The following is a 57,671-nucleotide window of genomic DNA, read 5'->3' as shown; positions in this document are numbered from 1 at the left end:
TCTTCAGCATCAAACCCCAATTGAATGGCCGCCTGGGTAGTAGCGCGAATCAAACGCATCCAAAAAGCAATACCACTAGCACAAACCACAGTGGCTGCCTGCATTTGGGTCTCTGGAATAGTTAAGGTATGTCCCAATCTTTTAAATATAGCTTCGGCTACCTTAATACGCTTGGCACCTTGTTCGTTACTACATAAACAGGTCATAGATTTCCCAACAGCAATGGCCGTATTAGGCATGGCTCTGATGATAAAATGGTTCTCCCCTACAATGGCTTCAATCCTAGAAATGGTGTATCCTGTTATGGTTGAAATTAACACATGTTTTTCAGTCAGGTAGGGTGCAACCTCTTTCAAAATAGCTTCCAAATGGGACGGTTGCACTGCAAAAATAAGAATATCGGAATGCTTCACTGCCAACACATTGTCGTTGGTGGTGGTAACCCCTTTGTATCCTTCAAATTCTGAAAGTGCCTCCACATGCCTTCTTGTTAAAAACAAAGTTGTAACGGCATTGGTAGTGATTAACCCTTTGGCAATAGATTGCCCTAAATTACCTGATCCAATAACGGCTAATTTCATAGACTTATATGTTTAAAAATAATTCGCTTTTAAATTCAATCCTTCGGTCTCAAAAAATCCATGCATCAAGTTCATATTCTGGATTGCCTGACCGGAAGCTCCTTTCAGCAAATTATCAATGATACTTGTTACCAACAGCATTCCATCATGCTTGTGCAAATGCACAAAACAATTATTGGTATTTACTACCTGCTTTAGGTGCAATGGATTTTGGGATACGAAAGTAAAGGCATCGTCCTTATAACAGGCTTCATACAGCTCCTTAGCTTCTTCCAAATCACCATCAAATTTGGTGTAGGCCGTAGCGAAAATTCCTCTTGAAAAATCCCCTCTGTTAGGCATAAACAAAATATTGGAATCAAAACTTGATTGCAGTTGTTTTACCGACTGGTTGATTTCTCCCAAATGTTGATGTGTAAAAGGCTTATAATATGAAAAGTTGTTGTCTCTCCATGTAAAATGTGTGGTATCGGACAGAGATGTTCCTGCTCCAGTAGCCCCTGTTACGGCATTTACATGCACATCATCATGCAATTTCCCTGCACTAGCCAAAGGCAACAAAGCCAATTGAATGGCCGTAGCAAAACATCCTGGATTCGCAATATAATCAGCTTTTCTAATGTCTGCCTTGTTCAATTCTGGAAGTCCGTACACAAAGGTTTTCCCATGAAAGGTCTTGTCGGCTTCCAATCTAAAATCATTACTTAAATCAATAATCTTTGTATGATCAGCAAACTGATTATTTTCCAAAAACGCCTTAGAATTCCCATGCCCCAAACACAAGAACAGCACATCTACTTCAGGATTGATGGTGCTTGAAAACTTCAAATCCGTGGTGCCCAACAAATCTTGGTGAACGGCACTTACAGGGTTGCCTGCATTGGATGTACTATAAATAAAATCGATTTTGGTTTCCGAATGGTTCAACAGCAATCTAATGAGTTCTCCTGCTGTATACCCTGCGCCACCAATAATTCCAGTTCTAATCATGATTCTGAATTTACTTGGCGATAGATTTTGTTCTGGTTACCAAAGATTTTGATAAATCCTTTGGCATCATCGGCAGTCCATCCCTTGTTCATTTCTCCGTAACTTCCAAACTTGGCATTCATTAAATCATGAGCAGATTCAATACCGTCCAAGGTAAAGTGATATGGTTTCAAACTTACAGTAACATCTCCAGAGACTTGCTCTTGACTGCTTTCCAAAAAAGCTTCAATGTTTCTCATCACTGGGTCCAAATACTGTCCTTCATGCAAATGCATCCCATAAAAACTTGTCAAATACTCTTTATGTTGTAACTGCCATTTGGTCAAAGTGTGCTTTTCCAACAAATGATGAGCCTTAATGGTAATTAAGGCCGCTGCAGCTTCAAATCCTACACGCCCCTTGATTCCTACAATGGTATCTCCAACGTGAATGTCTCTTCCTATGGCGAAAGGCGCCGCCAAATCATTCAATATTTGAATATTCTTTTCAGGCGTATTTTCTTTTCCATTTACGGCAGTCAACTCCCCTTTTGTAAACGTCAGAATTACTTTTTCATCTCCTTCTTTTTGCAACTGCGAAGGATAGGCGTGCTCTGGCAAAGGCTTGCCTGATGTTAAGGTTTCCTCGCCACCAACACTCGTCCCCCAAAGCCCTTTATTTACCGAATATTTCGCTTTTTCCCAAGACATTTCAATACCATTACTTTTTAGGTAATCGATTTCTTCCTGTCTTGATAGTTTTTGGTCCCTGATAGGTGTAATGATTTCAATTTCTGGAGCCAAAGTTTGGAAAATCATGTCAAAACGCACTTGGTCGTTTCCTGCCCCTGTACTTCCATGAGCAATATATTTAGCCCCTATGGATTTGGCATATTCAATGATTTCAATAGCCTGAATAATTCTTTCGGCACTCACAGAAAGAGGGTAGCTATTGTTTTTTAACACATTTCCGAACACAAGATATTTTACAACCTTATTATAAAAGGTGGCAATGGCATCAATATTTTTATAGGTAGACACTCCCATTTTATAGGCATTGGCTTCAATGTGCGCTATTTCTTCCTTTGTAAAACCTCCCGTATTCACACTTACGGCATGCACATCATAGCCCGCCTTTGACAAACTTACTGCACAGTAGGACGTATCCAATCCGCCACTGTACGCAATTACTAACTTCTTACTCATTATTTCTCCTTTTTTAAAAACAGGTTCTCCTTAATGCTCTTTAACCTTTTATATACCTTTGTTTTAATCTGCTTTTTTTCCTCTACTTGCTTTTTGGGATCATACAACATCCCTGTACACAAGCACATTTTTTGCTCTGTTCGCTGTAACACATCGTAGTTTTTACAAGTTTGGCAACCATTCCAAAAGGTTTGGTCGTCCGTCAATTCAGAAAAGGTCACAGGTTTATAGCCCAGTTCACTGTTCATTTTCATAACAGCCAAACCTGTGGTGATACTAAATACTTTTGCGTCTGGGAATTTGGTCCTGGAATGCTCAAAAATCTTTGCTTTAATTTTTTTTGCCATGCCATGCCCTCTATAATCAGGATGGACAATTAAACCGGAATTGGCTACAAACTTACCGTGGCCCCAGGCCTCGATATAACAAAACCCTACAAATTTATCCTCGTCCAAAGCAATTACGGCATTACCATTTTCCATTTTGGTAATGATATATTCTGGGGTTCGCTTTGCAATACCTGTACCGCGAACCTTCGCTGATTCTGAAATAGTTTCGGCTATTAACGTTGCGTAAACCGCATGAGATTTATCTGCTATAACAATCTTCATTGCCTTTCTTTTTATTAAAAATATTAAATAAATGTTTTGAAAACGGAATCGGACTCACCTAAAATTCCAAGATAGGACCACACCCTTACGGGCGGCGGTTAAAAACAACACGTAGCCTAAGACTGCTGCGGAAAGCAGTAATAGAAGTTTTAAAGAATGTTATTTGTGCTGTTTTTTTCAATTTTAAAAAATAATAAATGAATGTATGCTTAATGACTTAAATGTAGAATACCACTAAACACGGCGGGGTTTGCTATACAGCAAACAGCGACCAATTACATCATTATTATTTTTTAATTTTTGCATGCCACAAATTTATAACATTATTTAATACAGAATTCATTTGCCCATTAGTTTTTAATAATTATTATGATTTTTTTAAGCGAAAGGGGCAAATATTATGAAGATTCCATCCCTAAAAAGGGACAGAATCTTTTTCACAAAGCATTAAAGAATATAGTCTGTACTCACAAAATTGGAAGCTTTGGAGTCCAGCAAATTGTTCAAAATCGCATTGTTATAGTCGTTATCCTTAGAGGCCACAAAAGTCCTTATGGAAAACGAACGAAGCGCATCGTGCACACTCAATGTTCCTACTGCAGAATCCTTTCTACCTGTAAATGGATATACATCTGGCCCTCTTTGGCAAGAACTGTTCAAATTCACACGGCACACCAAATTCACCAAGGTATCGATAAGCGGCGCCAGAGTTTTCACATCACTACCAAACAAGCTTACCTGCTGTCCATAGTTGGAATCGGCAATATCATCCATTGGCTCTTCAATATCTTTAAAGGAAAGCACTGGAATTACCGGACCAAATTGTTCCTCCTGAAAAACTCTCATTTCTTTGTTTATAGGGTAGAGCACGGCAGGAAAAATATAGTTATCGGTGGTTTCACCTCCCTTGGCATTGACAATTTCAGCACCTTTATTTACGGCATCATCAATAAGCTCTTGAATATACTCCGGTTTACCTGGTTCCGGAAGCGGAGTTAACTGTGCTCCCTTATCCCATGGATTTCCATAATTAAGAGCATCCACTTTTTCAGAAAAACGTCTATTGAATTCCCCCACAATGTCTTCATGCACGTACACTACTTTTAATGCAGTACAACGTTGTCCGTTAAAAGACAGAGTCCCTGAAATACATTCTGAAATGGCCAAATCCAAATCCGCATCCTTCAAAATAATTGCCGGGTTTTTAGCCTCCAAACCCAATACCAATCGTAATCTGTTTTGTCTTGGGTGATGGCTTTGCAGTGCATTTGCCGATTTGCTGTTGCCTATCAAGGCCAATACATCAATTCGGCCCGTTTCCATAATAGGCGTTGCCACCGTACGGCCACGCCCATAAAGGATGTTCACCACCCCTTTCGGAAAACTATTTTGAAACGCCTCCAAGAGTGGCGACAATAACAAAACCCCATGCTTGGCTGGCTTAAATATAGTGGTATTTCCCATCATGATTGCGGGAATCAACAAAGCAAAAGTTTCATTCAACGGATAATTATACGGACCCAAACACAACACGATTCCCAAAGGCCCACGACGAATATGGGCATGAACGCCATCGTGCTTTTCAAACTTGGCACTATCCCGATCCATTTGCTTGTAATCTTCAATAGTATCATAGATATACTCTACGGTTCTATCAAATTCCTTTTGGGAATCCGGTAAATTCTTTCCAATCTCCCACATCAATAATTTAACTACCTCATCTCGCTTGGTTTTCATTTGCTCAACAAATTTTTCCATACAGGCAACGCGATTGGCAACTTTCATGGTTGGCCACAAGCCCTGTCCTTTTCCATAAGCATCGCAAGCCGCATCAAGAGCTTCCAAAGCCTCCGTTTTTCCTAAGGTTGGGATACTCCCCAATAAGGTAGGTTGATAATCTTCGGTGGAAGAAATGGTAGAATACACATTTGACGTTTCACCATTCCATTTTTTTAACTCGCCCCCTACCAAATATGTGTTTTGATGTACGAGATTTTTAATTTGATACTGTTTTGGAATTTCTGTAAACGTAGACGTCATAATATAATAGTTTTTTAGTGAAGAATGCTTTGCATAAAGATACAATAAAGTACTCTTCCAAGCATTACTTAAAAGCTATTTAAGCTATACTAAAAACTGAAATAAATCCGGTTTGTTATTGAGGTAATCGCCATAGAATTTATGCAGTTTCATCTTGGTAATCAAGGGCTCCAAATCCTGAGGAGATTTCAACTCAATCCCCACAACTGCCGAACCATTATCACGATTGGATTTTTTAGTGTACTCAAAGTGCGTAATGTCATCGCCAGGCCCTAAAATATCTACCACAAATTCCTTAAGCGCTCCTGCCCTTTGAGGGAATTTCACAATGAAATAATGCTTCAAATTTGAATATAACAAGGCGCGCTCCTTAATTTCGGCCATACGGGTGATATCGTTATTACTTCCACTCACCACGCATACTACATTTTTACCTTTTATTTTATCGGCATAAAAACTGAGAGCAGCAATACTCAAGGCGCCTGCAGGCTCCACTACAATGGCTTCTTTATTGTAGAGTTCCAAAATGGTTTGACAAATTTTCCCCTCTGGAACTGTGATAACGTCATCCAAATTCTGCCGACAGATTTCAAAGGTTTTATCCCCGACTTTTTTAACAGCAGCTCCATCCACAAAATTCTCAATATGTTTAAGCTTGGTATTTTTATTGTTCCGTAAGGAAACCGACATTGAAGGCGCGCCTTCTGGCTCTACACCAATGATTTTGGCATTTGGTGACAATTCCTTAAAAACGCTTGACAAACCTGAAGCCAATCCACCACCACCAATAGGCACAAACACATAATCTATCGGTTCTTTTGCCTGTTGAATGATTTCCAAACCAACGGTAGCCTGTCCTTCAATGACTTTTTCATCATCAAAAGGATGTATAAATGTTTTGTTCGACTGCTCCTGTTCTTGGATTGCCGCAGCGTAGGCATCATCAAAAGTATCGCCTTCCAACACCACTTCAATATAATCTTCACCAAACATTTTAACCTGATCGATTTTCTGCTTTGGTGTAGGAGCCGGCATAAAAATGCTCCCTTTAATTTTCAACAATCTGCAGGACAAGGCGACTCCCTGAGCATGGTTACCAGCACTTGCACAAACCACCCCGTTTTCAATTTCAGAATCCTTGAGTTGCGCCATTTTATTGTAAGCCCCCCTAATTTTATAGGAACGTACCAACTGTAAATCCTCTCTTTTGAATAATATATCGCTCCTGAATTCCCTTGAATAAAACATATTGGAAGTAAGCGGCGTGTGATGGACAACAGATTGCAATTTATCTGCCGCCGCTTTTACCGCTTCCAATGTTGGGAAATAGGTTGTGGTTGTATTTTCCATACTTTTAATTTCTGCTTACATTCTACTTAAGACAACACTGCTTCATTGACTTCCGCTGTCTTTATCACTTTCATGGCCGTCATGGCACTTCTCAACCTTTTACCAACCGTTTCTATCGGATGATTTCTAATTACGTCATTAACGACAATTAGTTCTAAATTATCAACCGCATTGGATTTTGAAAATGCTTTCCCTACCACATTCACTGAAACGGTTTCCATAAACCCTTTTAGCAGAGGTTTTGCTGCATGGTCAAACAAGTAACAACCATACTCAGCAGTATCTGAAATCACACGGTTCATTTCATACAATTTCTTTCTCGCAATGGTATTGGCTATCAATGGCAATTCATGCAAAGACTCGTAATACGCAGAATCTGCAATAATACCGGCACTCACCATAGTTTCATATGCCAACTCAACCCCAGACTTTACAAAAGCCACCATTAAAGTACCATGATCAAAGTATTCTTGTTCTGAAATATGATTAGGTGTTAATGATGTTTTCTCAAAATTTGTTTCAGCTGTGGCTGCTCTCCATTTCAAAAGATTTACGTCATCATTAGCCCAATCTTCCATCATGGTTTTCGAGAATTCTCCAGAAATAATATCATCCATATGCCTTTCAAACAAAGGCTTCATGATGGTTTTCAATTCTTCAGACAACCTGTAAGCTTCAATTTTGGCTGGATTGGAAAGTCGGTCCATCATATTGGTAATTCCACCGTGTTTCAATGCTTCCGTTATGGTTTCCCAACCATACTGAATCAATTTTGCTGCATATTCCTCATCAACACCTTCCTCAACCATTTTATCAAAACATAAAATAGAACCTGTTTGCAGTACGCCGCACAAGATGGTTTGCTCTCCCATTAAATCACTCTTTACCTCAGCAACAAAGGAAGATTCCAAAACCCCAGCACGATGCCCCCCAGTAGCCACGGCATAAGCCTTTGCCTGAGCCAAGCCTTTTCCTTCAGGATCATTTTCAGGATGCACTGCAATAAGTGTTGGCACACCAAATCCTCTTTTGTATTCCTCACGAACTTCAGTTCCCGGACATTTTGGCGCCACCATAATTACGGTAAGATCTTTACGCACCTGAGTGCCTTCTTCAACAATATTAAATCCATGTGAATACGACAAGGTTGCTCCTTCCTTCATCAATGGCATCACCCCATTCACTACATTGGTATGCTGTTTATCAGGTGTTAGGTTCAAGACCAAATCGGCATCTGGAATGAGCTCTTCATAAGTTCCTACGGTAAATCCATTTTCCACAGCCTGTTTATACGAAGCACGCTTTTCAGCAATTGCTTGCGGTCTTAAGGCATAAGAAATATCCAACCCGGAATCTCTCATGTTCAATCCTTGATTCAATCCCTGAGCTCCACAGCCCACAATCACTACTTTTTTATCTTTTAAAACGTTTATGCCATCCTCAAATTCCGAGGCATCCATAAAACGACATTTTCCTAATTGCTCTAATTGTTTTCTTAATGAAAGTGTGTTAAAATAATTTGACATTGCTTTATATGTTTTAATTGCTGAATGCTGCTAGCATTTCTGATATTTTCATTTCGTCTTTGGTTACGGCAATCCTTCCTGAACGGACAAATTGCATGATTCCAAAAGGAATTAATTGGTTGTATATTTCCTCAATTTCATTGCGCCTTCCAGATTTTTCTAGTACAAAAAATTTCTTGTTCACGGTCACAATATTGGCGCCGCTGTCCTTGATAATATTTTGGATTTCGCGCTCCTCAAATAGTAAATCTGATTTGATTTTGAACAAACAGGATTCCTGATAAATGGTATCTTCATCCTTATGGTAATAAGCCTTAATAACCTCTACCTGCTTTTCAATTTGCCCAACAATTTTCTTGATTTGCTCTTCTGAAACTTTGACCACTATAGTCCATCGAGACACCCCCTTAATTTCAGATACCGAAGAGACAATACTTTCAATATTGACATGTCTTCGTTGAAAAATGGCCGAAATCCTGTTGAGCAAGCCAATGTTGTTTTCGGTATAAATTGAAACTGTATATGTATGAATTGTTTTTTCCATAATTAACTTAATCTTACGTCCGACACTGAAGCTCCCGTAGGAATCATCGGGAATACATTATCCTCTTTTTCCACACAAACCTCCAAGAAATAAGGCCCTTCGCTGCCCATCATTTCAGCAACTGCATCCTTTAACCCTTCTCGCTTAGTGACTTTTTTAGCTTCTATATAATAGCCTTTTGCAATGGAGACAAAATCAGGGTTGATCATCTCCGTGGAAGCATAGCGCTTATCAAAAAACAATTGCTGCCACTGTCTTACCATGCCTAAAAACTCGTTGTTCAATACCACAATTTTTACAGGTAAACGCTGCTGAAATATGGTTCCCAGCTCCTGAATGGTCATTTGAAAGCCTCCATCTCCAATAATGGCCACCACTTCCCTTTCGGGTGCAGCCATTTTAGCACCAATAGCCGCAGGTAGTGCAAACCCCATGGTTCCCAAACCGCCTGAAGTAATATTGCTTTTGGATTTATTGAATTTCGCATAACGACAGGCAATCATTTGATGTTGCCCTACATCACTTACTATTGCAGCATCTCCTTTACTCTGCTCATTAATTTCTTTCAACACCTCTCCCATCGTCAACCCTTCCTTAGTAGGATACAAATCTTTTTTTATCACCTTTTCAAACTCCACAACGTGTAGCTTTTTAAACTCGTCATGCCACTGCTCATGATTCTTTTGATCCAATAAAGGAAGTAAAGCCGCCAAAGTTTCTTTGGCATTTCCCAAAACAGCAATATCTGTTTTAACGTTCTTGTCCACTTCCGCAGGATCAATTTCAAAATGAATGACCTTAGCCTGTTTTGCATAAGTAGCCAAGTTACCGGTAACACGATCATCGAAACGCATCCCTATTGCAATCAATACATCACATTCATTGGTTAATTTGTTGGGTGCATAATTGCCATGCATTCCCACCATTCCAACATTTAATGGATGATCCGTAGGAATGGCAGAAGCTCCCAAAATAGTCCACGCCGAAGGAACACCTGACTTTTCAACAACAGCCTTAAACTCCTCTTCTGCTTGACCAAGGATTACCCCTTGTCCCCAAACAATCATTGGTTTTTTTGCTGAATTGATCAATTCAGCGGCAGCTTTCACCTTTTCCAAATCCATTTTTGGAATCGGTGTATAACTTCTTATTCCAGTACATTTTTTATACTTAAAATCAAATTTCTCGAATTGTGCATCCTTGGTAATATCAATCAATACCGGCCCTGGACGCCCGCTTCTGGCGATGTAAAACGCTTTAGCCAAGACCTCAGGAATGTCTTCCGCTCTCGTGACTTGATGATTCCATTTGGTCACAGGCGTTGAAATTCCTATAATATCAGTTTCCTGAAAGGCATCACTTCCCAACAAATGCGAAGCCACCTGCCCCGTAATGCACACCATAGGCGTAGAATCAATTTGTGCATCTGCAATGCCGGTAATCAAGTTGGTAGCGCCTGGACCCGAGGTCGCCATGGCAACACCAACCTTTCCCGAAATGCGCGCATAACCTTGAGCCGCATGGGCAGCGCCCTGCTCATGCCTCGTCAAGACATGATGCAGTTGGCCTCTGTATTTATATAATTCATCATACACAGGCATAATCGCCCCTCCAGGATAGCCATAAATGGTATCTACACCTTCCTCCAACAAACAGCGCACAATGGCTTCACAGCCCGAAATGCGCTCCGTAGTTGCTACAGTTACTTTTTGTTCTTTCAATGTTTCTGTATTCATAGTCTCAACTCATGTTAAAAAAGACCCGCATGGAAACTAAAATTCATCGGTCACACATCCTTTGGAAGCAGACGATACGGTTCTTGCATATTTATACAGCACCCCTCTATCAAACTTTAATTTAGGCGCCTTCCATTGTTTTCTTCTTTCTTGCAATTCTTCTTCCGAAACTTCCAACATAATGGCATTAGTTTCAGCATCTATAGTGATTAAATCACCGTCTTTCACTAAAGCGATATTCCCACCCTCTTGAGCTTCTGGTGTGATATGCCCCACTACAAAACCATGGGTTCCACCCGAAAATCTTCCATCGGTAATCAAGGCAACATCTTTACCCAATCCAGCACCGATAATAGCAGCCGTTGGTTTCAACATTTCGGGCATTCCAGGACCTCCTTTAGGACCTTCATACCGAATCACCACCACATCGCCTTTTTCAACCTTACCGTCTCGAATCCCATCATTGGCAGCATATTCCCCATCAAACACCTTGGCTTTCCCAACAAAACTCAGTCCTTCTTTCCCGGTAATCTTGGCTACACTACCTTCCGAAGCCAAATTGCCATAAAGCATACGTAAGTGTCCTGAAATTTTTATAGGACTTTCCAAAGATTTGATGACATCTTGATCGGGAGATAAATCTGGTACGTCCAAAAGATTTTCTGCAAGCGTTTTTCCTGTTACCGTCAAACAATCCCCATGCAGCAATCCTTTTTTCAATAAATATTTTAACACGGCCGGGATACCGCCCACCGCATGCACATCTTCCATCAAATATTTTCCGCTAGGCTTCAAATCGGCCAAAAACGGCGTGTTATCACTAATTTTCTGAAAGTCCTCTAGTGTGAATTCTATCCGGGCTGCTCTAGCAATTGCCAAGAAATGCAGCACCGCATTAGTAGAACCTCCAAGAATGGTCACCAACCTTATGGCATTCTCAAGAGACTTTTTGGTAATGATATCCGAAGGTTTAATATCCTTTTCCAACAGCAAACGCATGGCCTCACCTGCTCTAATCGATTCATCTTTTTTCTCCTTACTCAAGGCAGGGTTGGAAGAATTATATGGAAGCGACATCCCCAAGGCTTCAATAGCCGAAGCCATGGTGTTGGCTGTATACATACCTCCGCAGGCACCAGCCCCCGGACAGGCCTTTTCCACAATACTTTGATATTCTGTTTCGGTCATGGTTCCCGCCACTTTACTTCCCCAAGCCTCAAAAGCAGAGACCACATCCAACTTCTTACCATTATGGCATCCAGAATCGATAGTTCCTCCATAAACCAAAATGGAAGGACGATTCAATCGAATCATGGCCATTAAAGCTCCAGGCATATTTTTATCACAACCTACGACTGTCACCAATCCATCATAACTCATCGCTTGAACTACCGTTTCCATGGAATCGGCAATGATATCTCTTGAAGGCAAAGAATATCTCATCCCTGGAGTTCCCATGGAAATTCCATCGCTCACCCCAATGGTATTGAATATCAAACCAACCACATCTTCGTTCTGGGTTCCTTGCTTCACCAATTTTGCCAAATCATTTAAATGCATATTACAAGGGTTACCTTCATAGCCGGTACTTGCAATGCCAATAATTGGCTTAAAAAAGTCTTCATTCGTCAATCCTATGGCGTGCAACATTGCTTGAGCCGCCGGTTGGGTAGGATCCTGAGTTACTGTTTTACTGTATTTATTAAGTTTATTCATTCCTATTATTATACTTCTCTCAATAATTAGTTCTAAATTAAAAGTTTGTGTTGTATGTTATTTTTTCGATTGCAACCCAAGGCTAAACTCAAGTGTATCAAATATAATTTAACTCATTGATTTACAGTCATTTAAACTCTTTACAATATGATGTTCAAAGCCTTAATTTTCCCCATAAAAAAAGCCTTCCCATTTGGGAAGGCTTTGACTTTAAATATTGACAACACAGCATTCCCTACCTCCGCGAAATAATCGCGATGATAATAATGGAAATGATATGTAATACGTTTCTATTCATGATGTTCATCAAATATCAATAATATTCAACAGGAATCCAAGCTTTTAGGCTTATTTCTTAAACCCTAGGCAAATCGTTATCATCCTTTAACGGCAGATCGGTAGCCCCCATTAAATACTTGTCAATATGATGGGCCGCTTGTCTTCCTTCTGAAATCGCCCAAACAATTAAAGATTGCCCTCTACGGGAATCACCTGCCGCAAATATTCCAGGTACATTGGTTTTATAATCGGAAACCGTAGCCTGAATATTACTTCTAAAATCGGTGTCCAAACCAAATTGTTCCACCAAAGTTTTTTCAGGTCCTGTGAATCCAAGGGCCAACAGCACCAAATCGCAGTCCCATTTTTTTTCTGTATCCGGAATTTCTTTTAACTGAGGACGTTCACCATCTTTAAAAATCCATTCTACCTCAACCGTTTTAAGACCTTTTAAGTTTCCGTTTTTATCCCCTAAAAACTCTTTGGTTGAAATACTAAAAAAACGCTCCACTCCTTCTTGGTGGGAAGAGCTTGTTTTCAACTTCATTGGCCAATAAGGCCAAGGCCGATTAGCCGGTCTACCAACTGAAGGCTTACTCAATATTTCAAAATTAACAACGGATTTTGCACCATGCCTATTGGATGTCCCAATACAATCGGACCCCGTATCTCCACCACCAATAACAATCACATTTTTATCTTTAGCACTCAAAATGTCATCAAACTCCAACTCCCCATCAACGTACTGATTGTTCATTTTTAAAAATTCCATAGCCTGATGCACCCCTTTTAAATGCGCCCCTTTTATAGGAATACCACGTCTCTCAGTAGCACCGTTACACAATAGAATGGCATCAAACTCATCTTTTAGGGTTTCCACACTTACATTTTCTCCTACATGGGCATTCACCTTAAAACTGATGCCTTCCTCTTCCAAAATGGCAATCCTTCTGTCAATGATTGATTTCTCCAATTTAAAATCCGGAATCCCATAACGAAGTAAACCACCCACTTTAGCATCCCGCTCAAAAACCGTTACGTTATGCCCAGCTCTGTTCAACTGTTGGGCCGCCGCTAATCCTGATGGCCCAGAACCAATTACCGCCACACTTTGCCCTGTTCGTACTTCAGGTGGATTGGCCACAATCCAACCTTCACGAAAAGCAGTTTCCACAATATTCTTTTCAATATTTTCAATCGTTACAGGATCCTCATTGATTCCCAACACGCAAGCTTCCTCACATGGCGCAGGACATAAGCGCCCTGTAAATTCAGGAAAATTGTTAGTAGCATGCAATATCCTTGCCGCTTCTTTCCATTTCCCTTTATAAACATTATCATTGAAATCGGGGATTAAATTCCCCAATGGGCAACCACTGTGGCAAAACGGGATACCGCAATCCATACAACGTGCCCCTTGATTTCTCAACATATCCTCCGCTAGAGGAATTGTAAATTCTTTATAGTTTTTAACCCGATCCTCAACATCGGTATATTTTTCAACCTCCCTTTCAAATTCCATAAATCCGGTAATCTTTCCCATAATCCTATTTCGTTACAAGGTTATTTTCATTTTCCAATCGTATCAATGCCTGTCTGTATTCCTCAGGCAGCACCTTAATAAATTTAGGCAATTCGCGCTCCCAATGTTCCAAAATACGCTGTGCCAAAGAACTCTGGGTAGCATTGTAATGATTTTCAATCAAACGCTTCAATTCTTGAACGTCTTCAGGGATTACCACGGGATCCAAATTCAAGCCTTCAGTATTACAATGCTTGACAAACGTTGCATTCTTATCGTATACATAAGCAATTCCTCCACTCATACCGGCTCCAAAATTTCGACCTACCTCGCCTAGTATTACGGCAATTCCCCCAGTCATATATTCACAACCATGATCACCAATACCTTCTACAACCGTTTTAACTCCTGAATTTCTCACACAAAAACGCTCTCCCGCTTTTCCGTTGATATACGCCTCACCGGAAGTAGCCCCATAAAAGGCCACATTTCCAACAATCACGTTTTCCTCAGGGACGATGGTTGCTTCATCCGGCACTTTCACCACCAATTTGGCTCCAGAAAGCCCCTTCCCTATATAATCATTGGTATTTCCGGTCACAATCAAACTCAAGCCATTGGTTGCAAACGCACCAAAACTCTGACCCGCAGAGCCTTTAAAGTTAATTTTTAAGGTATTTTCCGGTAAGCCTTGAGCTCCGTAAATCCTTGAAATTTCATTACTCAATATAGCTCCAACTGCTCGATCTTCATTGGTTATTTTAAAATCCAAGATGGTTTTCTCCTTTCGGAACAAGGCAGGGTGCGCCTGACTGATAATTTCGAAATCCAATGATTTTTCCAAATGATGATCTTGCTTACAGGTATTATACAGCTTGGTCCCCTCTTCAACTTCTACTTTATGCAGAATAGGAGATAAATCGATGCCATGAGCTTTATAGTAATCAATAGCTTTATTTCTATCCAATTTTTCCACTCTTCCCACCATTTCATCTACCGTTCTAAAGCCTAGCTTCGCCATAATCTCCCGAAGCTCTTGAGCCACGAAATACATAAAGTTGACCACATGCTCTGGCTTTCCTTTGAATTTTTTGCGTAATTCTGGATTTTGGGTGGCAATGCCCACCGGACATGTATTTAAATGGCACACACGCATCATGATACAACCAGAAGCCACCAAAGGAGCGGTTGCAAATCCAAACTCTTCGGCTCCAAGTAAACAAGCTATCGCGACATCTCTTCCGGTTTTCAACTGCCCATCACACTCCACAACAATTCTGTTGCGCAGGTCATTCATCACCAAAGTCTGTTGAGTTTCAGCAAGCCCTAATTCCCACGGGAGTCCCGCATGTTTCAGGGAAGTTAACGGGGACGCCCCAGTTCCTCCATCGTAGCCAGAAATCAATACCACGTCTGCTTTTGCCTTGGCAACACCCGCAGCTACGGTACCCACACCAACTTCCGACACCAATTTTACATTGATACGCGCTTCACGATTCGCGGATTTCAAATCATAAATCAATTGCGACAAATCTTCAATGGAATAAATATCGTGATGTGGTGGCGGGGAAATCAACCCAACATACGGCGTTGAGTTTCTGGTTTTGGCAATTTCAGGATTCACTTTTGGCCCAGGCAATTGCCCGCCTTCTCCGGGTTTGGCCCCTTGCGCCATTTTTATCTGAATCTCTTGGGCATTAGTCAAATAATTGGAGGTTACTCCAAAGCGACCTGAGGCCACTTGCTTGATAGCACTGTTCTTCCAGTCGCCATTGACATCTTTATAGAAACGCTCTTCATTTTCTCCACCTTCACCGGAATTACTTTTACCCCCAATACGGTTCATGGCAATGGCCAAGTTTTCATGCGCCTCCTTACTAATAGAACCATAGGACATGGCCCCTGTCTTGAAACGCTTCACAATATTAGTCCAAGGCTCTACTTCTTCCAATGGAATTGGATCGTAATTAGCAAATTCAAACAAGCCCCTAATGGTCATTAAATGCTTGGACTGATCGTTAATTATCCTAGAATACTCTTCGTATGTCTTGGGTTTATTACTTCTAACAGCCTCTTGGAGCTTCGCTACCGACAACGGGTTGAATAAATGCAGTTCACCATTTCTTCTCCAACGATATTGACCTCCAATTTCCAAATCAAGGTTAGCCGCAATATGTTTACTTAGATAAGCTTTTTGATAACGTTTGTTGATTTCTTTTTCCAATTGGTGCAAATCCACACCTTGAATTCTGGTAGCAGTTTTCGGGAAGTACTTCTCAACCACATCTGTATTAATGCCAATACATTCAAACAGTTGTGATCCTCTGTAAGAATTCAGTGTAGAAATTCCAATTTTGTTCATCACCTTCAAAATCCCTTTTCCAACGGCTTTGTTATAGTTATTGATGGCCTGTAAAGGATCAATTGAAGAATCATTCAAATCTTCTATTTGATCTTCAATAATTTCATTTACCATATAGGGATTGATGGCACTGGCCCCATAACTAAATAACATTGCAAAATGATGTACCTCTCGAGGTTCGGCAGATTCTACTATGATGCTCGTTTGGGAACGTTTTCCTAATTTATATAGTCCGCTATTCACATAGGAGCAGGCTAAAAGCGCTGGGATAGGCGCTTTCACTTCACTGGTATTTCTATCGGAAAGAATGATGATATTCGTTCCTTCCTCAATACATTTTGCAGCTTCCTTCAAAATATCCTCCAAGGCATCTTCCAAACCATTATGACCTTTACTAACATCATACAACATTGGAATTTGTTCCACCTTAAAATGAGGATTTTTATAACTTTTTATTTTATCCAAATCCTGTTTGGAAATCACCGGATTTTGGATTTTCAGTTTTTGACAGTGCTTTTCGTCAATTTCAAAAATATTGGAATCACTCCCCAAAGTGAGACTAATATCTGTAATCAATTCTTCGCGAATTCCATCCAAAGGCGGATTGGTAACCTGCGCGAACAACTGCTTGAAATAATTATAAATTAATTGCGGACGCTCAGAAAGCACCGCCAAGGGTGTATCACTCCCCATAGAGCCAATGGGCTCCTTACTGTTTTTTGCCATTGGTAAAATAATGGTATTGATATCCTCCTGAGTATACCCAAACACCACTTTACGCTTATCCAATGGCTCTTCATTGAAAAACACTGGACAATCATTGTATGGGATGTCCCGTAATTGAACCAAATTATTATCTATCCATTTGCGGTAAGGGTGCATGGCCGCAATACGTTCTTTAATCTCTTCGTCATTCACAATCCTCCCCTCCTTCATATTCACCAAGAACATTTTACCCGGCTCCAAACGCCCGTGATGCTCTACATTTTTAGGTTCAATTTCAATAACCCCGATTTCCGAGGACATGATAACATAACCGTCTTTGGTCACCGAATACCGTGACGGACGCAAGCCATTTCTATCCAGAACAGCTCCTATATAATCACCATCTGTAAAAGGTATGGATGCAGGTCCGTCCCAAGGCTCCATCAAACAAGAATTATATTCGTAAAACGCTTTTTTACTATCGGACATTTCAGGGTTTTTCTCCCATGCCTCCGGCACCAACATCATCATAACCTCTGGCAAGGAACGCCCTGTCATCAACAACAACTCCACTACCATATCCATAGAAGCCGAATCCGATTTTCCAGGAAGTACAATAGGCAGGATTTTTTTGATTTCTTCCCCAAACAATTCACTTTCCATCAATTCTTCCCTAGAATACATCCGGGAAATATTCCCTCTTAAAGTATTGATCTCACCATTATGGCACATATACCTAAAAGGTTGTGCCAAATCCCAAGTTGGGAATGTATTGGTTGAAAAACGCTGGTGCACCAATGCCAAACGAGTCACCAATAAAGGGTCGTTCAAATCTTTATAGAACAATTTGATGTCCTCAGGAATTAAAAGTCCTTTATATATAATGACCTTAGTGGACAAACTAGGCAGATAGAAAAATGCGCTTTCAGAAATCTTGGAGCCGATTATTTCGTGCTCCGTCTTTTTTCGGGCAATAAACAGTTTTACATTAAAGTGAAAATCACCTTGATTCTTATCACCTTTACCTATAAATATCTGTTTCACATATGGCTGGGTTACGGCGGCAATTTCACCAAGCACAGACTCATCCACCGGCACATCCCGCCATCCCAACACTTTGAGCCCCTGTTCTTCGACATGCTTTTCCAAAACTGAAATACAAAATTTGCGCTGATTTTCCTTTTTGGGCAAAAACACATTACTAACAGCATACTCCCGTTCCTTTGGCAACTTAAATTTACAGTTTGCCACAAAAAACTCATGTGGAATATCTACCAAAATTCCAGCGCCATCACCAGTCTTTCCATCGGCACTTACAGCACCGCGATGCTCTAGTTTCTCGAGTATCTGAAGTGCCTTATGAATAATGTCATTGGACTTGATTCCTTTTAAACTACATATAAATCCTGCGCCACAATTATCATGTTCAAATTCTGGCAAATACAGCCCCTGTTTCTTCAGCATAACCTTTAAATTTTAATGTAAATCGTTAGAGTTGGATTTACTAATATAGAAGAGAAAAACACATTAATAATAAAACACTTAGCATTATTATGATTTCATCAAATTAGAGCCCGTATAATTAGAATTACACAATTAGTACCTGAAATTATTAAAATTTACTCAATACAGTTTTACTACAAAAAAGCAATTTTAATTAAAAAGAACTCAAAATTTTATAAACTAACATGCGTTAACCTCATTTTTACCTCTGTTTTTTTAAGATTTCAGCATTTAGCCAATTAGAAAATTCTTAAAAAAAATAAAAATACACCTACAACCCCTAATTATAATAGGGCAAAAACTAAATAAATGATAAAAATACTGATTTAACCCCTATTTTTTATAGGGTATAAATAGTTTTTACATAGTTTTAGATATCAATTAACCAAAACAATTTTGTATGAAAAAACTTTTTACCCTTTCCCTGCTCTTAATGGCAATTTGCCAATTGAGCGCCCAAGAAGAAGCCCCAAAAAGTGATTCAGAAGACAAAAAGAAATTTTCCTTGAGCGGAAGTATTGACGCTTATTACAGGGTTAATTTTAACGGTCCTAACAAAGAACTTGAAGATGGCACTATTGTCGCTCCAGGCTCTTCATTCGCTAACCTGCCTGGATTTGCCCTTGGCATGGCCAATGTTGTTGCCGCCTATGAAGGCGAAAAAGTAGGTTTTGTAGCCGACTTGGTTTTTGGCCCGAGAGGCACGGATGCCATATTCAACTCCCCGATGTATTCTGCATCAGGAGACATTATTAATCAACTATATGCCTACTGGAATGTTTCCGATAATATTACTCTTACTTTTGGAAACTTCAACACCTTCCTAGGTTATGAAGTTATTTCACCCGTAGCCAATTTTAACTATAGTACATCCTACCTATTTTCTTGGGGACCATTTAGCCACACAGGACTAAAAGCAGACTTCTCACTTACAGATGACTTTAGTTTGATGCTAGCCGTAATGAACCCAACAGACTTTACTGAATTTAATCCAACAGGCAAATACGCCTTTGGCGCCCAACTTGGCTTTAAAGGACAATACCTAAACTTCCTTACAGACGATGGTGCTTTTGAAATTGACTATACTGGAGGTTTCGATATTTCCAGCAGTTTCTTTTTAGGCATCAACGCCGCCTATTATAATAATGATGATATTGGTTTTGCCGGAGTTGCCCTATACCCTCAATTTGCCACAAGTGACAACTTCACTATTGGATTTAGAGGGGAATATTTCCTTGAAGACGGCTATTTTGGAGCTATTGGAACAGGCATGGAAGACTCCAGTGTATTTGCAGCCACTGTTACAGGCAGCTACACCATTAACAGCTTAATAATCAAACCTGAATTTCGTATCGACAGCGCTTCAGACGATGCCTTTATGAATAATGACTTGGACCCTAAGAAAAGTCTAAGCTCATTTCTTTTGGCCGCCATCTACGCATTCTAAAAATCTGCGAAACATTTTATAAATAATAAACTATCTAATAATGAAGAAAATTGAAGCAATCATTAGAAAATCCAAATTTTCAGAAGTAAAAGAAGCTCTGCACAGTGTTGGAGTTAATTTTTTCTCGTATTGGGATGTTACTGGCCTTGGTAACGAAAAAGAAGGCCATGTATATCGCAGCATCAGTTACAGTACCAGCGACATTAAACGAAGCTACCTTTCTATCGTGGTGAATGACGATTTTGAGGACATCACTGTAAAAACAATCATTGAATCTGCAAAAACTGGAGATGTTGGAGATGGAAAGGTTTTCGTTTCGGACATAAAAGAATGTTACAGAATTCGCACCGGTGAAAAAGGAGGAGAAACTTTAAAATAAACTAATTAAGAAAACAAATAATTAACATGGAAGAATTAACAAACCAAATAACAGAAATAAATGGTGTTCTAGATATTTTTTGGATTCTCGTTGCCGGTATCTTTGTATTTTTTATGCAAGCTGGCTTCTCCTTGGTTGAGGCAGGTTTTACAAGATCCAAAAACACCATTAATATTGTCATGAAAAACCTCATGGACCTTTGTATTGGATCCCTAGGTTTTTGGGCTATAGGATATACAATCATGTATGGTGATTCTATCGCAAAATTCATTGGAACCCCTTCGTTATTTTACAACACCCCAGGAGATATGCACAACTTGTTTTTCCAAACTGTATTCTGTGCAACTGCAGCAACAATTGTTTCTGGAGCCGTTGCCGAACGTACAAGATTCTCAACCTACATTATCTTCTCCCTGATCATGACCACAATTATCTATCCTATTTCAGGACATTGGGTATGGCAAGGAGACGGATGGCTTACCGAATTAGGATTTATTGATTTTGCAGGATCCACTGTGGTTCACTCTGTTGGTGGCTGGGCAGGATTGGTTGCCGCTGCTCTGATAGGACCAAGAATAGGGAAATACACCGGAGGTAAATCCAATGCTATCCTTGGTCACAACATGATGTATGGCGCACTGGGTGTATTTATTCTTTGGTTAGGATGGTTTGGGTTTAACCCTGGATCTGAGCTTGCCATTTCTGGAGGAAGTGCCAACAATGTTGCCAATATTGTAATCACAACTAATTTGGCCGCTGCAGGAGGTGCCGTTACAGCCTTATTTTTGACCTGGGCCAAGTATGGAAAACCAGATTTATCCATGACTTTAAATGGCGCTTTAGCTGGTTTAGTAGGAATTACTGCAGGATGTGCCGCAGTGTCCCCAGGAGGAGCAGCTATCATAGGGATTCTTTCAGGTTTTCTAGTTGTACTTTCCATTGAGTTTATTGATAAAAAATTAAAAATAGACGATCCTGTTGGAGCCATTTCTGTACATGGAGTAGTGGGAGCTTTCGGAACTTTATTGGTAGGTGTATTTGCAACCGATGGAGGTTTGTTCTATGGTGGTGGTTTTAAACAATTAGGAGTTCAGGCCATAGGTGTTTTCAGTATTGGAGCTTGGGCCATTGTAGCTACTTTCATTGTACTATTCATCCTTAAGAAAACAATAGGATTGAGAGTTCCTGAGCAAGATGAAATAAAAGGTCTTGACATAACAGAACATGGAATGAATGCTTATAATGATTAACTAATTTAACTTTGCATATATAAAAAACCCTCGAAGACAATTACATTTCGAGGGTTTTCTTTTTCAAAATATATTCAAATCTAAGCCGAATTTCTACTGGCATTGATATTTCCAAAAAGCGAACGCGTTACAATTTTCTCAAAAATCTCTATCTGCTCTTCATCCCGCACTTCAGCTTTTTCAAGCTCTTGGATTTTCTTCAATGCATATTGCTGAATGGTCAACAATGGCAATACAATGGATTCCCTAACCTCTATTGAAGCTTTTCCTGCAGGCTCATCTTCCATCAACACTTTAGAATCTGTCAACTTCAACAATAAACGCTTAGTTGTTTCATATTCGGTATAGATGATTTTCCAAAACTCACCAAACTCAGGGTCATCGGCCATATACTTCGTCAAATCGAAAAAGGACTTAGACAGAGACATCATACTATTGGCTATTAAGGTTCTGAAGAAATTAGAGCTTTTATACAAATGCTTCACTTTATCAAATTCCCCCGAATCCTCATATTTTTTCAGCGCTGTACCAACTCCAAAAAATCCTGGCACGTTTTGTTTCAATTGACTCCAAGACCCCACAAATGGAATCGCTCTCAAGTCTGAAAAAATGAGTTTATCAGATTTTCCACGTTTGGACGGACGACTTCCAATATTGGTCTTCGCATAGTACTTCAAGGTACTCATGCGCTCCAAATAGGGGATAAACATAGGGTGTCCCTTAAAGTCCATATAGGTTTCAAGACTGGTATTCGCCAAATCGTCCATAACCTTAACATTATCTGGAGACATACGGTTAACATCAGCATGCAACTGATTGTAAATTCCAGAACTTATCAATTGCTCCATGTTGTATTGTGACGAATCTAAAGTTCCAAAATTAGAACTAATAGTTTGCCCCTGAATGGTCAACTGCACTTCCTTATCTTCAATGGTTGGCCCCAAAGACGCATAAAACTGATGCGTTTTACCACCTCCTCTAGCTGGCGGTCCACCACGTCCATCAAAAAAGATTACCGTTACATCATATTTGCGAGACACTTCGGTAAGCCTTTCCTTTGCCTTGAAAATAGCCCAGTTCGCCATTAGGTATCCTCCATCCTTGGTTCCATCTGAAAACCCTAACATAATGGTTTGCCTATTTCCTCTAGACTTTAAATGCGCCTTATACGCAGGGTTGGTATAAAGCTCCTCCATTACCAAGTGTGCATTTTCTAAATCGGTAATCGTTTCAAACAACGGCCCTATATCCACAGTCAAATCATCTTGGAACGCCACCAACTTAAGCATAGCAAACAACTGCATTACATTCAAGGTTGTTTGATTGTTACTAATGATGTATCTATTGGCAGCCCGCTCACCATTATGATCCTGAATTTCCTTAATCGCTTTAATTGTATTCAAAGCCTTAAGCACTTCTTCATCCTTTATCAAAGACAAATCAACCTTTCCTTTTACTTCGGAAAGAATTTTCACTTGTTCGGATTCTGAGAGCTCATTATAGTTTTTAGGAAAGATGTCGCTTCCGCTTTCAATTAGCGTATCTACCATAGCCGTAAACACCTTGTCGTGGGCTCGGCTGTCCTGTCTGATGTCCAAAGTCGCAAAATGAAACCCAAACAAATGCACTTTATTCAACAAGCTATTCACTTCCTTATAATAAAGCGACTGGTGCTTCTCTTTGATGGTTTTAAGAATAAACTGCAGTTCAGATTTAAAATGCTCTAGTGTAACATTATCTTTTGCATGCACATCAATAAAGGCATTATACAGCTGAGTTTCCAAAGCTGCTACCCGTTCTTCAACATCACGGAACGTCAAGCGTCTTCTTAGTTCCCTAACACTTTTGTAGTAATTTTTAAGGATGGTCATTTTCAACCTACTGGCCACCTTCAGAGTAATTTCAGGAGTTACAAAAGGATTTCCGTCCCTATCGCCTCCGGGCCAAAAACCTAAATTGACAATATCATTGTCTATATGCTTTCCTTCGAAAATATTCTGTTGGATATAATCATAAATGGTCCCAAAGGAATAATAAAACACATTTTCCAAATACCAAATCAAACTAATGGCCTCATCGTAAGGAGTTGGTTTGGTATGCTTAAAAAATGGTGTTTTCCCCAACTGAGCCAAAAGGTCATTGATCAATAACAGATCATTGTTTTGAATAGCCTCCGTAAGATCTGTAATGATACCTAATACAGCTCCTGGATAAAACTGGGTAGGGTGTGCCGTAAGCACAATGCGCACTTTAAATTCTTCCAAATACTGTCGCAACATTTCCAAATTCCCATCGGAAGTTACAGCCTCCTTCAAACTTCTCAAGGTTCCTATCCCATCCATGTTATTTACAGTTGGGAAAGCTGCGTCTTCAATAGCATCGAACAGCACTACTTGACGCTCGATATATTGAATAAAGCGGAACAGTAAATTTATTTGACTTTCCTTGCTACGCCTTGCTTGATATTTGGAAAAAAAGGTATCGACAATCGTGGTTGGATCGTCCCCCTTTTCAAACCCCTTCTTACAGGTTTCATGAAACAGTGGCAGTAAAACTCCAGTTTTGGAAATGGTATCAAAAGGTAAGGTCATGAATATACTGTTGTATATTTGATATTTAGACAATACTTCCTGATTAAATCGTGTTAATTTTGGTTGTGTTCCCATATAATTTTTCTCGTAAGAGTGAAGATATAAAATTACTCAAGCTTCCTGAAAAGTCATAAGTTTTAAGAAGAAATACAGAATTATCAGTTTTTCACTCTTTAATTAATGATTCTTTGCTAAAAAGTATAGTATAGCATTTTTTTTTAAATATTAAACATTTCCCTTCAAAAATGACCCAATTTATATATTAACAATTCGTTAAGTTGCTTTTTAAGGCAAAGGGTTTTGTTCTTCTAATTTAATCTGTACATTTGTAGCCGAATTTTAGAGGAAAGATTTGACTGATTGCAACCTCATTAAAAAATGCTAAAGGACAGTGACAACTTCCTTTGACGCTACCGTCAAATCTCTCCATATTAAGTATATTATATTTTTATTTTATGGCATATTTATTTACTTCGGAGAGTGTATCTGAAGGACACCCAGACAAAGTAGCGGACCAAATAAGTGATGCTCTTATTGATAATTTTCTAGCCTTTGACCCAGACTCTAAAGTAGCCTGCGAAACTTTGGTAACCACAGGACAGGTAGTACTTGCCGGGGAGGTAAAGTCCAACACCTACTTAGATGTTCAAAAAATAGCAAGGGATACCATCAACAAAATTGGATACACCAAAGGTTCCTATATGTTTGACGGAAATTCTTGCGGGGTATTTTCTGCAATCCACGAACAGTCTGAAGACATCAACAGGGGTGTAGACAGAGCCTCCAAAGAAGAACAAGGAGCTGGTGACCAAGGAATGATGTTTGGCTATGCCACCAACGAAACCGAAAACTACATGCCTTTGGCATTGGATTTATCTCACAACATTCTTAAGGAGCTTGCGGAATTGAGAAGAGAAAATCAGAACATTACTTATTTACGCCCTGATTCCAAAAGTCAGGTGACTATTGAATACAGCGATGACAATGTCCCTCAACGGATTGATTCCATTGTAATTTCTACCCAACACGACGATTTTGGAAATGACGACGACATGTTGACTAAAATCCGTAAGGATTTAGTGGAAATTTTAATTCCACGTGTTATTGCAAAACAACCAGAGCATATTCAACAATTGTTCAACGACGATATTACCTACCACATCAATCCTACGGGAAAATTTGTAATTGGTGGCCCTCACGGAGACACAGGATTGACTGGACGAAAAATTATTGTTGACACTTACGGAGGCAAAGGCGCTCACGGAGGTGGTGCTTTTTCAGGAAAAGACCCTAGTAAGGTGGACAGAAGTGCTGCTTACGCCACAAGGCACATTGCCAAAAACTTGGTTGCAGCTGGTGTTTGTGACGAGGTCTTGATTCAGGTGAGTTACGCTATTGGCGTTGTAGAGCCTATGGGAATCTTTGTGGATACTTATGGGACTTCGCATGTTGACTTAACAAATGGGGAGATCGCTAAAAAAGTAAGCCAGATTTTCGATATGCGTCCGGCAGCCATTGAAGAACGCCTGAAGTTACGTCAACCAATGTATAGCGAAACTGCTGCTTACGGACATATGGGCCGCACCAATGAAGTGGTTTCTAAAGTATTTTCTCAACCAAATGGAGAGGACATCACTATGGATGTTGAACTATTTACTTGGGAAAAATTGGATTATGTAGATAAAGTAAAGACCACTTTTGGACTTTAATAGATTATAAAATAACCTTTATTACAAAATGCCTCGAGAAAATCTCGAGGCATTTTTATTTCTATCTGTTATGCTTTTCTGAAAAAAATGAACGAATTTAGAGTGAACCAAACTTAGATTAAACCAACATTTTTTCTGAATGACAATCTCTGAAAAGCCAGCCAATCACATTCTGCCCATCATTGTAATCTCACAATTTTGCTGCACTTCACTTTGGTTTGCAGGCAATGGCATTATGGATAATTTGATTAAAAATTTCAATTTGAATGAAACCGCTCTGGGTCACCTCTCCTCAGCTGTTCAGTTTGGCTTTATCATGGGCACTTTAATTTTTGCCATACTCACCATTGCAGACAGGTTTTCACCTTCCAAAGTTTTTTTGACTTGCGCTATCCTAGGCGCCATTTCCAATAGCTGCATGATTTTTGAAAACAACAGCTACGCCACCTTAATCATCTTTCGTTTTTTAACGGGATTCTTCCTTGCTGGCATTTATCCCGTGGGCATGAAAATCGCTGCGGATTACTATCAAAAAGGACTTGGAAAATCATTGGGATTTCTGGTAGGTGCCTTGGTTATTGGCACAGCACTCCCCCACCTTTTGAAGGGTATTATGCAAACCATTTCTTGGACCAATGTATTAATGGCCACTTCTTGCCTAGCCGTCTTTGGAGGTTTGGCCATTGCCATTTTTGTGCCAAACGGCCCTTATAGAGCAGCAAGCAAAGGTTTGGATTTTAAGGCTGTTTCAAGAGTCTTTAAAAACAAAAAATTCCGTTCGGCAGCCTTTGGGTACTTTGGACATATGTGGGAACTCTATGCCTTTTGGACCTTCGTCCCTTTTATGCTAAAACAATACAACCTCCAAAACGGCAGTCACATCAATATCCCAATCGCCGCATTTTCTATAATCGCTATTGGAAGTCTCTCTTGTGTATTCGCTGGATATATTTCACAACAAAAAGGAGTGAAACGTACTGCAGCCACAGCTCTTTTACTTTCAGGCATATGCTGCCTTCTTTACCCTATTGCATTTCAATTGGGAACTATCTTCTTTGTTTCGTTTTTAATTTTATGGGGAATGGTAGTCATCATGGATTCCCCCATGTTTTCAACTATGGTCGCCCAAAACGCACCCACCGAAATAAAAGGAACTGCCCTTACCATTGTAAATTGCATTGGCTTTGCCATTACCATCTTCAGCATTCAACTTCTAGGACAACTAGGCAACACTTTCAATTCGCCATTAATATTTACCATTTTAGCTATCGGCCCTATATTAGGGCTTATGGCTATATTTAAACCTAAAGCCCAAAATAACTAATCCACACCTCCCAATCTTTTCGGTGATTTCTGCTCGGGCCAGAATTGCTGCTCGCCTGTTTTTGGATCTATGGGCATGACTATTTTTTCGCGAGAGGCTGTTTCGGGATCTTCGGAAGCCATATAAGCCAAAACAGCAGTTAAAACAACGTTGTTTCTTAAATCATCAAACACAATTTTATCGTAGGTATCCCTGTTGGTATGCCAAGTATAATCTCTGTAATTCCAGTTAAGGGCTCCCAAATAAAAAGCAGGTACTCCCGCCGCCACAAAGGAAGCATTATCTGAACCACTGCTACTGGGCAATCCAGGAAAAATAGTTTTAACATGTTTAGAAACATCCTCAGGAACTGCAGACAGCCACCTCGAGAGATACTCATAAGAATTTAAAAATCCAGCACCAGATATTTCAGTAATTCTCCCCGTGCCATTATCCTGATTGAGCACTACCTGTACATACTCCACAATTTCGGGGTGGTCTTCCACAAATGCCCTAGAACCATTCAAGCCCTGCTCCTCACTCCCCCAGTGCCCTACCAATATGGTGCGTTTTGGATTGGGATACACTTTTTTCAAAATCCTCATTACTTCCATCATTAATACCGTTCCCGTACCATTATCGGTAGCTCCTGTCGCACCATCCCAAGAATCCAAATGCGCCGATAAAATAACATACTCTTCAGGCTTCTCCGAACCTTTGATCATTCCTATGGTATTAAACGCGGGTACCAAGCCCAAATCCTTGGAGCGAGCCACCACCCTAACCTGTGGTTTTTCTCCTCTTTCTGCCAACCGGTAAAGCATGGTATAATCTTCCAATTCAACATCAAGGGTTGGAATACCCTTTGTTTTAGAATAAAAAATACGATTCACCCCAAATCCTTTGGACCAATAACAGGAAATAATCCCAACCGCACCGGCATTCTCCAACAACCTTACAATGTCTGCACTTTTATAACCCGTTCTTCTAATATTGGCATACCACTCACGCTTTATGGAATCACGAGATGCTTTCAACCTTTCAAACGATTCCGGCCTTGCAAACTTCTCCCAACTATCATCAGGGCGTCCCGTTAACTGATACATGGAGGTCAAAACAAACTTTCCCTTTACACCCTTTAGCCATTTTTGAAAATGTATGGAATCTTTTACATATGGTAATGCCACCACTTCTCCAACCACGCCTTCAGGCGGTGTTGTAGGACTCCAAGCCAACTGAATCCCCTCTAAAGATTGCACGCGAGGCGCAACCATATCGATATGAGTAATGCCACGCTCCCATCCTTTCCATTCACCCCACTGTTCCCTTTTGGCATCAATGCCCCATTTTTTATAAGTTTCCATTACCCAATCACTGGCCTGTTCCATTTGGGGCGTTCCGGTTAACCGAGGACCAATAACATCCAAAAGATTATGCGCCAAGTTTTCCAATTCCGAATTTTTAATGGCCTCCTCCTCTATTTGGGATATGATGTTTTGCAACTCCTGAGCCTGCGCCATAGGGACTACCAAAATTCCCAAAACAACCAAATATCGTTTAAGCAGATTATATATCATATTTCTGATTTACGTTTATTCTTAATAAGCTCTAAAATAAAATTATTTTAAGACATAGCACCAAAGACTTTTGGGAAGCCTCAAAACAAAGTCAAAATCGAAATACCCTGATTCCCCGCAACCTTATTCCTTTAAAAAATTTAACACAAAACACTCATTTACAACTGATAAATATCATTTCAATTTTGCTTTTTTACACTTATATTTAATGCTCAATAGCTCCCCATTTTATCTCTCCAAGATTAAGCTTCTCATAAAAATCCTGTCAAAATTATTAACGTTCTACAATGTCGCTTTCCGTTAACAGGAATCTTGGCAAAATCAAAAACCTGTGAGTTAAACAGGAACAACACTTAAAATTTAGACTCATGGAAACGCTAATAATCCAAAATTCAGATTTCCATTTTGAGCACAAACAATGGGAAAGAGAGCTCTTATTTTGGGAAGATGAATTAAAATCATTCAACAACCGCTTGGAAGAGGTTGTGAAACGTTGGACCAACCACAGCGTATTGGCACAATTGGAACATTTTCAAAACCAATTTATTCGCCAAAAAGAAGTTATGGACACACTACAGCACGACATTAATGTACACGAAACAGACATGGCCCAACACGACAAAAAATCTGAAACCGTGTTGAATTATGACTTGGCGAAAAAACACTTTATGTTAAGAGAGCGTATGGAAACCCAAAGAATGATCTACCATGATTTAAAAAAGGAGTTATTTAAATTCCTTACAAAACAAATGTAAAAGTATTCTCAAAACAGGGCCGTAATCCAAAAGCTTACGGCCCAAAACCAAAGAACAAAATTAAAACATAAAAGCCATGAAAACTACAGCAAGCATTTACAAACAGAGAAATATACGGACATCGATTACAAAGGTCTTCCCGGAACTCATCAGCCTAAAAAAAGCAGATGACAAGGAAGCTTTCAATAATCTAATCCTAAATATATTACCGAGCATCAAGAAATATATCAAAGGAAGATTGGATAAACTGTCCAACCTCCCCCATTTTTCCAGAAACAAATACAATGTCGACGATTTTGTAGACCAACTTTTTATAGAAGTATACGATAACATTGAGGACGTAAAAAAGGCTGATGATTTTTATCTATGGCTATTTAAAAAAACGGACAACTTACTGGACGACATAACTGTTGAAGAAGAATTCGACGACTTTTTTTATGAAAACATTGATGATTTCACAAAGGACGAATGGGAGGAAATGGAAGAACAATTCAGTACAGATGGAGATGGCGATTTACTGATGCTTGAAGAATTGGACGACAGCTCCTACAACAAAAACGATTACACCTTAAACCATGTTTTTGTTAAGGATGACGAGGAAAAGTACATTGAGCAGTTGGACAAACAACTCGATGAAGCCAAAATACAAAAACACATAGCCATGGTGGTAAAAAAACTTCCCATGCGAATGCAATCCGTATTCGAATTGTTTGCAAACTACAATTTCACTCCAACTGAAATAGCGCAGCTTAAACATATGAAAACTATAAAAGTTATACACTTGATACAAACTGCCAGAAATAATATTCGTGACAGTTTTATAAAAAGGTATTTATAATTCTTAACCCCTTGAAAATATACATTATGGAAACTACACACACAAATCCAAAAACCGAACTCCTATTGGAAGCAGGATTGAACGTACTGCACTTTGAAAGCAAAGAATGGCTAGAAAACTTAGCTTTTTGGAAAGATGAAACCCGATTTTTTGAAGATCTTTTATCAAAAAAAGCGCCTACTACAGAGCAACAGAAACAACACACAGAAATGCTTCGGGAGCTGGACCAAATCCATAAAGATCTTTTTGAGGACTTTCAACAAGTCATAATGAAACACGAGCGCTCACTTTCAAAAATTGAAATTGGCAACCAACAACTCTCCGACAGCAGTTTTAGGGAAGAACATAGAAAAATCAAAGAACGTATTACCGCCTTTGAGAATAATTTCCGTTCATTTAAAAAAATCGTGTTCAGCTTCGTAAAAAGCCTATAATTTCAATATTGACAACCGGATATACAGCTCCAATTAACAATTGGGGAGACCTTACTTTGCTTATTTGTCATTAAAGTCAAATTAACAATAAGGCCCAACAAGGAACACCTAAATAAACTTACAGCTCAATTTCCAATTGTATCGGACAATGGTCTGAACCATAAATATCACTCAAAATCTCCACCGATTTAACCTTGTCCTGCAGCACACGACTAATAAGAAAATAATCGATCCGCCAACCTACATTACGCTCCCTAGCCTTAAAACGATAGCTCCAATAGGTATAAGCAACTTCGTCCGGGTGCAACATTCTATATACATCTACAAAACCGGAAACAAGAAAAGCATCCATTCCATCAATCTCTATTTGAGTATACCCTGCAGTTTTATTATAGTTTGCCTTATCGTTCTTCAAATCTATGGGCTGATGCGCCACATTAAAATCCCCACAAACCACAACAGGTTTCTTAGTTTCTAAATCTTTTAAATACTTTAAAAGATCCTTATCCCATTGCTGTCTATACTCCAATCTATCCAATTTTTGCCCAGAATTGGGAACGTATACATTCACCAGATAAAAGCCTTCATATTCCACACACTGTACCCTCCCTTCATCATCATGCACCCCGATTCCAATATCATTGGTTACCGTTATAGGCATAGATTTTAACAACAAAGCACTTCCAGAATATCCCTTCCTTTTAGCCGAATTGGATTTAAGAGTATAAGTCTTTAAATCTCCCAATGCCTTGACCACTTCATCATCCTGCGCCTTAGTTTCCTGCAAACACAATATATCAGGAGCCATATTCTCAACGGCTTCCTTAAACCCCTTTTGCAATATTGCCCTTATGCCATTGACATTCCAAGAAACAATTTTCATACGCCTTTTCAAATTAAACCATCAAACAAATCCTAAAGGAAAAACCTTGCTTTCAAAAAACCGATTTAGACTAAATTTATGTATCTAATAATTTTGAAGGAATCAATAAAAATGGAACTTTAAGATTGAACCCTATTTGGTTAACATTGGATTTGAAAAACAAATTTTCAAAAAACGAATGCTTATTATTGATCATAACCAGCAAATTGATTTTTGCCTTGACCTGAAATTTTGCTATAGCCTCCACAACAGTCAAGTCTCTCAAACTATGAAAAATATGAGCCATGTTTTTGAAGTAACCATCCAAGATTGCCTTGTTGCTTTCTTGCCAGTCGGACAAACCTATATCTGGGACTACATTTAAAATATTTATCCGAGAGCTATGAGCTGACAAAATATCACGAATAGGCTTTAATTGACTTTCCTTATATTGAATGGAATAATCGGTTGGAAATAGGACTTCATGAGGTGTTTCAAAAGAAAAATCTTCAGGAATAGCTAGCACTGGGCATTTTACATTTTTAAAGACATGCACTGTGTTGGAACCAAATAAAATACCTTTGGTTCCCGAAGCACCTTTGGTCCCCATTACGATATAGTCTATGGCCTTTTGCCTAGCAAATATGATAATTTCCTGAATCAAGGTATTAAAGATAGCCTGAGACTCAAAGGTGTGTTTGGAATTGGGAAACTCTTTATTTATACGTTCCATAAAATCATTCAACCCTTCTACGGCTTTTGCCCTAGCGGTATCTACCATACTTAAATTATCAGGAATCATCAAGGCATAATCCACTTGATAAATTGGAGGTGTATAGGTATGGAGTAAATAGAATTTACAAGTTTCATTCTCAAATAGCTGCAGGGCATATTTGATGGCATTCCAAGAATTCTCAGAAAAATCGGTGGGAAGGAGTATATTTTTCATGACATTTAAGTTTAATTCACACTTAATTTATGGCCCTTCACCTGCTATACTTTGGAACAAACCTTAACTAATTCTCAATAAAATCCAGGGATATCGATAATAAAACCGCTGTAACATTTTACAAATTTGATCACAAGATTTCACTACTAAAGTTACGCAACTTAAACACCTAAAACAATGACATTTATCAGCAGGGATTTGAACTCAAAGAGTTCCTAATTTTAAAAGAGAAGCTGACTAAACCAGGAAGTATTTAAAAAGCAAAAAGCCTGCAATTTCTTGCAGGCTTCTGATGTTTTAGTGGGGAGAGCAGGATTCGAACCTGCGAAGACATAGTCAGCAGATTTACAGTCTGCCCTCGTTGGCCGCTTGAGTATCTCCCCCAAAACCGAGCGCAAATATACTACAGTTTTTCATTTGCGCAAATAAAAAAGATAAAAGATTACAACATTTATGTTTCGAATTTATACCACAATATTTTTACTCTCAAACAATAAGAATTATTTAGTATATTGTAAGAAAAAACAATCAAAAAATACTATGAAGAAACCAGCCACACTACTACTTTCATTTTTTCTGTTAACATTTTTATGCTGTGAGAAAGATGATAGTCCAAACCCAACCGGTAATACAGAAAATCCAGTTTCAACTACCCCCACCACCCCACAACCTCATGACCCAGATGCATTTGCTTTGAATTTTGGAACTGAGATTTCAAGAACCTTTTTTGGAAACGTTATTGACTCCAACCATAATCCTATTGCAGATGCAACGATAACAATTGATGAAACCTCTGTACAAACAGATGAAAACGGAATTTTCATCATACAAAATGCCACTGTCCATGAACGCTTTGCCTATATCAAAGCGGAGAAATCCGGCTATATCAATGGCTCAAGATCTGTCGTACCGACCTCAGGAATTAACAATATTACCATAATGTTAATGAAAGCAACCACTGTTGGCACCACTTCCAGTGGAACTTCAGAAACTATTAGTTTATCTAATGGCGCTTCAGTTAGCCTGAATGGAGAGTATCTAAAGGAAGACGGCACCAACTATACAGGTGATGTCAATGTAGTAATGCATTCTTTAGATCCTAACCTAGAGGACTCTCAAAATCAAATGCCAGGGATGTTATATGCTGCCAATAACCAAAACCAAGCCAAAGCACTTCAAACTTATGGTATGCTTGCTGTAGAATTGAAAGGCTCAAATGGAGAAACTTTAAACTTGGCAGATGGGTCCACGGCAGAAATCAAGATTCCCATAGACGCCTCTCTCATAGATAATCTACCTAGCACCATACCTCTATCGTATTTTGATGAAGTTAATGGCTATTGGATTGAAGACGGTGTAGCCACCTTAATAGACAATTCCTATATAGGTACGGTATCTCATTTTACATTTTGGAACTATGGTTCCTTTGTAGATTTTGTAAGTCTATACATTACCTTAAGCAATGAAGAAGGCAGCCCAATATCTAACATGAGGGTAAAACTCAATACTACTAATTACTTTGGATACACAAGTGGCTATACTATTGGCTATACTAATAGCGATGGAGAAGTTTCGTGTATGGCGCCAGAGAATGAAACCTTGCAAATATCTGCCTATACAGCTGATCCTTTCAATGTATTGGGAATGCCCTGCGGAATACCATTAAGCAGTAATTCAATAGGGCCTTTTACCGAAGACACCTCTCTAAACATAACCGCAAACGTAGTTCCAACTTCAATCAATACCGAACATATTACCGGTACTTTTCATACTTGCGAAGGAACACCTATAACTAACGGCATTATTTCCTTTAATTATAATGACCAATTTTCCACCTATTATGTAACCGATGGTAATTTTGATTTTGATATTTTAAGATGTAATACTTCGAGCAATAACTTTATATTACAGGCCTATGACTTAGAAGGTTCTCAACAAACAGCGCCTTTCAACTATAGCTTTACAGCTCCCGAAACCAATATGGGCAGTTTAACTGCATGCTCTGATATTGAGGAACACCTCACCTATCAACAAGCTGGTTATCCAGAAATTAATCACATAGCTCCTTTTTTTGCAAAATTAATCGGTGAGGAATTAATAATTAAAACTCAGGTTCCCTACAACAATATAGCCTTAGCCAATTCCTTTCAAATAGAGATAAGTGATTTCACAGGCCCAGGCACATACACAAACCCCATGATATTTCTTGATGACGAAAATTTGAACTGGCTAGAATGGCCGCAAGAAGGAGTGACCGTGGAAGTTATTGAATTTGGTGACGTTGGACAATATATAGAAATAGAGTTTGAAGGTGAAACAGATGGAAACATCACAACTACAATTACAGGCTCAATTCACGTCATAAGAGATATGTAATAAAAAAAAACAAAGAGCCTGTTCAGATGAGCAGGCTCTTTGTTTTTACAACGTATAAATCAACCTAAAGGTAACATACCGTGGCTGAATATAATACTCACTAGCCCTGATACTGGTATCACTGGCACTACTCTCATTTTGAGATCTGGTATCCAGCAAGTTGGTTGCTTTTAATTCGTATTCCAACTTGGCATCTTGATTTTTTCTATAGGACAAGGATGCATTCCAAAACTTATAGTCGTTAATGGTGCCATCTTCATTACTGAAATTGGTATAGGAGAAATCGGTTCTAAACGTCACCGATTTCCATATATAAGCATCAAACTCTATGGACGGCACACTAGTATAAAACTTGGCTCTGGTATCGCCTTGATCGCTGTCCTGAATGGTATAGGCATAGCTAACTTCCACATTTGGTGCATTCCTAAAATTGGTACGCAACTCAGCTCTATAATTCTGGGTATAATTTTCATTCACCGAGGTTTGCGACTGAATGAATTGGGCAAATTTGGAATAGGTTAAACCTCCATTTACAGAAGCCTGCAATTTTCCAAAACGTCTTTGAAAACGCCCACTGGCCGAAGCCGTCTCATCTGCAAAGGATGAATTGAAAGGAGAACTGGTACGAATCACACTTTCAAAATTGGACAGGTTTCTTATTTGATCAATTCGCTTGCTGTAACTTACATTGGCAAACACATTGGTGTAATTAAACATATTGAAACTAAAGTAGGTCAGGTTTACGTTATGCGACACCGCATTGTCCAAGGCCTCATTCCCCGCAAAAATGGAATTATAGCTATTCAACACCAAGCCCTTGGCCAAATTGGTCACATCGGTAAACTGAGTTTGCATTCTATAATTCAAATTAATGCTCTCACTTTTTTTCAACTGAATACGCATGTTAAAATCTGGGAGCACACGGAAGAAGTTATCCTTATACGTATCCCCGTACTGTTCATTTTTTGTGCTATAGGCGTGGGCAGAAAACCCAGGCGACACCGTAAACATCCCACGTTTAAAGCGGTAATGCACGCCCAAATAAACATCACTGAAATTATAATCGGTATTGTTGGTATCCAAACCATCGTTAAAGGTTGGTGTAGGATTGAAAACTGAACCATCATCCAAAAACTGGAAAATCTCCGAATCAAATTTTTGATTGCTCAAAATGGTTCCTAAGGTAAAATTGATATCACTTCTCTGGCTCAACACATTCCAATAATCCAGCTTGGCATCCATTTGATTGGACTTTATACGCTTGTCCTGCGCAATATCATACACCAATTGATTGGCGTTCATCCCTAAGGCATTGGCTGTATTCTCATAATTTTCCTTATCCTCCAAAATTGCATTGTAAAACGGATCTTCATCTTGAAGTAAATGTTGAACTTCCAAAGCGAAAATATGTTTCTCTGTCAGGGTATAGTAATAGTTCAGATTTTGATTGATACTATAAGGACTGGTTTCCTCAAACTGATTGGTATTACCTATTACAGAAGAATTAAACAATTGGTCTTGCGACTCTTTAGACATGCGTCCAAGAACATCATAATCCAATTGGTTATTGACATTAGGTTGATATTTAGCGCTCAATTTCAACATTCCCAAATCGCTTCGCTGCAAGGTGTTACTTTGGGTAACCTCATCGGGGATTCCCAATTCTGGGTTTGTGTATTGCACAAAATTATTTTCTTGAAGTTCGGTCTTGGTATTTGAAAAAATAGCAAACCCACTTACATCCAATGATTTTTTGGGCGAATAGCTGAAGTTAGCCGCTCCAAACTTAGTGTTAATGGCTTTGGCACGATTGTTCTGCATGGCCAAAAACCCAAGATTGTTGTTGCCCAAATCTATATTGGTTCCACTTTGGCGACTGGGCATCCTAAATCCCCCACTGAAATTAAAATAATCGCGTCTTGTAAAAGCCACTTCCCCAATATTGTTCAAATCCCCAATAACATTGATACTATATTTGGGACTGTAATAAAACAATTTTGGCTGCAGCAAATACAAACCGTCATCATTGGCAACCCCGGAACCTCCAGTAATATCCCCAAACCAAAAGTTTTCTTTACCTTCCTTTAATTTAATATTTATGGCAATGTTATCCTGATTATCGGTTACGCCTTTTAACTGCCCTACTTCAGCATAATTTTTAAGTACCTGCACTTTATCCACGGCATTGGAAGGAATATTTTTAGTGGCCAATTTTGAGTCTCCATCAAAAAAATCCTTACCGTCCACCATTACCTTGGACACGGTTTTCCCTTCCACCTCAATTTCTCCATCATCCGTAACCTCTACTCCCGGCAACTTTTTAAGCACATCCCCTAGTTTCCTTTCCGTACCGTTTTTAAAGGAATCGGCATTGTAGATCAAGGTATCTCCTTTAACGGTCACAGGCATTTCATACACCAATTCCACCTCGTCAAGGGTATTGTCCATTTGCAACGAAAAGTCTTTGGACATATCGGCTTCCTGGGTAGTTAGCATTTCTTCATGCGTTTTCATCCCAATATAACTCACCTGAATTTTATACTTGGTATTGGCCTTCAAATTGAGTTTAAAACGTCCTTTATCATTGGTCGTTCCGAAGGATTCCAAAATATTGCTTTCTTGATTGATGGCAATAACATTGGCTAATTCTAAAGGAGTTCCAATACTATCCTTTACAACGCCTTCTACTTTAATTTGGGCAAAAGAATAGCTTGTCGCCAAAAGCAACATAACATATAAAAGTCTTTTCATTTTAGTGGTTTGGATTGTTTGATGTTATAGAAATTGCAATTAAAAACGTCGGCCTCCACCTCGTCGACCACCATACATTTCACGCATTTCCTCAATTTTCTTTTTCATGATGTCGTTGTACTCTTCCCTGGTAACCTCTTTCCCTTTTGTTGGTACTTTAATGGTTTCCTTTTCATCTGGGTTCAATACAATTTTAGAACATAAAATGGTTGTTCTATCGGCATTGACCTCCAAGATCAATCCCGGTAATCCCCAATATTCTCCGGGCCCTTGGTTGACTGGAATTTGTGGTGTATACCAAGCCGTAATGACAATTTCCTTTGGAACCTCAACCTCGTCCATCACATTTTTGGAAGTAGAATCCTTGGCCTTTTCCTTTTCTTGCGACTCATTGCGGTCTCTAGGTGGACGGGGTCTCATACTGCTAAAGTCCATTTCGTCTACTTTTTTAATGGCCGTAGCCTTAAAACAAGTATATTGACCAATTTGCTTAGTTTCATTTTCCATTTTCCACTCCAACTTTGGCAGGTCATCCTTAATTAAAAATTGCTTGCCAAAAAATTCCTGCTCCTGCAACAATTGTGCGTCTTTCACATTTTTATATTGTGCCCCTGCAGTAAAATTGCCCATCATTCCTCTCCAAGGACCGCCTCCCGCACCAGGTGTTTCCAGTTTTTCCTCTTCCTTATAAACGGACTCGGTTTTGTTAAACACCAGTATGAATGTTTTTTCAAACATTTGTTTCATACGTTCGGAAATCATCTTTTTTTGCTCCTCGGTAAGTTGCCTCCCTCTACCAAAATTGGCCACATCTATGGTGGTCTTGGATTCGTAAATGGCTTTGCCTTGAAATTCTTGTGCATTTGTCACACTCGCCATTACGAGCATGAACAAGAGGCATAATTTGGTTGAAATTGATTTCATAAGATAAGTTAGTTGATGTTAAATGATAAAATTATCCTTAAAACATCATATTAGACTTATGAAATCTTTAATAGTTAACCCTACAAATGTTAAAATTTTCTTAAATACTATCCGCCAATCTTAATTTCAATATTGTGGCCGTCACCACGTTCAGAACTGTAACGCTCCTCCATTTCCTTAAGTTTTTTCTCAACGATCTTGTCAAACTCCTCTTGGGTTACCTCCTTCCCCTTCTTAGGCTCGGAGATTTCAACCTTATCGGTCGGGTTTAAGACAATCTTACTACAAATAATGGTTTCGGAACCATCATTGACTTCAAGGATCAACCCCGGTAAACCAAAATAGTTGGCAGGCCCATTATTAACTGGAATTTGAGGCGTATACCAAGCGGTTACTGTTACCGTTTCCATTTCTGGTTCTCTATCCTTACTTAAATCCTTATCGCCATTTACACTAATTCTCCCAACCATCTTAGGTTGTTCCCTTGCAATAGTTGCTTTGTAACATGTATACTCCCCGATATTTTTGGTGTCTGACTGAAATTGCCATTCTTCTTTTTGGAGCTGGTCTTTTATCAAGAAAATCTTTCCGAACACATCATTTTGATTGGTATAGCGTTCTTCTTTTGTATTCTTATACAAAATATCAGACCCTCCAGTGTTAATTGCAATTACCTCAACAACAGCACCCGTTTGGGGTCCGCCCAACTTTTCCTCTTCTTTATACACAGACTCCTCTTTATTGAATGACAGAATGAACGTCCTTTCAAATTGCTTTTTAAGCATTTCCATCATTTTTTGGTGCATCTCAGAATTTACCTGAGTACTATCCAGCTGGATATCGATTTTACGTTTGGTTTTGTAAGTGGCAATACCCGTAAAATCCTGAGCATTGACAACCGTTGTGAATACCAGCAAAACGGCAAAAACTTTAATAACTGTTCTCATAAGTGGTTCTTTTATATTTTTAATTGTAATAGCCAAGAGCCATTTTTTTAATTGCTTTAATTTGATTGTAAAAAGCTTCCAAGTCATTGGAATTGCCATCGGCTTTCATGGCTAATGAAGATTTCTTTCCATTTTTCATCTGTTCGCCATAGCACACAATTTCGAATGACAACTCTCTGTCTGGCTCTGAATTTTTAAAAATTGTCAGGATTTCATCTAGGTTCAACTCTTCCAAATCTTGCAAAGATTCAGCATTAACACTAATAGAAATACTTTCAAATTTCACCTCTTCACTTTCTCCAATATCAGTTAGGCTTGGTGATTGTGCCAAGCACAAAACAGACATTAAACTTGTGACCAATACAATTAGTAATGTTTTCATAACTGTTCGTTTTTTGATTAATTGACATTACAAATATGGTTTATAATTTCCGCACCAACAGTTAACTAGTGTTAACTAGTGTTAACCGATTAGTTTTCCAGTGGCATAACATTTACATTTGAGATATGAACGATAAACGCTACAATTGGATTTTATATATTATTGTATTGGTAATCCTTTGCACCATTGGGATACAGGTCTATTGGAACTACAAGAACTACCTTTCCAACAAGCAGCAATTGATCAACGAGGTACAAATAAGTTTGGATAATGCCGTAGACGCCTATTATACCGAATTGGCAGAAAACACAACCATTGGTTTTGCGTTTAGCGGAGAAGGAAAAGACGCCTTTATGAAAGATGGCGGTGCTTTTGATAGCATCATCAAGCAAATCGATTTTTCGACCAAGCAACACAAAGGATTAGACTCTTTAGAATTGAAATCCATGGACGGCATTTCGATTTTTAAGGGCAAAGCTGCCGATTCGATGTTAAGTTCCTTAAATCTGCACAAGCCAAAAATGATCGATCATGTGGCGGAATCAGCCTTTAACAACGACGTAGATTCTTCAAAGCGAAAAACCTTCGAAATACTAACCTCCAAAGTGGTCATTTCATTATCCAGCGACAGCATCTCTCTGCCTAGAATAGATACTCTTTTCCAAAAAGAACTCCTTAGAAAGCGCATTGATATTGATTACAAACTCACAGAAAACATCAAGGACAATGATACCATAACGGTAAACCAACTCTCCTTTACGCCAAAAAACCAAAAGCTGAAAAAACTACCCGTTTTAAGTACAACATCGGAATCCTCATACTTACCAAGAGGAAACAACCTAACCGTATATTTTGCCAATGAAACGGCCGAAATATTGCAGCGAAGCCTTTCGGGAATCCTTATATCGACAGTCTTGGTATTGGCAGTCATCAGCTGTTTGTTTTATCTACTGAAAATCATCAAGCACCAAAAACAACTGTCTGAAGTAAAAAATGACCTGATCAGCAATATCACACATGAGTTCAAAACTCCCATAGCCACCATTAGTGCCGCCATTGAAGGCATTAAGAATTTCAATACCCAAAACGACCCTAAAAAAACGGAAACCTATCTAAACATTTCCAACCAGCAACTTTCCAAACTGAATACCATGGTTGAAAAGTTATTGGAAACCGCCACACTAGATAGCGAGAACCTACCATTAAACAAAGAAACCGGCAACATTACAGAGCTTTTACAAACCGTCATCAACAAACATAAACTACAGCTTGAAAACAAAACCCTAGTATTCCACCCTCCCCAGGAGCAAATACTGGCCAAGGTGGATGTGTTTCATTTTGAAAATGCGCTCAACAACATTTTAGACAACGCCATAAAATATGGAGGGCCTCAAATAGAGGTACTGTTAAACCAAGATCACAACACTTTCAACATAGAAATTTCCGATAGCGGAAAGACAATTACCGCTGCACATAAAGAGCAGATTTTCGAAAAGTTCTATCGCATCCCTAAAGGGAATACACATGACGTAAAAGGCTTCGGAATTGGCCTGTACTACACCAAAAAGATTATTGAAAAACATAGCGGATCTATTCAATTGGACCTGACAAAAGATTGGACGACTTTTAAAATTAACATGCCTAATGACTCCTAAAACCACCATACTCCTTGCAGAAGACGAAGCCGCCTTAGGGCAAATTATCAAGGAAAGCCTTGAAACCAGAGATTTTAACGTACTCCTCTGCGCTGACGGTGAAGCTGCCTTTAGCACCTATAAATCAGGACATCCTGATATTTTGGTTTTGGATGTGATGATGCCCAAAAAAGATGGCTTTACACTAGCCAAGGACATCAGAGCTATCGATGACAGTATTCCTATTATTTTTTTAACGGCCAAATCGCAAACCCAAGATGTCGTAGAAGGTTTTTCCATAGGCGGCAACGATTACTTGAAGAAACCTTTCAGTATGGAGGAACTGATTGTACGGATTCACAACTTACTTAACCGCTCTCAACTTCAAAAAGCTTCCAAAACCTTCCAACTAGGCAAATTCACGTTTGATTTCCCAAAACAGACTTTACAATTCCTTGATGGAGATTCCATTCAATTAACCCATAGGGAAGCCCATTTGCTATTCCACTTGATCCAAAACAAAAACAAGGTTTTGGACCGTTCTGTGATTTTGAACAAACTTTGGGGAAACGACGATTTTTTTAGTGCTAGAAGTATGGATGTCTTTATCACTAAACTCCGAAAAAAATTAAAGGAGGATCCTGACATTCAGATTTTAAACGTGAGAGGGTTTGGGTATAAATTGATTTACTGACAACATTTTCAATTTACTCGGCCTAACATTTTTTTTCATGATTCTAGTCATTTGATTAACTTTAATAAGTTGCCTATTTTTGCAGGAAATTTAGGAGCATTCCTAATTACCAAAAACTAAGGCTCTCATGGAAAGGCATATTTTATTGGCGGAAGACGATATCGACCTTGGCACTTCTCTAAAACAATATTTAGAATTCAACAAGTTTAAGGTAAGCTGGGCACAGAATGGAGAAGAAGCATTTGAGCTGTTTAAAAAACAAACCTTTGACATTTGTATTCTTGATGTCATGATGCCAAAAATGGATGGCTTCTCCTTAGCAAAAAAAATGGTGGGCAGCAATCCACATATACCTTTTCTATTTTTAACTGCTAGAAAAACCAAAAAGGACCGCTTTAAAGGTCTACGCTTAGGAGCAGACGATTATATTGTAAAGCCTTTTGAATTAGAAGAGCTTATTTTAAGGGTCAATAATATCATACGAAGAACGCTTCAACAACAAAAACTAACCGTAGAAACCCAAACTTCAGATCTTATACAAATTGGCAAATACACGCTCGATTTTAACAACCTCGAATTACATTTGGGAAATTCCACGCAAACCCTAACAGAAAAAGAAGCCCAACTTATTTATTTTTTCTCCAATTACCGTAACCAACTAATTCCAAGAGAAGACATCCTGACCAAAGTATGGAATAAAAAAGATTTTTTCTCTGGCCGAAGTATGGACGTGTTTATTAGCCGCGTCCGTAAGTTCTTTAAGGATGATGAGAATATTAGCGTAAGGAGAGTAAGAGGTGTAGGACTTGAGTTTCAAGTAAACGAAGATTGAGAATAAAAAAAGCAGCTATTGATTTAGCTGCTTTTTTTTCTTACCCACTCCTCCAAACTTTCAAATGCATTTTGTATTTTCATCTTCCATGAAGCACTCCTTATTTTTATTGCTTTTTTGCGGCATTTTTGCTATTGCCCAAAACTCCATTAAAGCCACTCTTGTAGACTCTAGACCCTTTAAGGCAGATTCCATCATTGCTATTGACAATTTTGAATCTCTCTACTACATATCAAACAATACTTTCCATAAGAAATACCAAGGAAAGGATATCAACTATGCCAATGTTCTATTGGGAAACCTTTCTTCTGCAAATACTTTCAATCCGTTAAAAATCAATTTATTTTACAAAGACTTCAATACAGTTATTATTTTGGACAACCGTTTGGCTGAAATTTTCAAAATCGATTTCAACACCAAACAGCCCTATAAAAATGTGTCGCATGTAAGCACTGGTTTTGATAACAATATCTGGATTTTCAACCAAGATTTATTTCAATTGGAACTTTACGATTATAAAACCAATACCACCAAAGCTGCTACCATGCCTATCCAATCTACAGTTTTGGATCTTAAAAGCAATTACAACTACTGTTGGCTACTTACCGAAGATTATTTTTACACCTACACTTACACGGGAAGTTTACTTTCCAAAGTCAAAAACGAAGGCTTCACCACCATGGGTATTGTAAATGAAACTCTTATATTGAAAAAAGGCAATCAACTTTACTTTTTGAAAAATGGGCAACTCCAATTCCACCCCATTGCCCTTCCCCAATTGTTAATAAAACAGTTTTTACTAACCAACCAAACCTTGTATATTTACGATAAGGAAACCCTCACTCAGTTCCATCTAAAAATCGATTAACATATGCACTTTGCAGTAGCAGGAAACATTGGCGCTGGAAAAACGACGCTTACAAAATTACTGGCCAAACACTTTCATTGGGAACCTCAACTTGAAGATGTTGTAGACAATCCTTATTTAGACGATTTTTACAACCAAATGGAACGTTGGAGCTTCAACCTGCAAGTTTACTTTTTGAATAGTCGATTTAGACAAGTATTGCAAATTAGGCAAAGTGGCAAGGACATCATTCAGGATAGAACCATCTATGAAGACGCCCATATTTTTGCGCCCAACCTACACGCTATGGGACTTATGACCAATAGGGATTACGAAAACTACCGTTCGCTTTTTGACCTTATGGAGTCTTTGGTTCAAGGACCTGATCTGCTTATTTATTTACGCAGTTCCATTCCTAATTTGGTGTCCCAAATACACAATAGAGGAAGGGATTACGAAAGCTCTATAAGCATTGATTATTTAAGCCGACTAAACGAACGCTACGAAGCTTGGATTCATGGTTATGACAAAGGCAACCTTTTAATTATAGATGTGGACCAATTGGATTTTGTGTCGAAACCTGAAGATTTAGGTGAGGTTATCAATAGAATTGACGCCCAAATAAACGGTCTTTTCTAAACAACTTACTTGATAAACCCATTGGCTCTGGCGTGAGCTATGGCTTGATCGCTGCTTTCTACCAAAAGTACTGGCGTGGTTTTGTAATTTTCAAATAAACCGCGAACCCTTAGCATTTTTTTGGTGTGCCTGACACTGCGAAGATAGATGGCCAAAATTCTATCCGGATACATTTGGGCTATTTCAATGTAGATATCTGCATCGAATTCTCCGCTGTCCCCAATCAGGATGAAACGCATCTTGGGATAGGTCTTCAAAATATTTAAAATCTCCTTTTGTTTTTGTGGTTTATCCCCTCTTTTTTTCTGCAGAATATTTTTAAAGCTCCTCAGCAGAATAGGCCCTTTCGGAAATTGATGTTGCCTTAAAAACAACTCTAAATATCTGTACATATTCCAAGGGCTATGGCTTACGTAAAAAATTGGATTGGCATTTCCTCCCGACTTTCCTCTATGCAATACATGATAAAATTCAGGTGCCCCCTTTAGAGGCAAACGGTGCTTGGCATTCTTAAAAATGGTATTGTAAATCACCCGCCATTTCAACACCGACACAACTCCAGTATGTAAAAGCGTGTCATCAATATCGGTAACAACCCCATAATCCACCTCCGTTGAAGGCACCAACAGCTCTCCCTTAAACCTATTATTGTTTTGGATTTTCCGCTTTGGATGCTCATCACTGTAGGATACTTCAAAGTTCACCCAACCTTCTTCATTGGCCAATGCCTGCAAATTCTCAAGAATGGTATCTACCAAAAAATAACCGTGGTCATCAGTTTGGGTTTCCACAATTCTTGAATCTGGCAAGGTTATTTTAAGGTTGGCATATTTAATTTCATCGCTTTCAAAACGCTTCCAAGAGTTCACCAATAGATGAAAAATATGTTGCTGATTAAGATCAATGGATTCGTCCTCCAAAGCCCTTCCCCTTACATACAAATGTGAATTGGTACCATAACTTTGAAAAACAACAATTTGAAGCGGGCCTTTTTTAAACATCGAATAAAATTACTTTAGAAATGCAACCAGTCGGGCCACAACCAGATAATAAGCAAGCCAATTACCAAGGCTATTCCAAATACAACAGCCACCCATTTGGCCAGTTGTCTAGTTCCCAACATCATTGCCATAATGCCTTTAAACACCAAATTGGAAAGTGCTGCCAACAAAATAAGTTTCCACCCCAAATGCACCGAAATATTATCAATTTTCATTAAATGGGAAATAGACAAAGTGATAGCATCTACATCGGTTAAGCCACTCACGATTGAGACCAAATATAAAGCTTCATTCCCAAATTTCTCTTCTGCAAATGCCACTGCCAATAAAATAAGTGCATACAACAAACCAAACAAAAGGGCACTTTTAAATTGGGCTGGATTTTCTGGTTCTGGCATTTCATCTCCAGTCTCATCCTTATTCACCCAATAAAACATGCCTGCACAAAGCAAAGCCAACACTAAAATTTCCGCCAATATCGGCAACAGAACATAATTGAGCTTTTTAGGAACTACCACCGTTATTTCTATAAGTACCCTAACCAAGGACACCATAGATGCAGTAGCAATGACAAATGCCGCCATTTTATCGACATCCTTGCTACTTTTGGTTTTCCGCGCATAACTTACCGTGGTGGCCGTACTACTTATTAAACCTCCCAAAATCCCATTGGCAATCAGCCCAACTCTTTTACCTGCAAACTTATAAATGAAATACCCAACCACACTTATCCCAACAATCAAGGTAATCATTAACCAAATATTTCTAGGGTTGAGCACTCCAAAAGGCCCAAATGTTTTATCTGGCAGCATTGGAAGAATCACCAAACTAATTCCTGCCAAAGTCATAATAGCAGAAAGATCCCTTTCACTTAAACGATCGATAAAATGATGCAATCTTTCTTTGACATATAGCAAAATGGCCATCAAAGTTCCCACAATAACACCTACCAATTGATCTCCCAATACCAAATAGGCTCCAATAGAAAACATCAACAAGGCAGCTACCTCTGTGGTCTGTCCAAAATCCTGAGATTTGACAGATTTGTATTTAACCATATTGGCCGTTACAAACATAGCAGCAATAGACAAGCCCAAGGCAGGTAAAATATATGGGCTATCATACAATTGGGTTAAAAAACCAGCCATCACTCCCAACACGGACAACAGCGTAAAGGTCCTTACCCCCGCCATTTTATTGTCACTTTTTTGCCGCTGCACACCTACAAGCAAGCCAAGTCCAAAAGCAACCCCCAAAGTGGTTAGTTGATCGTAATTCATAAACTAAAGATAGTAAATCGAATGTGGTTGGTAGGGAGTTTCCTCCTTCAAAAATAGTTAATACAAAAAACCATGCCTCTCAGCATGGTTTTCAAATTAACACTTAAAAGACTCAATAAAGTCTTACTCTTCTTTTTTAAGGTTTTCGATAGCCTGTTTTACTTCTTCCAAACTGCCTTCCAAAATCACCTCTTCTGTCACAGTTTTACCATCTTCGGTATAACTCTTGGTCACCACTGCTTTAGCATTTTCAATATCTGCAGATTGCATTTCAACCTTAATTTCTTTCTTTACTTCGTGTCTCATCACAGGATTGGCCAGAGCAGTCTCTGAAGAATGCCCTCCCAAAATCGGTGCAATTACCAGACCAACCAAACAAGTTAATTTAATTAAAATGTTCATGGACGGTCCAGATGTATCCTTAAAAGGATCTCCTACTGTATCCCCGGTTACGGCTGCCTTATGAGCATCACTTCCTTTATAAGTCATTTCGCCATCTATTTCCACTCCAGCTTCAAAGGACTTCTTGGCATTATCCCATGCTCCACCGGCATTATTCTGAAAAATCGCCCACATTACACCACTTACACAAACACCCGCCATATAGCCTCCCAAAGGCTCAGCTCCAAATAGAAAACCAACAATAATCGGGGTGATGATTGTAATCAAGCCAGGCAATATCATCTGGCGCAAGGCAGCTTGAGTAGAGATGTCCACGCACTTTGCATATTCAGGTTTTCCAGTTCCCTCCATAATTCCAGGTATCTCCTGAAATTGCCTTCTAACTTCCTTTACCATTTCCATGGCAGCCTTCCCAACAGATTCCATTGCCAATGCCGAAAAAATTACAGGAATCATACCTCCCACAAACAACATGGCCAACACATCTGCCTTAAAAATATTGATTCCTTGAATCCCTGTAAAGGTTACATAAGCCGCAAACAAAGCCAATGCCGTCAATGCTGCCGAAGCAATGGCAAAACCCTTTCCTATCGCCGCTGTTGTATTTCCTACTGAGTCCAAAATATCTGTGCGTCCTCTTACTTCTGGATCCAATTCACTCATCTCGGCCACACCTCCAGCATTGTCGGCAATAGGTCCGAAAGCATCAATGGCCAACTGCATGGCCGTGGTTGCCATCATGGCAGAAGCTGCAATAGCCACACCATAAAATCCAGCCAATTCATAAGACCCAAAAATAGCTACAGCAAACAACAACACAGAAAAAAAAGTAGATTTCATTCCCACAGCGAGCCCGGCAATAATATTGGTAGCCGACCCTGTGGAACTGTTTTGCACAATCCCTCTTACGGGGTTTTTCCCTAGAGCCGTATAATGTTCGGTAACCGTTGCAATCAAAGCGCCTACACATAAGCCAATCAAGGTCGCCCAGAACACATGCATGGAAGACACCGTTTTATAACCTTCTCCAAAAAAACTCATGGTCAAGGTATCCGGCAACATATATTTTATTAAAACAAAACTAGAAACCAAGGTTAAAAGAATTGCCGCCCAGTTACCGTAATCCAATGCTTTTTGAACCTCTCGTTCCTTGACATCATTACTTGAAATTTTCACCAAAAAGGTTCCGAGAATTGAAGCCAAAATACCAACACCTGCAATTACAATTGGCAACAGAATTGGCCCCATATTATTGAAGGCATCTGTATATGGTCCATCGATGGACATATCCTTAATCACATAATTCCCTAACACCATTGCTGCCAAAACCGTAGCCACATAACTCCCAAACAAATCGGCTCCCATACCAGCTACGTCCCCCACATTATCACCAACATTATCCGCTATGGTTGCAGGGTTTCGTGGATCGTCCTCTGGAATTCCGGCTTCAACTTTTCCCACCAAATCTGCACCAACATCGGCAGCTTTAGTATAGATTCCTCCACCAACACGAGCAAACAGAGCTATGGACTCAGCCCCTAAGGAAAATCCAGCCAAGGCCTCTAAAGCCATGGTCATTTCTTCATAAAAGGATCCCTCTCCGGTAATAAACATTTTAACAAAGAAGAAGAACAATAAACTTAAGCCCAATACAGCCAAACCTGCCACACCAAGTCCCATTACAGTTCCCCCGCCAAAAGAGACCTTTAAAGCCTGTGGCAAACTGGTCTTTGCTGCTTCAGCAGTTCTAGCATTTGCTTCGGTAGCTATACGCATACCTATATTTCCAGCCAGAGCAGAAAAAATGGCTCCCAAAACGAAAGCCACAATAATAATCCAATGGGTTGTTGGAACGAAATATGAAATGGCAAAAAGTGCCACTGAAGCAATCACAACGAAAATGGCCAATAACCTATATTCGGCATTTAGAAAAGCAAGGGCTCCTTCCTTGATTGAAGTCGATATCTCCTGCATTCTTTCACTACCGGGAGCTTGCCTTTTTACCCACGCCATTTTAACGAACATAAAAAGCAATCCTAGTATTGCCATTGCGATTGGCACAAAAATCATATTTGATTCCATATCCTAATGTTTTTAGTTACAAAATTTTACGTTAAATGTAGGAAAAACAAAGAATATAAAAAACCCCTTAATTTTTTTAAGGGGTTTTTGAGAATTTTTTATTTTTTAAGGAAACTTAAATGGTAAAACTTCCTTTTTTGAAGTGTTCACTTTCTTGATAACGCTCCACACATTTACTGAAAATTCCATAGGCTTCTTGGGCATCTCCCCAACCTCCTACGTCAACTTTCTTTTCTTCCAAATCTTTATACACTTGGAAAAAGTGCTCGATTTCTTCCAATCTGTGAGGGTTCAAATCACTAATGTCACTTAATTTGTTCCAAATAGGATCTGATACTGGTACACAGATCAATTTTTCATCCGGTCCCTTTTCATCTGTCATATGGAATACTCCAATAGGCTTAACTTCCATCACACACATTGGGAAAGTTGGCTGATGCCCCATTACCAAAACATCTAGTGGATCCCCATCCAAAGCCAAAGTTTCAGGAATAAACCCGTAATCACCAGGATACATCATTGATGAAAACAACATTCGATCGAAACGGATTTTCTTAAGATCGAAATCATATTCATATTTGTTACGACTCCCGTTAGGGATCTCAATTAACACATCAAAGGTTAAATCATCTTTCGTACTCATTCAATATTTATTTTTCTATCTCCAATAAAAGAGATACAATGATTAGTTTTTTCGAAATTTAAAGGCGCAAAGATACGGAAGTCTTTATGCTTAGACAACTAAAACCATATGACTTTTCTTTAAGGAACTGTAAATAAACAAGGCATATTGAGAAAAAAGGGACGCGATAACTTCTAAAATTGAAAGTTAAAGCCTCCTGTAACACCAAAATCCCTAGCCGACGGAATTGCAAGATAATTTCCTCTGAAATTAAAGTCCAAGCGGAAGACTTTAAAAATATTCCCTACACCAAAACTATATTCATAATACGGTTCATCCGTAGGCGAAATATATTCAAGTCCCGAAGCATTCAAATCCCTATTTTCTTGGGATATCTTACCCCAAGCAGCCCTAAAGCCAATGATAGACCTAAGATTCAATTTTTTAACAAGCGGTATTCTTGAAAACAAGCGTCCATTGAAATTATGCTCCAAATGCAACGATGTATAAGTATCGGTCACGAACTCGTAGTAATCCAATAGGGTGAAGGTGTTATAAATTGAAAAATAGGACTGGTTACCCGGAATCACACTGAGCAATCCCAAAGGTACGGGTCCAAAGGTTTTCCCTGCTTCCAATACTGACGTCAAGCGTCCAAAACCTCCTAACTGCCATGGCTGAATATAGGAAAACTGTAATTTGGTATATTCAAAATCACTACTAAAAACCACCTTATCCCCTCTACTTATTTGCGCAAAAAAACTGGCATAGTCATCATTGGCACTGGAACGTTCCACCCCAAAACCTGTCATTTTCCGGCCAGGAAAATAGGATAATGAAAGTGTTGTTTGATATTGGTGTACTTCAGATGCAATTCCCGTAGGGGATTCGTCATCATAATAATCTAGACTAAAGGTTTCAGAGGCTGACCGCAAAGTCCTATAATCGCCAATAATGCGCAGCACCAAGTTTTTAACGGGCTCAATTTCTACCGCCAAAGTGGTCAGGTTGATATTGGTAAGCTTGTCATTCACACTTGTATTAAATACTGCCGAAGAAGCAAAACTACGACCTAAAACATCGGTAGAATTGGTAAGGCTAGCCCCTATTTGTTCTACATCCCTTCGGTTTCCACCTGAAATAATGACCCGCTTCCTTTTATCCAACAACCATTTTCCGGAAATTCCATATTTAAATTTGTTGTCCTTAAATCCGTACGCCGTAAACCCTTCAACACGCCACAAATCGTTGTAACCAAAATAAGTGCGCCCTCCAGCACGAAGCCTAAAGCCTTCTACATCGTTGTATCCAAAAGTTGAAAAAATAGGTCCGTAATCAAAGTGTAACGCAGGAAATTCTTTGTAACCCGAAGCAAACATGCTCACTGTATTGTAGACTCGTTGGAACTTTTTAACCGTTTTTAGGGTATCCAACATTTTATAGACCCCCTGCTCATCCTTATTTAGACTTTCCAATCGGTTTTGTGCCCAAAACTCTTCGTCCCGGTTATAGATTTCCTGATTGAAATCGAACACTTCTTCCAAATAGAATTTTGGATCTTTGGGCTCATCAAACTTATAGTTGTTGTAAAGGGTTGTTCGTTTTCCATATACCCCTTTTGCCTTTTCCTTTTTTTGAAAGGCAAAATCAGACATGAAATAATCCCTCTTGATTAAAAATACCGAATCATTGAGCACCTCAAACTCCTGTTCAATATAAATTTCCTTTACCCAGTTGATGTTGGCACTTTTAGAAGCTTGCATGTTGATTTCCTTAATGGCAAACGTGGTATCGGCCACCCAAAAATCTCCTTTAAAGGTCAACTCATTTTTACGTCTTGGGTAATAAATTATATTGTAGCACCATTTATTATCGATAAAGGCACTATCTGAAAGGACATAATTATAAGTATTGATTCCTGTCTTTGATAAGGGACTCACAAAGCTCTTGTCAAAAAACTTTAAATAGTTATCATAAACATCATAATCAGCATAAAGGTCGTCCACAAAATCTATCAGCGCTTGGTTATCGCTAAACCCAGAATTTTTATTCCCCTTTAACTCTTCTTTTTCTTTCTTGATAACATTATCTCCATAGACTCTACTAGCAGCTTCATTAATGAATATTGGCAGATAGGTTTTCCCCGTGACCTTGGAAGTATCCACTTGCTCAAAAACAAACTCCATGCCCTTGAACAGGTTTTTATCCATAAAAGCACTGTCTATAGTATTAATGTCAAACTCAACCTTTTCATATTTATCGTACTCGTACTGTTTAAACATACGAAGTCCGTTGGATCGCTTATTAGCCCATATTTTCTTTAAGATACCAATGGCAGGATTCTCAGATTCCTTTTTGGATTGCTTACCAGTGATAATTACCACCTCATCCAAAGAGGCAGCTTCTTCCTTAAGTACCAGGTTTAAATTATAGTTGACACGCTTGGGCAAGTTGAGTTCCAGGGTTTCATACCCTAGAAAAGAGACTGTTATTGTATCCCAATTACTATCGGATTCCAGATAGAAACGGCCCTCTTCGTTGGAGATGGTTCCTTCTGTAGATCCTTTAAAAATTACATTGGCATAAGCCACGGGTTGGTTGTTTTCATCTATTACATATCCACTTACTTTGGTTTGTGAAAATCCAAATAAAAGTCCGAAGAAAAAGAATAGAGAAAATAGTTTTATGTTCATAAGCAAAAAAACTTCATCAGCACAAATATGCCAATGAAGTTTATATAACGCAAAAAACTGCGTTTTATTTATACATTACCTTTTTTACAGCTTTCACAACATCGGTACTGTTAGGCAACCACTGTTCCAATAATACCGGAGAATATGGTGCAGGTGTATCGGCTGTGTTAATTTTTACAACTGGCGCATCCAAATAATCGAAAGCCTCAGATTGTACAATATAAGTAATTTCAGTAGAAACGTTTCCAAACGGCCAAGCCTCTTCCAATACTACCAGTCTGTTGGTCTTCTTAACGGAAGCCAATATAGCAGCCTTATCTAGTGGGCGTATGGTACGCAAATCGATGATTTCACATGAAATCCCTTCTTTTGCCAACTCATCGGCAGCCACGTAAGCTTCCTTAATGATTTTACCAAAAGAAACAATGGTAACATCTGTTCCTTCTCGCTTGATGTCAGCTACTCCCAATGGAATGGTGTACTCTCCTTCTGGCACTTCTCCTTTATCTCCATACATTTGCTCACTTTCCATGAAAATTACTGGATCGTCATCACGGATGGCTGATTTTAAAAGCCCTTTAGCATCGTAAGGATTTGAAGGCACAACTACTTTAAGACCCGGCGTGTTGGCATACCAACTTTCAAAAGCCTGGGAGTGTGTTGCCGCCAACTGACCTGCAGAAGCTGTAGGTCCGCGGAATACGATAGGACACTTGAACTGTCCACCAGACATTTGTCTGATTTTAGCCGCGTTGTTTATAATTTGATCAATTCCAACCAAAGAGAAGTTAAATGTCATAAACTCAACAATTGGTCTATTTCCGGTCATTGTTGAACCTACTGCGATTCCGGCAAAACCAAGCTCAGCAATAGGGGTATCTATCACACGCTTCGGGCCAAATTCATCCAACATTCCTTTTGATGCCTTGTAAGCACCGTTGTATTCTGCGACTTCTTCGCCCATTAAGTAAATGCTCTCATCTCTACGCATTTCCTCACTCATGGCCTCGCAAACAGCTTCTCTGAATTGAATTGTTTTCATTTGTATATTCTGTTTAAATGGTCAGAAAAAATTCACCTATTGTCGTATGGAAAAGTCCCCCTTACAATAAGGCTCCTCTCATTTATATTTCAAGTTTAAATTGGATAGCAAAAATAGGAATAATTCATAAAAAAATAATCCCCTTTTCCCACGATTTGCAAATTTTGGAAGGGCATGGCCAAAACAGGATTTTATTTCCGAACCAAATTGGCTCCAATTTTTAAGTAATTACTACAAAAGCGCATTTATATTTTAACATTTTTTACCGTAAACGGCATATTTCTCTCAAAAAGGCAAAATTATATTATGCATGCATAGCAAATATATAAATGAATTTATTTAACTTCGTAACCTCGAAAAAAAAAGTACTTATTAAATAATAATATCAATATGAAAATATTAGTATGTATTAGCCATGTACCTGATACGACTTCAAAAATTAACTTTACCGAAGGCGACACTAAATTTGACACCAACGGTGTTCAGTTCGTAATCAATCCTAACGATGAATTTGGATTGACCCGCGCCATGTGGTTTAAAGAAAAACAAGGTGCTACTGTAGATGTTGTAAATGTTGGTGGTCCAGAAACTGAACCTACCCTAAGAAAAGCCCTTGCTATTGGTGCAGATTCGGCCATTCGTGTAAATGCGGAAGCTACAGATGGTTTTGTAGTTGCTAAACAATTGGCAAAAGTGGTGCAGGATGGTGGCTATGACCTTGTAATTGCAGGACGTGAATCCATAGATTACAACGGCGGTATGGTACCTGGTATGTTGGCACGATTAACCAATGCTAACTTTATAAATACTTGTATTGGCTTGGAAGTAGAAGGTACTTCGGTTACCGCTACAAGAGAAATTGACGGCGGAAAAGAAACTGTTAGCACCTCCTTCCCTCTAGTTATTGGCGGACAAAAAGGATTGGTAGAAGAAAGTGACCTTCGCATCCCTAACATGAGAGGAATTATGATGGCTCGCAAAAAACCTTTAACTGTTCTTGAGCCTGTTGAGGCATCTGCAGAAACAGCTTCTGTTAAGTTTGAAAAACCAGCGCCAAAAGGTGCAGTTACCTTAATAGATGCGGACAATGTAGAAGAACTAGTTAACCTACTTCACAACGAAGCCAAAGTAATTTAATAACCTACATATAAAATCAAATTGAGGTTCATTCAATTTTAGTTTTATATATCAAATTAAGCTTATGTCAGTTTTAGTATATACAGAATCAGAACAAGGAACATTTAAAAAAGTGGCTCTGGAAGTAGCGTCGTACGCCAAAGCAGTTGCCAACCAAATGGGCACTACCGTTACGGCCGTTTCCATTAATGCCGATGACACTTCTATTTTAGGAAGCTATGGTGTGGACAAGGTTTTAAAGGTGAGTGATTCCAAATTAGATAAATTCAATGCCAATGCCTACGCAAGTATCATTGCCCAAGCCGCTCAAAAAGAAGGTAGCCAAGTAGTGATTGTAAGCTCAAGTGCAGACAGTAAATATTTAGCGCCTCTATTGGCTGTAGACCTTAATGCAGGTTATGCATCCAATGTAGTTGAAGCGCCAATAAGCACTGCCCCTTTCACTGTTAAGCGTACTGCGTTTACCAATAAGGCATTCAACATGACTACCATTAACACCGATGTAAAATTGGTGGCGCTTTCCAAAAACGCCTTTGGCCTTGTTGAAAATAGTGCTGCTGCTGCCGCTGAGGACTTCACTCCTTCTATCCCTGAATTTGGAGTAACTGTAGAATCGGTAGATAAAGTAACAGGTCAGGTTACCATTGCCGATGCAGAGATTGTAGTGTCTGGTGGTCGTGGTCTTAAGGGACCTGAAAACTGGGGAATGGTAGAAGAGCTTGCCGATGTTTTAGGAGCCGCTACAGCCTGTTCAAAACCAGTGAGCGATTTAGGATGGCGTCCGCATAGCGAGCACGTTGGGCAAACAGGAAAACCTGTAGCCTCCAACCTTTATATTGCCATCGGAATTTCAGGAGCAATTCAGCATTTGGCTGGTATCAATGCTTCCAAAGTAAAAGTAGTGATCAACACCGATCCCGAGGCTCCTTTCTTTAAGGCCGCCGATTACGGTATTGTTGGAGACGCCTTTGAAGTTGTTCCTAAACTCATTGAAAAATTGAAGGCATTTAAGGCTCAACAATAATATTTTTTTTAACTTGTATCTTCAAAGGACTGTTTAAATTTAGTTGACTTACAAAATCTGTCATTAGTTGTTGCTAAAGTCCTAATTTAAACAGTTCTTTGTGTTTTTTATTATGAGTTTAGTACGTCTTAACATAAAAGGAATTTCATATAGTCAGACACAAAATGGTGCCTATGCACTAATTTTAAATGAAGTTGACGGCGACCGAAAACTACCTATCGTAATAGGTGCTTTCGAGGCACAATCCATTGCCATTGCCTTAGAAAAAGAAATTCGCCCTCCAAGACCGCTAACCCACGATTTATTCAAAAATTTTGCCGATCGGTTTGACATTGTTGTCAAACAGGTCATCATTCATAAATTGGTGGATGGCGTATTCTATTCGAGCTTGATTTGCGAACGCGATAAAATTGAAGAGATTATCGATGCCCGAACAAGTGACGCCATTGCCCTAGCCTTAAGATTCCAAGCTCCTATTTTTACCTATAAGAACATTTTGGACAAAGCAGGGATTTACTTAAAGGTGAACCCCAAAAGCGAAGATGAAGGCGATAGCATCCTTGTGGATGATTTGGTTGCAGAGGAGGTTGAAGCCGGCATTCAGGAAAGTTTCAAGGACAAAACTTTGCAAGAATTAAATGCACTCTTGGAAGAAGCTGTTAAAAATGAGGATTATGAAAAAGCCGCGAAAATAAGAGACGAGATTTCCAAACGTTAGTTTCGCTGTTTAAATGAGTGTTTGCATGACGGTTATGGGTGCTTCAAATTAGTATTTTGTTGCTCACATATGATCTAATAAACTCAAACAGATGAAATATTTTTTCTTGGCTTTTACAGCTATTTTTTTTGCAATAAATACACTCTTTTCCCAAAGCATTGAAAAAAAATGGCAATTTCAAACTATAGAAAACAAAGCAGGCCAATCACTTTATTCCATTTCTGATTCAGATTTTTTTCAATTGGAAAACGGGTCGTTTTCCTATCAAACATCTGCCGAAAGCCAAGGACTTCATTCTGGAAATTACGTGCACCAAAACAACGTTTTGGTACTGTACTACAATCAACCCAAAGACACCATACGCCATTTCAGCATCAAAGAACTTACTGATTCCACTTTGGTGTTCTCCGAAAAAGACATTACTTATCGCCTAAAGCAACTTCCTACGGCCACCCAAAGCCCAGTACTCAATGAATCCAAGGGTCTAATCAAAAGCAAAGGCTTTTCATTTGGCAGTCTTTGGAGAGGCATTCTAGGTATGTTTTCACTTTTGGTCATTGCTTTCCTTTTTAGCAGTAATAGAAAAGCTATAAATTGGAAAACCGTTGGCATTGGTTTGGCAGCCCAATTGCTCTTGGCCTTTGGCGTCTTAAAAGTCCCCTTCATACAGAGTATGTTTGAATGGGTAGGTAGTATTTTTGTCTCAATTTTGGACTTCACCATGGCCGGAACAGAATTTCTATTCAAATCTTTTATATCCGATAAAATTGAAGATTCCCTGATAACGTTTGCCGTTTCCATTTTACCTACCATTATTTTCTTTTCGGCATTGACCTCCGTGTTATTTTACTTAGGAATCATTCAAAAAGTGGTAAAAGGATTGGCTTGGTTACTCTCCAAA

General features: G+C 39.1%; 44 protein-coding genes and 1 tRNA gene (2 of these 45 cut by a window edge). 18 read left to right on the top strand and 27 right to left on the bottom strand.

What is annotated here, in order from left to right:
* The 12 genes from proC to gltB form a co-directional block, all read right to left on the bottom strand.
* Positions 1-581, bottom strand: partial view of a pyrroline-5-carboxylate reductase gene (gene proC / locus ZA05_RS12495; protein WP_053992025.1) — the 5' portion only. The gene continues 220 nt to the left of window position 1, outside the view; only the first 581 of its 801 coding nucleotides appear in the window; the start codon lies at positions 579-581; the stop codon falls past the left edge of the window.
* 12 nt (positions 582-593) lie between these two features.
* Positions 594-1,571 carry an N-acetyl-gamma-glutamyl-phosphate reductase gene (argC, locus tag ZA05_RS12490; protein ID WP_053992024.1) on the bottom strand — a complete coding sequence of 326 codons (978 nt, stop codon included), beginning with the start codon at positions 1,569-1,571 and terminating at the stop codon, positions 594-596.
* Complete coding sequence (locus tag ZA05_RS12485) at positions 1,568-2,755, bottom strand: argininosuccinate synthase (protein WP_053992023.1); 1,188 nt, start codon at positions 2,753-2,755, stop codon at positions 1,568-1,570. The genes argC and ZA05_RS12485 overlap by 4 nt, the downstream gene beginning before the upstream one ends.
* On the bottom strand, positions 2,755-3,366 hold the full coding sequence (locus ZA05_RS12480; RefSeq protein WP_053992022.1) for a GNAT family N-acetyltransferase: 612 nt from the start codon (positions 3,364-3,366) through the stop codon (positions 2,755-2,757). Before ZA05_RS12480 ends, ZA05_RS12485 begins: the two co-directional genes overlap by 1 nt.
* 447 nt (positions 3,367-3,813) lie before the next feature.
* Positions 3,814-5,406, bottom strand: coding sequence for an NADP-dependent glyceraldehyde-3-phosphate dehydrogenase (locus ZA05_RS12475; RefSeq protein ID WP_053992021.1), 1,593 nt, complete (start codon positions 5,404-5,406; stop codon positions 3,814-3,816).
* 84 nt (positions 5,407-5,490) lie between these two features.
* A complete protein-coding gene (ilvA, locus tag ZA05_RS12470; RefSeq protein WP_053992020.1) occupies positions 5,491-6,756 on the bottom strand; it encodes a threonine ammonia-lyase IlvA in 1,266 nt (421 codons plus the stop codon).
* 26 nt (positions 6,757-6,782) lie between these two features.
* Positions 6,783-8,282, bottom strand: coding sequence for a ketol-acid reductoisomerase (gene ilvC, locus ZA05_RS12465; protein ID WP_053992019.1), 1,500 nt, complete (start codon positions 8,280-8,282; stop codon positions 6,783-6,785).
* Between the two features lie 13 nt (positions 8,283-8,295).
* Positions 8,296-8,826 carry an acetolactate synthase small subunit gene (gene ilvN / locus ZA05_RS12460; protein ID WP_053978493.1) on the bottom strand — a complete coding sequence of 177 codons (531 nt, stop codon included), beginning with the start codon at positions 8,824-8,826 and terminating at the stop codon, positions 8,296-8,298.
* Positions 8,827-8,828: 2 nt separating this feature from the next.
* Positions 8,829-10,562, bottom strand: coding sequence for a biosynthetic-type acetolactate synthase large subunit (gene ilvB / locus ZA05_RS12455; protein WP_053992018.1), 1,734 nt, complete (start codon positions 10,560-10,562; stop codon positions 8,829-8,831).
* A 36-nt stretch (positions 10,563-10,598) separates the two neighbouring features.
* Positions 10,599-12,278 carry a dihydroxy-acid dehydratase gene (gene ilvD / locus ZA05_RS12450; RefSeq protein WP_053992017.1) on the bottom strand — a complete coding sequence of 560 codons (1,680 nt, stop codon included), beginning with the start codon at positions 12,276-12,278 and terminating at the stop codon, positions 10,599-10,601.
* 355 nt (positions 12,279-12,633) lie between these two features.
* Positions 12,634-14,100, bottom strand: a complete 1,467-nt coding sequence (locus ZA05_RS12445; RefSeq protein ID WP_053992016.1) for a glutamate synthase subunit beta — start codon at positions 14,098-14,100, stop codon at positions 12,634-12,636.
* Positions 14,101-14,104: 4 nt separating this feature from the next.
* A complete protein-coding gene (gltB, locus tag ZA05_RS12440; protein WP_053992015.1) occupies positions 14,105-18,610 on the bottom strand; it encodes a glutamate synthase large subunit in 4,506 nt (1,501 codons plus the stop codon).
* 439 nt (positions 18,611-19,049) lie between these two features.
* Here gltB and ZA05_RS12435 point away from each other — a divergent pair, with 439 nt between their 5' ends.
* Genes ZA05_RS12435 through ZA05_RS12425 form a run of 3 tightly spaced genes read left to right on the top strand, consistent with a single transcriptional unit; the run spans position 19,050 to position 21,725 of the window.
* Complete coding sequence (locus tag ZA05_RS12435; RefSeq protein ID WP_053992014.1) at positions 19,050-20,096, top strand: porin; 1,047 nt, start codon at positions 19,050-19,052, stop codon at positions 20,094-20,096.
* Between the two features lie 40 nt (positions 20,097-20,136).
* Positions 20,137-20,475, top strand: coding sequence for a P-II family nitrogen regulator (locus ZA05_RS12430; protein ID WP_053992013.1), 339 nt, complete (start codon positions 20,137-20,139; stop codon positions 20,473-20,475).
* Positions 20,476-20,501: 26 nt separating this feature from the next.
* Positions 20,502-21,725 carry an ammonium transporter gene (locus ZA05_RS12425; RefSeq protein ID WP_053992012.1) on the top strand — a complete coding sequence of 408 codons (1,224 nt, stop codon included), beginning with the start codon at positions 20,502-20,504 and terminating at the stop codon, positions 21,723-21,725.
* Positions 21,726-21,805: 80 nt separating this feature from the next.
* On the opposite strand, the gene ZA05_RS12420 is transcribed toward ZA05_RS12425, so the two are convergent.
* A complete protein-coding gene (locus tag ZA05_RS12420; protein WP_053992011.1) occupies positions 21,806-24,391 on the bottom strand; it encodes a phosphoenolpyruvate carboxylase in 2,586 nt (861 codons plus the stop codon).
* A gap of 380 nt (positions 24,392-24,771) precedes the next feature.
* On the opposite strand from ZA05_RS12420, the gene metK reads away from it, so the two are divergent.
* Together metK and ZA05_RS12410 are read left to right on the top strand one after the other, a co-directional pair.
* A complete protein-coding gene (metK, locus tag ZA05_RS12415; protein ID WP_053992010.1) occupies positions 24,772-26,025 on the top strand; it encodes a methionine adenosyltransferase in 1,254 nt (417 codons plus the stop codon).
* 139 nt (positions 26,026-26,164) lie between these two features.
* Positions 26,165-27,349 (top strand): nitrate/nitrite transporter, encoded by a 1,185-nt coding sequence (locus tag ZA05_RS12410; protein WP_053992009.1) that lies wholly within the window; start codon positions 26,165-26,167, stop codon positions 27,347-27,349.
* Here ZA05_RS12410 and ZA05_RS12405 read toward each other — a convergent pair.
* Complete coding sequence (locus tag ZA05_RS12405; protein WP_053992008.1) at positions 27,346-28,905, bottom strand: M20/M25/M40 family metallo-hydrolase; 1,560 nt, start codon at positions 28,903-28,905, stop codon at positions 27,346-27,348. The two genes, ZA05_RS12410 and ZA05_RS12405, sit on opposite strands and share 4 nt — an antisense overlap.
* A gap of 368 nt (positions 28,906-29,273) precedes the next feature.
* Between ZA05_RS12405 and ZA05_RS12400 the strand changes: the two genes are divergently transcribed.
* The 3 genes from ZA05_RS12400 to ZA05_RS12390 all read left to right on the top strand — a co-directional run bounded on the left by ZA05_RS12400 (position 29,274) and on the right by ZA05_RS12390 (position 30,932).
* Positions 29,274-29,660: a hypothetical protein gene (locus ZA05_RS12400; protein ID WP_053992007.1), complete on the top strand. Its 387-nt coding sequence runs from the start codon at positions 29,274-29,276 to the stop codon at positions 29,658-29,660.
* A 76-nt stretch (positions 29,661-29,736) separates the two neighbouring features.
* Complete coding sequence (locus ZA05_RS12395; RefSeq protein ID WP_053992006.1) at positions 29,737-30,498, top strand: hypothetical protein; 762 nt, start codon at positions 29,737-29,739, stop codon at positions 30,496-30,498.
* 26 nt (positions 30,499-30,524) lie between these two features.
* Positions 30,525-30,932 (top strand): hypothetical protein, encoded by a 408-nt coding sequence (locus ZA05_RS12390; RefSeq protein WP_053992005.1) that lies wholly within the window; start codon positions 30,525-30,527, stop codon positions 30,930-30,932.
* Positions 30,933-31,050: 118 nt separating this feature from the next.
* Here the strand turns inward: ZA05_RS12390 and ZA05_RS12385 are convergent, their stop codons facing one another.
* The 3 genes from ZA05_RS12385 to ZA05_RS12375 form a co-directional block, all read right to left on the bottom strand.
* The gene (locus tag ZA05_RS12385; protein ID WP_053992004.1) at positions 31,051-31,815 is read right to left on the bottom strand and encodes an exodeoxyribonuclease III; all 765 of its coding nucleotides are present in this window, start codon (positions 31,813-31,815) and stop codon (positions 31,051-31,053) included.
* Positions 31,816-31,891: 76 nt separating this feature from the next.
* Positions 31,892-32,743, bottom strand: a complete 852-nt coding sequence (locus ZA05_RS12380; protein WP_053992003.1) for a universal stress protein — start codon at positions 32,741-32,743, stop codon at positions 31,892-31,894.
* Between the two features lie 301 nt (positions 32,744-33,044).
* Positions 33,045-33,126: transfer RNA gene (locus ZA05_RS12375), tRNA-Tyr, on the bottom strand.
* 157 nt (positions 33,127-33,283) lie between these two features.
* Between ZA05_RS12375 and ZA05_RS12370 the strand changes: the two genes are divergently transcribed.
* Positions 33,284-35,119: a hypothetical protein gene (locus tag ZA05_RS12370; RefSeq protein ID WP_053992002.1), complete on the top strand. Its 1,836-nt coding sequence runs from the start codon at positions 33,284-33,286 to the stop codon at positions 35,117-35,119.
* Between the two features lie 45 nt (positions 35,120-35,164).
* On the opposite strand, the gene ZA05_RS12365 is transcribed toward ZA05_RS12370, so the two are convergent.
* The 4 genes from ZA05_RS12365 to ZA05_RS12350 all read right to left on the bottom strand — a co-directional run bounded on the left by ZA05_RS12365 (position 35,165) and on the right by ZA05_RS12350 (position 40,123).
* Positions 35,165-37,870, bottom strand: coding sequence for a carboxypeptidase regulatory-like domain-containing protein (locus ZA05_RS12365; protein ID WP_053992001.1), 2,706 nt, complete (start codon positions 37,868-37,870; stop codon positions 35,165-35,167).
* Positions 37,871-37,909: 39 nt separating this feature from the next.
* Positions 37,910-38,794, bottom strand: a complete 885-nt coding sequence (locus ZA05_RS12360; RefSeq protein WP_053992000.1) for a GLPGLI family protein — start codon at positions 38,792-38,794, stop codon at positions 37,910-37,912.
* Positions 38,795-38,901: 107 nt separating this feature from the next.
* Entirely contained in the window at positions 38,902-39,741 is an 840-nt protein-coding gene (locus ZA05_RS12355) for a GLPGLI family protein (protein ID WP_053992109.1), read from the bottom strand.
* A 19-nt stretch (positions 39,742-39,760) separates the two neighbouring features.
* The gene (locus tag ZA05_RS12350) at positions 39,761-40,123 is read right to left on the bottom strand and encodes a hypothetical protein (protein WP_053991999.1); all 363 of its coding nucleotides are present in this window, start codon (positions 40,121-40,123) and stop codon (positions 39,761-39,763) included.
* Between the two features lie 125 nt (positions 40,124-40,248).
* On the opposite strand from ZA05_RS12350, the gene ZA05_RS12345 reads away from it, so the two are divergent.
* The 5 genes from ZA05_RS12345 (at position 40,249) to ZA05_RS12325 (ending at position 44,769) form a co-directional block, all read left to right on the top strand.
* Positions 40,249-41,778 (top strand): sensor histidine kinase KdpD, encoded by a 1,530-nt coding sequence (locus ZA05_RS12345; protein WP_053991998.1) that lies wholly within the window; start codon positions 40,249-40,251, stop codon positions 41,776-41,778.
* Complete coding sequence (locus tag ZA05_RS12340) at positions 41,768-42,451, top strand: response regulator transcription factor (protein WP_053991997.1); 684 nt, start codon at positions 41,768-41,770, stop codon at positions 42,449-42,451. The genes ZA05_RS12345 and ZA05_RS12340 overlap by 11 nt, the downstream gene beginning before the upstream one ends.
* A gap of 127 nt (positions 42,452-42,578) precedes the next feature.
* Entirely contained in the window at positions 42,579-43,283 is a 705-nt protein-coding gene (locus ZA05_RS12335; RefSeq protein ID WP_053991996.1) for a response regulator transcription factor, read from the top strand.
* A 64-nt stretch (positions 43,284-43,347) separates the two neighbouring features.
* Positions 43,348-44,151, top strand: a complete 804-nt coding sequence (locus ZA05_RS12330) for a hypothetical protein (protein ID WP_231632493.1) — start codon at positions 43,348-43,350, stop codon at positions 44,149-44,151.
* Between the two features lie 3 nt (positions 44,152-44,154).
* Positions 44,155-44,769, top strand: coding sequence for a deoxynucleoside kinase (locus ZA05_RS12325; RefSeq protein ID WP_053978518.1), 615 nt, complete (start codon positions 44,155-44,157; stop codon positions 44,767-44,769).
* A 5-nt stretch (positions 44,770-44,774) separates the two neighbouring features.
* Here the strand turns inward: ZA05_RS12325 and ZA05_RS12320 are convergent, their stop codons facing one another.
* The 6 genes from ZA05_RS12320 to ZA05_RS12295 form a co-directional block, all read right to left on the bottom strand.
* Positions 44,775-45,770, bottom strand: coding sequence for an App1 family protein (locus tag ZA05_RS12320; protein WP_053991994.1), 996 nt, complete (start codon positions 45,768-45,770; stop codon positions 44,775-44,777).
* A 14-nt stretch (positions 45,771-45,784) separates the two neighbouring features.
* Positions 45,785-47,050, bottom strand: a complete 1,266-nt coding sequence (locus ZA05_RS12315; RefSeq protein ID WP_053991993.1) for an MgtC/SapB family protein — start codon at positions 47,048-47,050, stop codon at positions 45,785-45,787.
* A 123-nt stretch (positions 47,051-47,173) separates the two neighbouring features.
* Positions 47,174-49,534, bottom strand: coding sequence for a sodium-translocating pyrophosphatase (locus ZA05_RS12310; protein WP_053991992.1), 2,361 nt, complete (start codon positions 49,532-49,534; stop codon positions 47,174-47,176).
* A gap of 115 nt (positions 49,535-49,649) precedes the next feature.
* Positions 49,650-50,177: an inorganic diphosphatase gene (locus tag ZA05_RS12305; protein WP_053991991.1), complete on the bottom strand. Its 528-nt coding sequence runs from the start codon at positions 50,175-50,177 to the stop codon at positions 49,650-49,652.
* Positions 50,178-50,350: 173 nt separating this feature from the next.
* Positions 50,351-52,849: a DUF5686 and carboxypeptidase-like regulatory domain-containing protein gene (locus ZA05_RS12300; RefSeq protein WP_053991990.1), complete on the bottom strand. Its 2,499-nt coding sequence runs from the start codon at positions 52,847-52,849 to the stop codon at positions 50,351-50,353.
* Positions 52,850-52,913: 64 nt separating this feature from the next.
* Positions 52,914-53,897 carry a pyruvate dehydrogenase complex E1 component subunit beta gene (locus ZA05_RS12295; protein ID WP_304437600.1) on the bottom strand — a complete coding sequence of 328 codons (984 nt, stop codon included), beginning with the start codon at positions 53,895-53,897 and terminating at the stop codon, positions 52,914-52,916.
* 384 nt (positions 53,898-54,281) lie between these two features.
* Between ZA05_RS12295 and ZA05_RS12285 the strand changes: the two genes are divergently transcribed.
* The 4 genes from ZA05_RS12285 to ZA05_RS12270 all read left to right on the top strand — a co-directional run.
* The gene (locus ZA05_RS12285; RefSeq protein ID WP_053991987.1) at positions 54,282-55,028 is read left to right on the top strand and encodes an electron transfer flavoprotein subunit beta/FixA family protein; all 747 of its coding nucleotides are present in this window, start codon (positions 54,282-54,284) and stop codon (positions 55,026-55,028) included.
* 64 nt (positions 55,029-55,092) lie between these two features.
* Complete coding sequence (locus tag ZA05_RS12280; protein WP_053991986.1) at positions 55,093-56,052, top strand: electron transfer flavoprotein subunit alpha/FixB family protein; 960 nt, start codon at positions 55,093-55,095, stop codon at positions 56,050-56,052.
* A gap of 112 nt (positions 56,053-56,164) precedes the next feature.
* Complete coding sequence (locus tag ZA05_RS12275; RefSeq protein ID WP_053991985.1) at positions 56,165-56,770, top strand: bifunctional nuclease family protein; 606 nt, start codon at positions 56,165-56,167, stop codon at positions 56,768-56,770.
* 91 nt (positions 56,771-56,861) lie between these two features.
* Positions 56,862-57,671 carry the start of a nucleoside transporter C-terminal domain-containing protein gene (locus ZA05_RS12270; RefSeq protein ID WP_053991984.1) on the top strand. The gene runs 903 nt beyond the window's last position, so the window shows 810 of its 1,713 coding nt (coding positions 1-810); the start codon lies at positions 56,862-56,864; the stop codon falls past the right edge of the window.

It is taken from the genome of Mangrovimonas sp. TPBH4 (assembly GCF_001280505.1).
Lineage (GTDB): Bacteria > Bacteroidota > Bacteroidia > Flavobacteriales > Flavobacteriaceae > Mangrovimonas_A.
The sequence above is the reverse complement of the archived record's forward strand: the minus strand, read 5'-3'. Positions and strand labels throughout refer to the sequence as shown.

Coding starts and splice junctions, on each gene's coding strand:
- argC (WP_053992024.1), bottom strand. CDS start 1,571: ATGATTAGAACTGGAATTATTGGTGGCGCAGGGTATACAGCAGGAGAA.
- ZA05_RS12485 (WP_053992023.1), bottom strand. CDS start 2,755: ATGAGTAAGAAGTTAGTAATTGCGTACAGTGGCGGATTGGATACGTCC.
- ZA05_RS12480 (WP_053992022.1), bottom strand. CDS start 3,366: ATGAAGATTGTTATAGCAGATAAATCTCATGCGGTTTACGCAACGTTA.
- ZA05_RS12475 (WP_053992021.1), bottom strand. CDS start 5,406: ATGACGTCTACGTTTACAGAAATTCCAAAACAGTATCAAATTAAAAAT.
- ilvA (WP_053992020.1), bottom strand. CDS start 6,756: ATGGAAAATACAACCACAACCTATTTCCCAACATTGGAAGCGGTAAAA.
- ilvC (WP_053992019.1), bottom strand. CDS start 8,282: ATGTCAAATTATTTTAACACACTTTCATTAAGAAAACAATTAGAGCAA.
- ilvN (WP_053978493.1), bottom strand. CDS start 8,826: ATGGAAAAAACAATTCATACATATACAGTTTCAATTTATACCGAAAAC.
- ilvB (WP_053992018.1), bottom strand. CDS start 10,562: ATGAATACAGAAACATTGAAAGAACAAAAAGTAACTGTAGCAACTACG.
- ilvD (WP_053992017.1), bottom strand. CDS start 12,278: ATGAATAAACTTAATAAATACAGTAAAACAGTAACTCAGGATCCTACC.
- ZA05_RS12445 (WP_053992016.1), bottom strand. CDS start 14,100: ATGGGAAAGATTACCGGATTTATGGAATTTGAAAGGGAGGTTGAAAAA.
- gltB (WP_053992015.1), bottom strand. CDS start 18,610: ATGCTGAAGAAACAGGGGCTGTATTTGCCAGAATTTGAACATGATAAT.
- ZA05_RS12435 (WP_053992014.1), top strand. CDS start 19,050: ATGAAAAAACTTTTTACCCTTTCCCTGCTCTTAATGGCAATTTGCCAA.
- ZA05_RS12430 (WP_053992013.1), top strand. CDS start 20,137: ATGAAGAAAATTGAAGCAATCATTAGAAAATCCAAATTTTCAGAAGTA.
- ZA05_RS12425 (WP_053992012.1), top strand. CDS start 20,502: ATGGAAGAATTAACAAACCAAATAACAGAAATAAATGGTGTTCTAGAT.
- ZA05_RS12420 (WP_053992011.1), bottom strand. CDS start 24,391: ATGGGAACACAACCAAAATTAACACGATTTAATCAGGAAGTATTGTCT.
- metK (WP_053992010.1), top strand. CDS start 24,772: ATGGCATATTTATTTACTTCGGAGAGTGTATCTGAAGGACACCCAGAC.
- ZA05_RS12410 (WP_053992009.1), top strand. CDS start 26,165: ATGACAATCTCTGAAAAGCCAGCCAATCACATTCTGCCCATCATTGTA.
- ZA05_RS12405 (WP_053992008.1), bottom strand. CDS start 28,905: ATGATATATAATCTGCTTAAACGATATTTGGTTGTTTTGGGAATTTTG.
- ZA05_RS12400 (WP_053992007.1), top strand. CDS start 29,274: ATGGAAACGCTAATAATCCAAAATTCAGATTTCCATTTTGAGCACAAA.
- ZA05_RS12395 (WP_053992006.1), top strand. CDS start 29,737: ATGAAAACTACAGCAAGCATTTACAAACAGAGAAATATACGGACATCG.
- ZA05_RS12390 (WP_053992005.1), top strand. CDS start 30,525: ATGGAAACTACACACACAAATCCAAAAACCGAACTCCTATTGGAAGCA.
- ZA05_RS12385 (WP_053992004.1), bottom strand. CDS start 31,815: ATGAAAATTGTTTCTTGGAATGTCAATGGCATAAGGGCAATATTGCAA.
- ZA05_RS12380 (WP_053992003.1), bottom strand. CDS start 32,743: ATGAAAAATATACTCCTTCCCACCGATTTTTCTGAGAATTCTTGGAAT.
- ZA05_RS12370 (WP_053992002.1), top strand. CDS start 33,284: ATGAAGAAACCAGCCACACTACTACTTTCATTTTTTCTGTTAACATTT.
- ZA05_RS12365 (WP_053992001.1), bottom strand. CDS start 37,870: ATGAAAAGACTTTTATATGTTATGTTGCTTTTGGCGACAAGCTATTCT.
- ZA05_RS12360 (WP_053992000.1), bottom strand. CDS start 38,794: ATGAAATCAATTTCAACCAAATTATGCCTCTTGTTCATGCTCGTAATG.
- ZA05_RS12355 (WP_053992109.1), bottom strand. CDS start 39,741: ATGAGAACAGTTATTAAAGTTTTTGCCGTTTTGCTGGTATTCACAACG.
- ZA05_RS12350 (WP_053991999.1), bottom strand. CDS start 40,123: ATGAAAACATTACTAATTGTATTGGTCACAAGTTTAATGTCTGTTTTG.
- ZA05_RS12345 (WP_053991998.1), top strand. CDS start 40,249: ATGAACGATAAACGCTACAATTGGATTTTATATATTATTGTATTGGTA.
- ZA05_RS12340 (WP_053991997.1), top strand. CDS start 41,768: ATGACTCCTAAAACCACCATACTCCTTGCAGAAGACGAAGCCGCCTTA.
- ZA05_RS12335 (WP_053991996.1), top strand. CDS start 42,579: ATGGAAAGGCATATTTTATTGGCGGAAGACGATATCGACCTTGGCACT.
- ZA05_RS12330 (WP_231632493.1), top strand. CDS start 43,348: ATGCATTTTGTATTTTCATCTTCCATGAAGCACTCCTTATTTTTATTG.
- ZA05_RS12325 (WP_053978518.1), top strand. CDS start 44,155: ATGCACTTTGCAGTAGCAGGAAACATTGGCGCTGGAAAAACGACGCTT.
- ZA05_RS12320 (WP_053991994.1), bottom strand. CDS start 45,770: ATGTTTAAAAAAGGCCCGCTTCAAATTGTTGTTTTTCAAAGTTATGGT.
- ZA05_RS12315 (WP_053991993.1), bottom strand. CDS start 47,050: ATGAATTACGATCAACTAACCACTTTGGGGGTTGCTTTTGGACTTGGC.
- ZA05_RS12310 (WP_053991992.1), bottom strand. CDS start 49,534: ATGGAATCAAATATGATTTTTGTGCCAATCGCAATGGCAATACTAGGA.
- ZA05_RS12305 (WP_053991991.1), bottom strand. CDS start 50,177: ATGAGTACGAAAGATGATTTAACCTTTGATGTGTTAATTGAGATCCCT.
- ZA05_RS12300 (WP_053991990.1), bottom strand. CDS start 52,849: ATGAACATAAAACTATTTTCTCTATTCTTTTTCTTCGGACTTTTATTT.
- ZA05_RS12285 (WP_053991987.1), top strand. CDS start 54,282: ATGAAAATATTAGTATGTATTAGCCATGTACCTGATACGACTTCAAAA.
- ZA05_RS12280 (WP_053991986.1), top strand. CDS start 55,093: ATGTCAGTTTTAGTATATACAGAATCAGAACAAGGAACATTTAAAAAA.
- ZA05_RS12275 (WP_053991985.1), top strand. CDS start 56,165: ATGAGTTTAGTACGTCTTAACATAAAAGGAATTTCATATAGTCAGACA.